This is a genomic window from Actinotalea sp. Marseille-Q4924, assembly GCF_916618755.1.
In the GTDB taxonomy this organism is placed as follows: domain Bacteria; phylum Actinomycetota; class Actinomycetes; order Actinomycetales; family Cellulomonadaceae; genus Actinotalea.
In genome coordinates this window covers 1-56,937 of record NZ_CAKAKB010000006.1, presented here as the reverse complement: position 1 = coordinate 56,937, position 56,937 = coordinate 1, and the positions used below count along the sequence as shown (strand labels likewise).

The window sequence follows — 56,937 nt, the reverse complement described above, 5'->3', positions numbered from 1 at the left end:
GGTGGGTGTCGACCCACGTCGCGTCGCGGCGCCAGACGTCGGCGTGACCCTCGGCCGCCAGGCGCGCCCACGGCTGCGCCCCGGTGCGACGGCCCTCCTCGAGGAGCGCGTGCATGGACCACGTGCGCGGGCCGAGGAGCGAGGCGAGGCGGTGCCGTCCTGCCTCGTTGAGGCCGTACCCGTCCGCGAGCGCGCACAACCGGTCCCCGGCGACCCGCAGCGGCGTGCCTGGGCCGAGCGGCACGAACCCGTGCGCGGCGTACGCCAGGTCCCAGCCGCGCGTGCCGGGGGAGCAGGCGTCCCAGTCGATGACGACCATCCGGTCCTCGGCGAGCACGAGGTTCCACGGGGCGACGTCGTTGTGGACGACGAGGTCCTGCCCGTCGGTGGGGACGGGGCAGTCCCACGCGGCGTCGGACGGCGGCGTCCACCCGTCCAGCGCGTCGTGCAGCGCGCGCAGCAGCCGACCGATCGCCGCGGGGTCGACCGGCGCGACCTGCGGGCCGGCGCCGTGCGCGATCGTCCCGGGGACCCACTCCAGGACGTGGCGACCGTCGTCGTCGACGCCGAGGCTGCGCGGGGCGTGCGGGAAGCCGACCTCCGCGAGGTGCACGAGGAGCGCGTGGACGGCAGGGGTGTGCGGGCCGGCGGGCTTGCGCACGGTGTCACCGACGCGGACGACCCCCACGCCGACGTTGCCGCCGGCGAGGGCCACGGGTCCACGGTCGGCGTCGTCGTCGACCACAGCCGCGGCGGGCGCGCGCGCCGCCCTCACCACAGGCGTTCCACCGGTCCGCTGAACAGCAGCGGCCCGCTGCCGTCCGCCGGCGTGAACCGCTCGGCGTCCCGCTCGCCCGTGAGGACGAGCCCCAGGGCGCCGAGCTCGAAGTCGGTGATGAGGCGCATGAGGTCGTCGCGCTCGTGCCAGACGTTGGGGTCCCCGAAGACGTGGTCCCACACCGCCGGCCCGACCGGGCCGTACAGCAGCGGGCGGCCCGCGCCGTAGACCGTCAGCTCGCCGCGGTGCCGGCCGTTCTGAGCGTCGAGCGTGACGCTGACGTGGACACGGTCGGCGTCACGCAGGTCCCGGCTCTCGCTCTCGCGCACGGGGGTCAGCCTGCCCCGCGGACCGTCCCCGCGTCGAGGGCCGGGCGCGACTCGTCGCCCGGACGGACCGGCCAGGGACGGGCCGGTGTCAGTCCGACGACCCGTCGAGCAGCTCCTGGACGTGGTCGGGGACGTACCGCTGCGTGTCCCGCGGCGGACGGACGTAGCCCTGCGTCGCGGGCCGTTCCGGGATGACGATCTCCTCCCGGTGGACCTCCTCGTACGGCACGGTGGAGACGAGGTGGTGGATCATGTTCAGCCGTGACCGGCGCTTGTCGTCGCTCTCGACGACCCACCACGGGGCCTCGGGGATGTCCGTGTGGACGAGCATCTGGTCCTTGGCGCGGGAGTAGTCCTCCCAGCGGGTGATGGACTCGAGGTCCATGGAGGACAGCTTCCACCGGCGCATCGGGTCCTCCAGGCGGGACCGGAAGCGCTCCTCCTGCACCGCGTCGCTGACGGAGAACCAGTACTTGCGCAGCAGGATGCCGTCCTCGACGAGCATCCGCTCGAAGATCGGGCACTGGTGGAGGAACCGGTGGTACTCGTCCGGCGTGCAGAAGCCCATGACGTACTCGACGCCCGCGCGGTTGTACCAGGACCGGTCGAACAGGACGATCTCGCCGGCGGCGGGGAGCTGGGCCACGTAGCGCTGGAAGTACCACTGGGTGCGCTCGCGGTCGCTCGGCGCGGGCAGCGCCGCGATGCGCGCGACGCGCGGGTTGAGGTACTCGGTGACCCGCTTGATCGTGCTGCCCTTGCCTGCGGCGTCCCGCCCCTCGAAGACCACGACGACCCGCTGCCCCTCGGCGCGGACCCACTCCTGGAGCCGCACCAGCTCCGACTGGAGCCGGTACAGCTCGGCCTCGTAGACCTTCTTCGGGACGCGGGAACGGTCCTTCGCCATGGGCCGAGCCTAGGAGCGACGCCGTGCGGCCGCGAGGGATCGCTCGACGTCCCACGCGTGGTGGTGGGCGTCGTGCGCGACGGCGCCGACGACGGTCGTGGCGTCCAGGCGCCCGCGCCGCGAGTGCTCCAGGACGACGCCCGCGTCCAGGGCCGCCGGCGCGACCGCGGCCCACGCCTGCGCGGCGTGCCCGAGGGTCCACAGGGCCGACGGGAGAGGGACCACGTCGTACCGCTTGACCGCGGCGACGTCGTCGGGCTTGGCGCTGACGTACTCGCGCTCCCAGCCCGCCAGGGCGGCCGCGAACCCCGCACCCCAGCCCAGCAGGTTGTCGGCGACGTGCTGCACGTAGCCGGCGACGCTCCAGCCCAGGTCCGGGTGGCGCTCGGTGCCCTCGGCGCCCTCCACAAGAGCGGTGAAGCGACCGGGGGCGTCGCGGACGAGCGCCACGGCCTCCTCCGGAGGGAGGTCCCAGCGGTAGCCGCAGTCGCGGCAGGGGTCCCCGAAGGCGAGGGGACCCCACGCGGGCCGCGGCGCGGCGCGCTCCGGTGCGCTCATCCGCCGAGCACCTCGCCGAGGTCGAAGCGGACCGGCCGCTCGAGCTGGGCGTACGTGCACGACTCCGGCTCCCGGTCCGGGCGGAACCGGACGAGCTGGGTCGTGTGCCGGAACCGTGGGCCCTCCATGTGGTCGTACCGCACCTCCACGACGCGCTCCGGCCGCAGCGGCACGAACGACAGGTCCTTGCCCGAGTTCCACCTGCTCCCGGCAGCCTCGGTCGGCGTGCGGGTGCCCGACGCCTGGGCCTGCGCCGTCCACGGGTGGTCGGCGGCGTCCGTGACGAGCGGCTGGAGCTCGGCGAACAGCTCCCGGCGGCGCGCCATGGGGAACGAGCTGGTCACCCCGACGGAGGCCAGGCGCCCGTCGTCGTCGTAGAGGCCCAGCAGGAGGGAGCCGACGGCGTCGTCGGCGGACTTGTGCACGCGGTAACCCGCGACGACGCAGTCCGCCGTCCGCTCGTGCTTGATCTTCGCCATGACGCGCTTGTCCGGCTGGTACGTCTGCTCCGGGTCCTTGGCGACGACGCCGTCCAGCCCGGCGCCCTCGAACTGCTCGAACCAGCGCCGCGCCTCGTCCAGGTCCGTGGTGAGGCGCGTGCGGTAGACGCCCGGCCCGTCGCCGGAGACCGCCTGCTCCAGGAGCGCGCGGCGCTCCCGGAACGGCCGGGCGGTGAGGTCCTCGTCGCCGAGGGCGAGGAGGTCGAAGGCGATGAAGACGGCGGGTGTCTGCTCCGCGAGGAGGTTGACCCGCGAGGCCGCCGGGTGGATGCGCTGCAGGAGCGCCTCGAAGTCGAGCCCGGTCGCGTCCGCGTCCGCCACCACGACCTCGCCGTCGACGACGCACCGGTCCGGCAGCTCGCGCAGCGCCGCGGTGACGACCTCGGGGAAGTACCGCGTGATGGGCTTGGTGTTCCGGCTGCCGATCTCCACCTCGTCGCCGTCGCGGAAGACGACGGCGCGGAAGCCGTCCCATTTGGGCTCGTACCAGTGGTCCGCGGGGATCTGCGGCACCGACTTCGCGAGCATCGGCGCGACGGGCGGCATCACCGGCAGGTCCATCCGCACAGTCTGGTCCGCCGACGACGGCGCCGCATCCCTCCTCGCCCCTGTGATGCGCCCCGGAGGTCCGCGCCCTAGCGTCGATGCGTGCCGGCACCAGCCCTCCTCGCCGTCGTCCCCGTCGCGGTCCTCGTCGCCGCGCACCTCCTGGCCACGCGCCTGCGGGGGCTCGCCGGACGGAACGAGGACGCCGTGGTCTCGGCGGCCGGTGGCATCTCGGTGGCGTACGTGTTCCTGCACCTGCTGCCGGAGGTCGCCGCAGGGGCACGGGTCGTGGGGGAGTCCGTCGAGGAGCTCGTCGCCCACGTGCCGCTGCAGGAGCTCGTCGTCTTCCTCGTCGCGCTCGCGGGCTTCACCCTGTTCTACGTCGCGGAGCGGTACGCGGCCCGACGCGGTTCCGCCCGGCACGGGGGCGACGGGGCGTCGTCGTCGGCGTTCGCGGTCCACGTCGCGGCGTTCGCGCTCTACAACGTGGCGGTCGCCTACACGCTGCCGGAGCGGGTGGGGGCCGACCCCGTGAGCGCCGCGGTGTTCACGCTGGCCGTCGCGGTGCACGTGCTCGTCGTCGACCGAGGGCTGGCCGAGCACCATCCCCGGCGGTACGGGCACGTGGGCCGGTTCGTCCTGGCGGGGGCCCTGCTGCTCGGGTGGGCGCTCGCCGCGGTGGCGGCGCCGACCAGCTCGCTGACGGTGAGCCTCATGACGGCGGTCGTCGCCGGCTCGGTGCTCCTGACGGTGTTCCAGGAGGAGCTCCCGCAGGCCCGGGAGAGCCGGACCCGGCCGTTCCTGGTAGGCCTCGGCGCCAACGCCGTCCTGCTGCTCGCGCTCGCCATGCTGGAGCCGGCGGCCGGCGCCTGACGGCGCACCGGCGCCCCGTCCCGCGGCGGCGTCAGTCGGGGTTGCAGCGGGCGGCGAGGGTGGCGAGGAGCCCGACGTCGGGGCGCCACGGCTCGAGGTTCCAGGACTCCTTGTCGGGTGCGCCGAGCGCGTGGCACTCGAGCTGGTCGCGCATCCCGGGCGCCACGGCGCCGGCGCCGAGATCCGTGCGGGCACCGAGGTCCGACCACACCGCCTCGACGCCCGCGGCGCCCGCCGTGCGCACCCAGTCCCGCGGCACGACGACGAGCGACAGCCCGCCCTCGTCACCGCGGTCCTCCCAGGTGGCGGAGACCACGGGCGCGACACCGACGACGACGCTCGCCCGCTCCGTCGCGGCGTCCCCGCGCACCAGGACGCTGACCTCGACGAGGCCGTCCGCGCCGGCACCGACCCGTGCGCCCCGCGGCACCACACCCGCGACGACGGCGCCGTCGGCGCCACGGACCACCGCCGTGCCGTCGGCGAGGACGTCGACCGTGCTGCCGACGGGTCCGGCGACGACGAGCCCCGGGGTGTCACCGGCCGGCGACGTCCCGGCCGCCCCTGCGGGGACGGGAAGCGTCACGGCGCCGTCGTCCGCGGCGGGCGGCTCCGGGGCGTCGTGCCCCGCCGCCACGTGCACGGTGACCTCCCCGAGCGTCACCGCGCGACCGGGCCGGCGGACGTCGTCGGCGGAGGGCGGGGACGAGGGCGCGGGCTCGGGGGACGCGGTACGGGGAGACTCCGTGCGGCCGCCGCCCACGGCCGACGCGTCCGGCGGCGCGGGCGGCCGGCCGGCCTCGTCAGCGGTGCCGCACCCGCCGAGGAGCAGCAGCGCGACGGCCGGGATGGCCGCGCGCAGCGGTCCCGGGACGCCGCGGACGCCTGCGACGTCGCTCCGTCGACCGCTGGTCCCCGTCCGCACGGCCCCATGGTCCCCCGCCACTGCTGCCGGGCGGTGCCCGGCGCTCCGGGCGACGGCGTGAGACGGCGACCGGCCGCCCAGCCCCGCCGAGTACCCTGGCGCCGTTCCGTGGGCCCACCTGGTAGGGGATCGATGAGCACCTCGTCCGACACGTCGCCCGAGCTCCGGAGCGACGTCGAGCACCCGCATCCCGACCCGGTCGACACGCCTGCCGACACCGTCGAGCACGCCGCCGCGACCCCGGAGCTCCAGCTGCCCTGGGCGGAGCTCGGGCTCAAGCAGGACGAGTACGAGCAGGTCGTCGCGCTCCTCGGCCGCCGCCCCACCGCGGCGGAGCTGGCCATGTACTCCGTCATGTGGTCGGAGCACTGCTCGTACAAGTCCTCCAAGGTGCACCTGAGGAAGTTCGGCGAGCGCACCACGGACGAGATGCGCAGGAACCTCCTCGTCGGGATCGGCGAGAACGCGGGCGTCGTCGACATCGGGCAGGGCTGGGCGGTGACCTTCAAGGTCGAGTCGCACAACCACCCGAGCTTCGTCGAGCCGTACCAGGGCGCCGCGACCGGCGTCGGCGGCATCGTCCGCGACATCATCTCGATGGGCGCCCGCCCGGTCGCGGTCATGGACCAGCTGCGGTTCGGCGCCATCGACCACCCGGACACCGCCCGCGTCGTGCACGGCGTCGTCGCCGGCGTCGGCGGGTACGGGAACTCCCTGGGCCTGCCGAACATCGGCGGGGAGGTCGTCTTCGACCCGGCCTACCAGGGCAACCCGCTCGTGAACGCCCTGTGCGTGGGTGCCCTGCGGCACGAGGACATCCACCTCGCCAACGCGTCCGGCGTCGGCAACCAGGTCGTCCTCTTCGGTGCCCGAACGGGCGGCGACGGCATCGGCGGCGCGTCGATCCTCGCGAGCGAGACGTTCGACGACACCAAGCCGTCCAAGCGCCCCAGCGTCCAGGTGGGCGACCCCTTCATGGAGAAGGTGCTCATCGAGTGCTGCCTGGAGCTGTACGCGGCGGGCGTCGTCGAGGGCATCCAGGACCTGGGCGCAGCGGGCATCTCCTGCGCGACGAGCGAGCTGGCCTCCAACGGCGACGGCGGCATGCACGTCGACCTGGAGAAGGTGCTGCTGCGCGACCCGACGCTCACGGCCGGCGAGATCCTCATGTCCGAGTCGCAGGAGCGGATGATGGCGGTCGTCACCCCCGCCAACCTCGACCGCTTCCTGGAGATCACCGGGAAGTGGGACGTCGAGACCGCCGTCATCGGCGAGGTCACCGGCGACGGCCGGCTCACCATCGACCACCACGGCCGCCGCATCGTCGACGTCGACCCGCGCACCGTCGCGCACGAGGGCCCCGTCTACCACCGGCCCTACGCGCGCCCGCAGTGGATGGACGGCCTCAACGCCGACACCATCAGCGGTGAGGGAGGTGCCGCCCGGTACGCCCGGCCCAGCACCCCCGAGGAGCTGCGCGAGACCCTGCTGCGCCTCGTCGGCTCGCCGAACCTGGCCTCCAAGGCGTGGGTCACGGACCAGTACGACCGCTTCGTGCAGGGCAACACGGCGCTCTCCCAGCCCGACGACGCCGGCGTGATCCGGGTCGACGAGGAGTCCGGACTGGGCGTGGCACTGGCCACGGACGCCAACGGCCGGTACGGCAAGCTCGACCCCTACGCGGGCGCCCAGCTGGCCCTGGCCGAGGCCTACCGCAACGTCGCGACGTCCGGGGCGCGACCCCTGGCCGTGACGGACTGCCTCAACTTCGGCTCGCCCGAGGACCCGGACTCGATGTGGCAGCTCGTCCAGGCCATCGAGGGCCTCGCCGACGCCTGCCGCGAGCTCGGCGTCCCCGTCACGGGCGGCAACGTGTCGCTCTACAACGGCACGGGTGAGCCCGGCACGATCGACTCGTCCATCCACCCGACCCCCGTCGTCGGCGTCCTCGGCGTGCTGGACGACGTGCGCCGCGCGACGCCGTCGGGCTGGCGCGCACCCGGCCAGGCGGTCTACCTGCTCGGCACCACCCGCGGTGAGCTCGACGGCTCCGCGTGGGCGGACGTCGTGCACGGGCACCTCGGCGGCACGCCGCCGCAGGTCGACCTCGACGCGGAGCGGCGCCTGGCGACGGTGCTCGTCACGGCGTCCCGCGACGGCCTCGTCGACGCGGCCCACGACCTGTCGGAGGGCGGCCTCGCCCAGGGCCTCGTCGAGGCGAGCCTGCGCTACGGCGTCGGTGCGCGCGTCCGGCTCGACGAGCTGTGCGAGCGAGACGACGTCACCGCCTTCGAGGCGCTGTTCGCCGAGTCGACGGCGCGCGCCCTGGTCGCGGTGCCCCGCAGCGAGGCCCAGCGTCTCGTCGACCTCTGCACGGCTCGGGGCGTCCCGTGCCTGCAGATCGGTGTCACGGACGACGTGGGCGAGACCGCCGACGGTGCCACGACGGCGGGCGCGGCGGGCTCCGGCCCCGTGCTCGCGGTGCGCGACCTCCTCACGGTGACGCTGGAGGAGCTCTCGCACGAGCACCGCGCCACGCTGCCCCGGCACTTCGCCTGAACCCGACCGACCCCGGGCGGCGGGCGGGACCGCCGTCCGCCGTGGGCCCCGACGTCCGCACCCGGGTGCGCCCCGAGGTGCGGCCGACCGCACGCCAGGGGGACGATCGACCCACCGCCAGAACCGGTGGCCGTGCGACGGTACGGCACCCGGCACCGATCGACCCCGGCCGGGCCCGGCCGACAGGAGGACCCATGGTCCAGGCCGCCCTCGAGGCCACGTTCGAGCAGGTCCTGCGCCGCAACCCCGGCGAGCAGGAGTTCCACCAGGCCGTGCGGGAGGTCTTCGACTCCCTCGGCCCGGTGCTGCGCAAGAACCCGCAGTACGCCGAGGCGGCCGTCCTCGAGCGGCTCTGCGAGCCGGAGCGGCAGATCATCTTCCGGGTGCCGTGGGTCGACGACGCCGGCCGCGTCCGGATCAATCGCGGTTTCCGTGTCGAGTACAGCTCCGCCCTGGGCCCGTACAAGGGCGGGCTGCGGTTCCACCCGTCGGTCTACCTCGGCATCGTCAAGTTCCTCGGGTTCGAGCAGATCTTCAAGAACGCGCTGACCGGCATGCCCATCGGCGGCGGCAAGGGCGGCTCCGACTTCGACCCGCGCGGCCGCTCCGACGGCGAGGTGATGCGGTTCTGCCAGTCGTTCATGACCGAGATGTACCGCCACCTCGGCGAGTACACGGACGTGCCGGCCGGGGACATCGGTGTGGGCGCCCGCGAGCTCGGCTTCCTCTTCGGCCAGTACAAGCGGATCACCAACCGCTACGAGTCCGGGGTCCTCACCGGCAAGGGGCTCACGTGGGGCGGTTCGCTCGTGCGGACCGAGGCGACGGGCTACGGCACCGTGATGTTCACCGAGCAGATGCTCCTGACGCGCGGGCTGTCCCTGGAGGGCATGCGCGTCAGCGTGTCCGGCGCCGGCAACGTCGCGATCCACGCGGTGGAGAAGGCGCAGGCGCTCGGCGCTCGCGTCGTGACGTTCTCCGACTCCTCCGGCTACGTCGTGGACGAGGCCGGGGTCGACCTGGAGGCCCTGCGCGAGGTCAAGGAGGTGCGCCGCGGGCGCGCCGAGGACTACGTCGCGCTGCGGCCGGGTGCGACGTTCGTACCCGAGGGCAGCGTCTGGGACGTGCCGGTCGACGTCGCCCTGCCGTGCGCGACCCAGAACGAGCTCACCGGGGACGACGCCAAGACGCTGGTCCTCCACGGCGTCCGTGCCGTCGCCGAGGGCGCCAACATGCCGTGCACCCCCGACGCGGTCGCCCTCTTCCAGGAGGCTGCGGTCCTCTTCGGGCCCGGCAAGGCCGCGAACGCCGGCGGCGTCGCTACGTCCGCGCTCGAGATGCAGCAGAACGCGTCGCGCGACTCGTGGACCTTCGAGCACACCGAGACACGGCTCGCCGAGATCATGGTCGGCATCCACGACCGCTGCGCACGCACGGCGGAGGAGTACGGCTCGCCCGGCGACTACGTCCTCGGTGCGAACATCGCGGGGTTCCAGCGGGTCGCGGACGCGGTGCTCGCCCTGGGCGTCATCTGAGCCGTGCCGCCCCGCCGTCGTACCGATCCTGCCGAGGGCAGGGCTGCCGTCGCGGCGTGGCTCGACGACCCCGACGGCGCCGCGCGCGCGACCGTCCGCACCGCGGTGCGGTTCACGCTGGAGGAGCTCGCGGCGGTCGCCCCGGGCAACGCCGTCGAGGTCCGCGTCCCGCCCGACGGCGCCGTGCAGGCGGTCGCGGGGCCCCGGCACACGCGGGGGACCCCACCGAACGTCGTCGAGACGGACCCGGCCACCTGGCTCGGCCTGGTCACCGGCGGCCTGCCGTGGGCCGACGCGCTCGCCGGCGGCCGTGTCAGCGCCTCCGGGGAGCGTGCGGACCTCTCCGCATGGCTGCCGCTGCAGGCGGCCCGGCGCCGTCGCTGACGGTGCGGTGCCCCGCACGATCGGACGTGCGGCGGAACGCCGCGCGGCCATCTGGCGAACGCCGACGGAAGCCTCGTGGACAACAGTCCTGGCCTCGGCCGAACGGCTTCCCTTTCACCCGGACGACCCTTACGGTCTTGGCGTCCCCGGCGCCTACCTGCGCCGGCGACGCGACCATGACCAATGGAGGTCCGTCCGATGCAGTCCTCTCGGCGCCTGACCAGGCGCCTCGTCCCCCTCACCGCGGCCGGCGCCCTCGCCGGCACGCTCATCGCGGCACCTCCCGCCGTCGCCGACAACCACACCGTCGAGATCGACATCCTCGGCATCAACGACTTCCACGGTCGCATCGAGGCCAACGGTGTCGTCGCGGGCGCCGCCGTGCTGGCCGGCGCCGTCTCCCAGTTCGAGGCCGCCAACCCCAACACGCTCTTCGTGTCCGCCGGCGACAACATCGGGGCGTCCACGTTCACGTCCTTCATCGCCCAGGACGTGCCCACGCTGGACGTCCTGGAGCTCATGGACCTCGACGTCTCCGCGCTCGGCAACCACGAGTTCGACCAGGGCCGCGTGGACCTGGACGACCGCGTCATCCCGTACGTCGATGACACCTTCCCGTACCTCGCAGCCAACGTGTACGACCGCGCGACCGGTGAGCCGGCGTTCGACGAGTTCCACGTCGAGACCGTCGACGGTGTCGACGTGGGCTTCATCGGCGCCGTCACGGAGGACCTCCCGGCGCTCGTGTCCCCGGCCGGCATCGCCTCGCTCGAGACCCGCGCCATCGCGCCGGAGGTCAACCGGGTCGCGGCTGCGCTCTCCGACGGCGACGCCGCCAACGGCGAGGCGGACGTCCTCGTCGTGCTCGTCCACGAGGGCCCCGCGACCGCGTCCGAGGCGGACATCACGGACACCGAGGCCGCCTTCGGCCAGGTCCTCCGCGACCTCAGCCCGGAGGTGGACGCCGTCTTCTCGGGGCACACCCACCGGGTGTTCACCTACGAGCAGACCCGCGACGGGCGGGTCGCCCGCCAGGTCGTGCAGGGTGGCCAGTACGGCGAGGACCTCGCGCACATCGAGCTGACGGTGGACCGGGCGACCGGTGACGTCGTGGCCGCCACGTCGGAGGTTCTCCCGCTGACGGTCGAGGTCCCGGCGCCCACACCGCAGAACCCGAGGGCGACGCGGTTCGACCCGCTGTACCCGGCCGACCCCGAGGTCGCCGCGCGGGTGGCGGCCGCCACCGCGAACGCCGCGGTCCTCGGTGCGGTGGAGCTCGGCTCCATCTCGGACGACATCCGCCGTGCCACGCAGCCCGGCACCGACTCCAGCGGCAACACGATCGTCGCGGAGAACCGCGGCGGCGAGTCCACCCTCGGGAACCTCGTCGCCGACGTGCAGCTGTGGGCCACGCAGGACCTCGGCACGGAGATCGCCTTCATGAACCCCGGCGGCCTGCGCACCGACCTGGTCTACGCCCCCGACGGCGTCGTGACGTACCGCGAGGCGGCGCAGGTGCAGCCGTTCGCGAACACGCTCACGGTCATGACACTCACCGCTGAGCAGGTCGTGGACGTGCTCGAGGAGCAGTGGCAGCCGGACGGCTCCAGCCGCCCGTTCCTCAAGCTCGGCGTCTCGGGCCTCACGTACACCTACGACCCGAGCGCACCGCGCGGTGAGCGCATCACCGAGGTGTGGGCCGGTGAGGAGCCGCTCGACCTGGCGGCGTCGTACCGGATCGTCGCGAACTCCTTCCTCGCGGCGGGTGGGGACAACTTCTTCACCCTCGCCGAGGGCACGCAGCGCGCCGACTCCGGTCGGATCGACCTGCAGGCGTTCGTCGACTACATGGCGGCGTTCGGCTCCGGCGACGCGGCCGTGGCGCCCGACCTCGCCCAGCGGGCCGTCGGCGTCACGCTCGTCGACGCACCGGCCCAGGGCTACGTCCCGGGTGGCACGGCCACCGTGGAGCTGTCGTCGCTGCTGTTCACGGGCGCCAACGGTCAGTCCACGGTCGCCCACCTCTCCGCCGACGGTGTCGAGCTCGCCACCGCGCAGCTGAACGGCGCGGCGGTGCCCGGCAGCGACGCGTCCGGCCGGGCGACGGTGACGTTCACGGTCCCCGAGACGGCCTTCCCGGTGCTGCCGGGCGCCACGCTCGAGGTCGACGTGACCGTCCCGGGCAACGGCACGGCGACGTCGTTCGTCCTCCCCCTCGCGGCCACGGCGGCCTACCTCGACGAGATCCAGGCCCAGCCGCGGACGTTCAGCGCCACGGTCGTCGTCACCAACCCGACGGACACGCCCGCGTGCGGCTGGTCCGTCGTGGTCGAGGTCGACGAGGGTGACCGCATCCTCACGGGTAAGCAGGTCGCGATGGTGAAGCAGGACGGGACGACCGTCACGCTCACCGCGAAGGACCGGTCGGCGAGCCTCGCGCCCGGCGCCTCCGTCCGCATCCCCGTCCAGGGCCAGCACGACGGCGCCCTGGAGCAGCTCGAGGTGACCTCCTTCACCCCGGGAGCCTGCGGCTGATCGTCGTCGCCGCAGCACTCTGAGGAGAGGCCCCCGGCCACGGCCGGGGGCCTCTCCGCGTCCGGGTATCGTCGCGGCGTGAGCAGCACCGCACCCGACGACGGCCCCACGCCGGAGGAGCTCGCGCGCACCGCGACGCCCGCGACGCTGCGCCGGGCCCCGCGGTACCGCGGGTTCGCGTTCGCCGGCGTGCTGGTCGGCGTCCTCGCCGCCGTGGTGGCGGTCGTCGTCTCCGGTCCCGCCCGTGACGGGGCGCCGCTCGACACGGTGTCCGTCGTGCTCCTGCTGGCCGTGGTCCTGGGGGGCTTCGGCGCCCTCCTCGGCACCGCCGTGGCGGTCCTCGTGGACCGTCGCTCGCTGCGCGCGAGCCGCCGCACCGCCGACGACGCCGCGCCGCCGTCGGCCTGATCCCACACCCGAGCGGGCGCGGCCGGCGATCCTGGACGGACGATGGGCGGGCGCCCACGACCCGGTCGCCCGATCGGCGAACGCGGAAGCGTGTGCCACCATGACACAGTGGCGCGCCCAGACGGACGACTGACGCACGAGCTCCTCCCCGGTGAGAAGGGCCCCCAGGACGCCTGCGGCGTCTTCGGTGTCTGGGCCCCGGGCGAGGAGGTCGCCAAGCTCACCTACTTCGGCCTCTACGCCCTGCAGCACCGCGGGCAGGAGTCCGCCGGCATCGCGACGTCCAACGGCGAGCAGCTGCTCGTCTACAAGGACATGGGCCTCGTCTCCCAGGTCTTCGACGAGACGGCCCTCAACGCCCTCACCGGGCACATCGCCATCGGCCACACGCGCTACTCCACGACCGGCGGCTCCACGTGGGAGAACGCGCAGCCGACCCTCGGCGCCACGGCGGCGGGCACGGTCGCGCTCGGCCACAACGGCAACCTCACCAACACGGCCGAGCTCGTCGAGCTCGTCGCCGAGCGGTACGGCCCGCAGCGCCGCGGTGAGCTCGCCCGCGGGAACACGACGGACACCGCCGTCATCACCGCCCTGCTCGCCGGGGACCCGGACCACACGCTCGAGGCGACCGCGCTCGAGGTCCTGCCGCGGCTGCGCGGCGCCTTCTGCCTCGTGTTCATGGACGAGCACACGCTCTACGCGGCGCGGGACCCGCACGGCGTCCGCCCCCTCGTGCTCGGCCGGCTCGAGCGCGGCTGGGTCGTCGCGAGCGAGACGGCGGCGCTGGACATCGTCGGCGCGTCCCTGGTCCGGGAGGTCGAGCCGGGCGAGCTCATCGCGGTCGACGCGGACGGGTTGCGCACGACCCGCTTCGCGGAGCCCACCCCGACCGGGTGCGTCTTCGAGTACGTGTACCTGGCACGCCCGGACACGACGATCGCCGGCCGGTCGGTCCACGCCGCCCGTGTGGAGATGGGCCGCACGCTGGCGCGCGAGCACCCCGTCGAGGCCGACCTGGTCATCCCGGTGCCGGAGTCCGGGACACCGGCGGCGATCGGCTACGCCGCGGAGTCGGGGATCCGCTACGCCCAGGGCCTGACCAAGAACGCCTACGTGGGCCGGACCTTCATCCAGCCGTCGCAGACGCTGCGCCAGCTGGGGATCCGGCTCAAGCTGAACCCCCTGCGCGAGGTGATCCGGGGGCAGCGGCTCGTCGTCGTGGACGACTCGATCGTCCGCGGCAACACCCAGCGGGCGCTCGTGCGGATGCTCCGTGAGGCGGGGGCGGCCGAGGTCCACGTGCGCATCTCGTCCCCGCCCGTGCAGTGGCCCTGCTTCTACGGCATCGACTTCGCGTCCCGCGCCGAGCTCATCGCGACCGGCCTGCGCCCCGAGGAGATCGGCCGGTCCATCGGGGCCGACTCGCTCGGGTACATCTCCATCGACGGCATGGTCGCGGCGACGGAGCGGCCGTCGTCCCAGCTGTGCGCCGCCTGCTTCACGGGCCGCTACCCCATCGAGCTGCCGTCGGCGGACCGGCTGGGGAAGAACCTGCTCGAGCAGAGCGAGCTGCCCCTGGGCGCCCCGGAGGACGGCCTGTCCACGCTCATGACGGCGACCGGTGGCGCCGGCGCGCTGCAGCACCCGTGAGCGGCCGGCACGCGCAGCCCGCCGGCGGCGCGCCGACGGGCGGCGTCACCTACGCCGCTGCCGGCGTCGACACCGAGGCCGGTGACCGCGCCGTCGAGCTCATGAAGGACGCGGTCCGCGCGACCCACGGCCCTGCCGTCCTCGGTGGCGTCGGCGGCTTCGCGGGCCTCTTCGACCTCTCCGTCGTCGCGCAGTACCGCCGTCCCCTGCTCGCCACCTCGACCGACGGCGTGGGCACCAAGGTCGCCATCGCCCAGGCGATGGACGTGCACGACACGATCGGGTTCGACCTCGTCGGCATGGTCGTCGACGACATCGTCGTGGTGGGCGCCGCGCCTCTCTTCATGACCGACTACATCGCGACCGGACGCGTCGTCCCGGAGCGGATGGCCGCCGTCGTCCGCGGCATCGCCGCAGCCTGCTCGGAGACCGGCACGGCGCTCGTGGGCGGGGAGACGGCCGAGCACCCGGGGCTGCTGGGCCCCGACGAGTACGACGTCGCCGGCGCGGCCACGGGCATCGTGGAGGCCGACGACGTCCTGGGTCCCGAGCGGGTCCGCGAGGGCGACGTCGTGCTGGCCATGGCGTCGTCGGGTCTGCACTCCAACGGCTACTCGCTCGTCCGCCGCGTGCTCGAGGTCTCCGGCTGGGGCCTGGAGCGCGACGTCGCCGAGCTCGGCCGCACGGTGGGGGAGGAGCTCCTCGAGCCGACCCGCCTGTACACGCGCCCGTGCCTGGAGCTGGCGCGCGCCGAGGACGTCCACGCGTACAGCCACGTCACCGGCGGCGGCCTCGCGGCGAACCTCGCGCGGGTGCTGCCGACCGGCCTCGTGGCCGAGCTCGACCGCGGCGCGTGGACGGTCCCGCCGGTCTTCGACCTCGTCCGCCGGCTCGGGGACGTCCCGTGGGAGGACCTGGAGCGGACGCTCAACCTGGGCGTCGGCATGGTCGCGGTGCTCGCACCCGACGCGGTCGACCGGGCCCTGGCCATGCTGGGGGAGCGCGGCGTGCCCGCGTGGGTGCTCGGCACCGTCCACGCCGACGACGGCGCTCGGGGCCCGGACGTCGTGCGCGGCACCAAGGGCGTCGACGGGGGAGCCGTCCGCATGCGCGGGGCCTACCGGGTCTGAGGCTGCCTGCGGTCACCGGGGGTACTGGGCTGCCCGCCGGTGCCGCTGCCGGTGCGGCGCCCTCCGGAGCTCCCGGAGGTGCCCGGCCGTGCCGCACGCCCCCGAGCACACGAGTACCGCGGTGCCTGCATGGCACCGCGGTACGTGTCCTACCGAGGAGGGCCGGGACGCTCACGCCGCCGCGGGCGGGTGGGCGGTCCGGCCAGGCCGCGTCATCGCCTGTCGGTACCCCAGTCGGCGTCCTCGTCCGTGTCCCGGTCCTCGACCTCCGAGGTGGCGAGACCACCGCGGGGCGAACCCCCGGTGAGCTCCTGCTCGAGGGCACGGAGGTTGGGCTCGTACGTGGAGTACTTCAGTTCGCGAGCGACCTTGGTCTGCTTCGCCTTCTGACGGCCGCGCCCCATGGCATCGACCCCCTCTAACGTGGAAGCGGGGCGGCATCGTGTCACCACGAGCGGCCCCGAGGAGCTGGTTCTTCGTCGTGCGCTAACGGTACATGGTCCGCGGCAGTTGGAGCGAGCCGCCCGCAGGCCGCCCACAGCCGATCACAGCCGTTGACACCGACAACGCACGGACCGCCCCCTCCATTCCGCGAGCGGAGGGGGCGAGGGACGGCGGCCGGGGCCGGACGGGCGTCAGAGCCGCTTGACGATCTTCCGGACGACGGTGAGCGCCACGAGGGCCCCCGTGCCGAGCAGGATCCAGCCCGTCCTCGTCGCCTCGGGCTCGTCCGGCGCGCGGACCTCCCCGGTCGCGCGGCGCTTGAGGTCGGCGACGGCGATCTTCACCTCGTCAGTGGCCTCCTGCGCGAGGTTCTTGGGGCTCAGCCGGTCGGACAGCTCGTCGACCGTGGTGCGCAGCTCCTCGCGCGTGCGGCTGATCTCCGCCTCGATCTGCTCGCGGGACGTGGTGCTCATGAGCGGAACCCCTCCTTGACGGCCTGCACGTCGAGCTTGACGTTCTGCTGCGCCCGGTCCGGCGTGGGCGGGACCCCCTTCTCGAGGGCCTTCTTGCCGAGCAGCCCGAGGACCGCCGCGATCACGAGGAGCACGAGCGCCACGATGAGCGCCGCGAGCCACGGGGACACCGCGTTGGAGAGCCCGAGGATCGCCGTGGTGATGAGGGCGGCGAAGCCGAAGAAGCCGAGCAGCGCCGCGCCGGCGAGGAGGCCGATCCCGGTGCCGGCGTGCTTCGCCTTGACGGCCAGCTCCCCCTTGGCCAGCTGGATCTCGTTGCGGACGAGTGACGACAGCTTCTCCGACAGCTGGCTCACCAGCTCGCCGATGCTCGGGCGTTCGTCGCGCCCCGGAGTCCTGCGTGTGCTCGGCACCTCACCACGTCCTTCGGGTCCCTCGTCGTGTGGCCAGGGCCGCCCGTCCAGCGGCGTCCCGAGGCTCATCCTGTCCCACAGCCAACAGGCGCGGGGCGACTTCGGCAATTCGTCGCGGCCGCACCGTTGATCTTGCCGGGCCGGGCGGCCGTGCGCGACCCCTGCCGCGAGACGACGACGCCCCACCGGCCGACGGCAGGTGGGGCGGAGGATGCGTGCGGCGGGCGCAGCGCCCGCTGGTGGTCCTGGTGGCCAGACGCGGGTTCGAACCGCGGACCTTTCGATTTTCAGTCGAACGCTCTACCAACTGAGCTATCTGGCCGAGACACCGACGCCCGGTCAGATGACCGGGCGGTGTGCCGAGCGACCCCGACGGGACTTGAACCCGCGACCTCCGCCGTGACAGGGCGGCGCGCTAACCAACTGCGCTACGGGGCCTTGTGGTGGATCACAAGGATACCGGTACTGCGTGTGCTGCTGAGCCGTGCTGCTCGTACCCCCAACGGGATTCGAACCCGTGCTACCGCCGTGAAAGGGCGGGGTCCTAGGCCGCTAGACGATGGGGGCCAACCTTCCGATCGACGCCCGTCACGTTACCGCGCCGTGGACCTCGCACAGCATACGGGTCACGGCGGGGATGTCCAAAGCCGGTCCCGGGACCGCGGAGACGCGCCCGGGAGGCCCGCCGATCAGGGACAATGCTCCGGTGGTCGACATGTCGCGCGAGGCGTTCGAGGACGCGGTCCGTGACGCGCTCGACCAGATCCCGCCCGAGCTGGCCGCGACGATGGACAACGTCGTGGTGCTCGTCGAGGACGACGCCCCCGAGGACGACCCCGAGCTGCTGGGCCTGTACGAGGGTGTCGCGCTCACCGAGCGGGACGGCTGGTGGGCCGCCGGGTCGCTGCCCGACCGGATCACGATCTTCCGCAACCCGACCCTCGCGATCTGCGACTCCGTCGAGGAGGTCGTCGACGAGGTGGCCGTCACGGTGGTCCACGAGGTCGCGCACCACTTCGGCATCGACGACGACCGGCTCCACGAGCTCGGCTGGGGCTGAGCCGGAGCCGTCCCGCGGGTGGCCGTGCCACCGGACAGGAGGAGGAGACGCATGCGGATCGGGATCGTGCTGCTGCCGCAGGACCGCTGGGCCGAGGCGCGGCACCGGTGGCGCCGGGCCGAGGAGTACGGCTTCGACCACGCCTGGACGTACGACCACCTCGCCTGGCAGTCCCTCGTGGACGAGCCGTGGCTGGCGACCGTGCCGCTGCTCGCGGCTGCGGCGGGCGTCACCGAGCGCATCCCGCTGGGCACGTGGGTGTCCCACCCGAACTACCGGCACCCCGTGCCCTTCGCCAAGGACGTCATGGGCCTCGACGACGTGACCGGGGGCCGGTTCCTGCTCGGCCTCGGCGCCGGCGGCACCGGCTGGGACGCCGACGTCCTCGGCGAGCGCCTGAGCGCCCGGCAGCGGACCGACCGCTTCGTCGAGTTCGTCGACCTCATGGACCGGCTCCTCACACGGCCGGTCACCGACTGGACGGGCGAGCACTACACCGCCGTCGGCGCCCGCATGCGCCCGGGGTGCGTGCAGCAGCCCCGCGTGCCGTTCGTCGTCGCCGCCAACGGGCCGCGGGCGATGGCCGTGGCCGCCCGGCACGGCCAGGGCTGGGCGACGTACGGCGGTGTCGTCGACGACGACGGCCTCTCCCCGGCACAGGCGCAGGAGGCCTGGTGGGAGCGCCTCGCCGGGACGGTCGGTCGGTTCGAGGAGGCGCTGGCAGCGGCGGGGCGGGCGCCGGGCTCGATCGACCGCTACCTCAACGTCGACGCCGCCCCGGTGTTCTCGCTGGAGTCCTTCGACGTGCTGCGGGACGGCGTCGAGCGGGCCGCGGCGCTCGGCTTCACCGACGTCGTCGTGCACTGGCCGCGGGCCGAGGGCGTGTACGCGGGGTCGGAGGCCGTGCTCGAGGAGGCCGCCGCGCGCCTGGACGAGCTGCGCGCGATCGGCTGACCCGGCCGGCGGGCCCGCGCCACCGCCGAGGGCGGGCGACGCGCGGCGCCGTCGTCGGCGGTCAGCGGGGGCGGCGGGCCTCCCAGGCTGACGCGGCCATCTCCTCGAGGGAGTGCCGCATGCTCCAGTCGAGGTCGCGCGCGGCGAGCTCCCCGGAGGCGACGATGCGGGCTGGGTCCCCTGGTCGGGGCGGGCCCTCGACCGGCTCGAAGTCGATACCCGTCACCTGGGCCATGGTCGTCATGATCTCCCGGACGGACACGCCGTCGCCGCTGCCGAGGTTGTAGACGCGCTCGAGCGAGCCGCCCTCGGCCAGGACCCGTGCCGCGACGACGTGGGACCGAGCGAGGTCCGCGACGTGGATGTAGTCCCGCACGCACGTGCCGTCGGGGGTGGGGTAGTCCGTGCCGTTGATCCGTGGCGTCCTGTCCTCGAGGAGGGCGTCGATGACCAGCGGGAAGAGGTTGTGCGGGCTGGAGTCGTACAGGTCCGCGCGCCCGGAGCCGACCACGTTGAAGTAGCGCAGCGACGTGTGGCGCAGGGGTCGGTCCGTGCCCGCCGTGGCGGTGGCCTGGTCCCGCAGGAGCCACTCGCCGATGAGCTTGCTCTCGCCGTAGGGCGACTCCGGCGCCGTCGCGGTCGCCTCGGTGACGAGGTCCGTGTCGGGGGTGCCGTAGACCGCGGCGGAGGAGGAGAAGACGACGGCGTCCACGCCGGTGGTCTGCATGGCCTCCAGGACGCGAGCGGTCCCCGTGACGTTCTGCTCGTAGGTGTGCAGCGGTCGCTGGACGCTGACGCCGGCGTACTTGAAGCCGGCGAGGTGGACGACCCCCGTGACGCCGTGCTCGCGCATCGTCGCCTCGAGCGTCGGGCCGTCGAGGATCGAGGTCCGCACCAGGGGCGTCCCGTCGGGGACGAACTCCGCGTGCCCGCTGGAGAGGTCGTCGACGACGACGACGTCCATGCCCTCCTCGAGGAACGCCTGCACCACGTGCGCGCCGATGTACCCGGCGCCTCCGGTCACCATCCAGGTCATGCGATCACCCTATCGCGATCGAACGAGAACGAACAGATGTCAACACGCTCCGAGTGCGGATGTGCACCTCCGCGCCGCGACAGCGGAGAGTTCGCCGCGTGCAACGCGGGCAATCCTCCGCCGTTGGTGCGTTGGTGCGTTGGTGCGGTGGCGCGGACGCAGTTCGGGGTCGTGGCGTGCGTCCGCCGGACGCACCGGTGCCCGGCGACCGTGGCGGTCACCGGGCACCGGTGTCAGGCGTGCGTCGCGCTCCTCATGAGGAGCGAGCCGTCAGGCGCGGCGGCGGCTACGGCCCAGGAGCTGGGCGGCGATGATGACGCCGATGACCGCGAGGACGAGCTGCACGATGAGCGTGAGGATGCTGAAGCCGTCGTCGCTCGGGACGATCCACGCGCCGAGGAAGGCAGCGAGGATGCCGACGATGATCGTGACGATCAGCGAGATGTTCTGCTTGCCGGGCGCGAAGAGCCGACCCAGGGCTCCGATGATGAGCCCGATGATGATGGCACTGATGATGCCGCTGACCTCCATGGCCGTTCCCCTTCCGTGTGATGGGGCCCTGTGAGGGCCTCTGCCGGGGACGCTAGACCCGGGGGAGTGCCGCCGCACGTCGAAACTGGTGGCGCGGCGGCGCCCGAGCCGACGGGGACGATCATCGGGTCGTCGTCGCTGGAGCGGTACGGGCCTCCTTCACCCGGGGTGGGTCCAGCATGTGGAAGTCGCTCGTGAGGCGGCCCGCACGGACAGAGCGCTCTCTCTCGCCATCCGAGACGACCGGCGTCCACGCCTTGCATGCCACGAGCGCCCTTGTGACGGTGGAAGGGCTCGAGAGGCCCGGTCGCTCCCCACGGACCGGGCACACCATCCCGGCACGAAGGAGCAGCATGCTCACCCTGACCGACAACGCCCGGCACGCCGTCCAGGACATCGCGACGCGTGCGGGCCTGCCCGACGACGGCGGTCTGCGGATCGCCAAGTCCCAGCAGGAGTCCGGCAGCTTCGAGCTCTCGCTCGTCCCCGCGCCCGCCGACGGTGACCAGGTCATCGACGCCGAGGGCACCCGGGTGTTCGTGGAGTCCGAGACGTCAGAGGTCCTCGCCGACCAGCAGCTCGACGCATCGGCGTCGCCCGAGGGCGTCGGCTTCATGCTCGCGCCGCAGGGCTGACCACACCCGCCACCGATCGGGCCGGAAGCCGGCCGCACGAGGGCCGCCACGTCTGTGGCGGCCCTCGTCGTGTCGGGAGACCGGCCGCCGGGGCGGGGCGACGTGCGGGCGTCAGCGCGGCCTGCGGGCGTCCGCGCTACTGGGCGTCAGCGCGTCCGGCGGGCGTCCCGGGGCGTCTCGGACTGCGCCGCGTCCGCGACCTCGCCGACGAGCCGCTCGACGACGTCCTCGAACATCGCGACGCCCAGCACCGTCTGCCCGTCGCGGACGACGGCCAGGTGCGCTCCCCGCGCCTGGAGCGCGGTGAGGGCGGTGTCCAGGGGCGTCTCGGCGGAGATGTGCGCGAGGGCCCGGACCCGACCGGGCGGCACCGCGGTGTCCTGCATGCCGTCCGGCACCATGAGCAGGTCCTTGAGGTGGACGTACCCCACGAGGTGCGCGGCGTCGTCGGCGATGGGGAAGCGGGAGAAGCCCGTGCGGACGCAGGCCTCCTCCGCCTGCGCGTACGTCACGCCCACGGGCAGCGTCACCAGGTCGTCCAGCGGCACGGTCACCGCACGGACGGGCTGGTCGCTGAGGGTCAGCGCGCTGGCGAGCAGCTCGCCCTCGCCCTCCTCGATCAGCCCCTCCTCGCGGGACTCGGCGATGAACGCCGCGACCTCGTCGGCGGTGAACGCGGACGCCACCTCGTCCCTCGGCTCCACCCGCAGGGCGCGCAGGACGACGTTCGCGACCCAGTTGAGCGCCACGATCACCGGCTTGAGCACGAGCACGACCCCGTAGAGCACCGGGCCGAGGACCAGTGCCGACCGTTCGGGGCCGGCGATGGCGATGTTCTTCGGCACCATCTCCCCGAGCACCATGTGCAGGAACACGACGACGGCCAGCGCGATGGCGAACGCGATGCCGTGCAGGAGCGCGCCCTCGATGCCGACCGCGGCGAGCGGCACCTCGAGGAGGTGAGCGACCGCCGGCTCGCCGATCGCGCCGAGGCCCAGCGAGCACATCGTGATGCCGAGCTGGGCGCCCGCCATCATGAGGGACACCCGTTCCATGGCCCGCAGCGTCAGGCGCGCCCGCCGTGACCCCTCCGCGGCGCGCGGCTCGATCTGGGTGCGCCGGGCGGCGATGAGCGCGAACTCCGCCCCGACGAAGAACGCGTTGCCGGCCAGCAGCGCGACGGCGATGAGGATCGCCGTGAGGTCACCCATGGTGGTCTCCCTCAGATCCTTCGGGCCGGATCCGCACCGGGGGCCCGCCGGTCCCGCTGTCCTCGTTCAGCGCTGCGGCGTCGGCGTGCAGGGGAGCCCTCACCACGGCGGCGTCGGCGTCGTCGGCGTGGTGGTCCGTCGACGGGTCGTCGCGGTCCGTGTCCCTGGCCTCCTCGTCGTCCCCCGCGGCGAGCACGGTGAGCGTGAGCCGGTCGACGCGCCGCCCGTCCAGCCGGGTCACCTCCAGGCGGACGCGGACGGCGGCGGCGATCCCGTCGTCGTCGCGCTCGTTCTCGTCGCGGGCGTCGAGCACGACCTTGTCGCCGGGCTCGGGGAAGCGCTCGAGCTGCTCGGTGACGAGGCCGCCGAGGGTGTCGGACTCCTCACCCTCCGGCAGGTCGAGCCCGGTGAGCTCCCCGACCTCGTCGGGTCGCAGCAGGCCGGACAGGGACCAGGTGCCGTCGGGCAGACGCCGGTGGCGGTTCACCGGACGGTCCTGCTCGTCCTCGATCTCGCCGACGATCTCCTCGACGAGGTCCTCCAGGGTGATGATCCCGTCGGTGCCGTCGTACTCGTCGACGACGATCGCCATCTGCAGCCCCTCACGCAGCACGTCGAGGACGGCGTCCAGCGGCATCGCCGAGGGCACGGCGGAGATGGGTCGGGCGATCTCGCCTACGGTCGTGGCGGCCCGGCGCTCGGCGGGGACGGCGAGGGCGTGCTTGAAGTGCACCGCGCCGACGACGTGGTCCACGTCCTGCCCGAGGACAGGGAACCGCGCGTGCCCGGTGCGGGCGGCGAGGCGGAACACCTCGTCGACGGGCGCGTCGGCGTCGAGGAACCGGACGCGCGGCCGGGGGGTCATCGCGTCGGCGGCGGTGCGGTCGGAGAGCTCGACGGACCGGGCGACCCGGTGGGCGGCGCCCTCGTCGAGGAGTCCCCGGTCGGCCGACCGGGCGGCGAGGGACCCGAGCTCCTGCGCGGAGCGCGCCGAGGCGAGCTCCTCCTGCGGCTCGACGCCGAACGCTCGGACGACCCGGTTGGCGGTGCCGTTGAGGAACCGGAGCAGCGGCCGGGTCGCCCAGCTGAACCCGCGCTGGGGGCCGGCGACCACGCGACCGACGGCGAGGGGCTCGGTGATCGCCCAGTTCTTCGGCACCAGCTCCCCGAAGACCATCTGGGCGCCGGTCGCGATGGCGAACGCGAGCGCGAAGGAGACGGCGGCGGTGGCACCGTCGTCGAGCCCCGCCGCGCCGACGGGCCCGCGCAGCAGGGTGGCGATCGACGGCTCCGCGATGAAGCCCACGACGAGGCTGGTGACGGTGATGCCGAGCTGTGCGCCCGACAGCTGCGTGGACAGCGAGCGGGTGGCCTTCTGGATGGAGACGGCTCCCGCGTCACCGGACTCCGCCAGGCGAGCCACGGTGGGCCGATCGACGGTCACGAGGGAGAACTCCGCGGCCACGAACAGGGCGTTGGCCGCGATGAGGAGCACGACGAGCAGGACGAGCAGCCACTCGGTGGTCATGCAGCTCCTTCACCGGGGTGGCGGGGGGTGGGCGCCGGATCGGGAGGCTCCGTGTCGGAGGAGCCACCGGGCGCCACGGGTCTGTGGCCGGTCGGGGTCATGTCGCACCACGATACGGGCGCGGGTCCGACCGCTCAGGTCGGAGGGCCGCCGGAACTGTGGACGCCGGTGGTGCCGCGCGGCGCCGTCGTCGGGGTCCTAGCGTGGTGAGCCGGTCGGAGGACGGAGCGCACGATGGACGTCGAGGTGGAGCGGGTCGTACCGCTGCGGTTCGCCGACGGTGCCCCGGTGCGGGCGGCGTCGGCGATCGGCCGGTTCGGGGACGGGTGGCTGGTCGCGCAGGACGACGGCACCCACGCGGCGTGGCTCCGCACGGGTCCGGCCGGGCCGGCGACACCGGTGCGGCTCCTGCCCCCGGTCGAGGGGCACGACGACTTCTTCGAGGCCGACGGGACGAAGGTGCTGAAGCCGGACCTCGAGTCGGCCGTGCACGTGCCGGACGGCCAGGACGGTCCGTGGCTGCTGCTCCTCGGGTCGGGGTCGTCGCCGGCTCGGACGCGGGCCGCCCTGGCACGAGCCGTCGGCGAGGCGGTCACCGTGACGGCGGTCGAGCTTGGCCCCCTCTACGACCGGGTCGCGCACGTGCTGCGGGTCGAGCGGGACCTGCTGAACCTGGAGGGCGCGTGCGTCGTCGGCGACGTGCTGCGGTGGTTCCACCGGGGCGCGCCCGCGGCGGGCGACCCGACCGCGAGCGTCGACCTCGACCTGGCGTCCGTGCTGGCCGCGCTCGCGGGCAGGGCGGCGGTGACGGCGGTCGACGTGCGAGGTCGCCGCGCGTACGACCTGGGGGACGTGGAGGGGGTGGGGCTCGCGGTCACCGACGCGGTGGCGCTTGGTGACGGGCGGGTGCTGGTCAGCGCCGCGGCCGAGGACACGCCGGACCCGCGCGACGACGGCCCGGTGGTCGGGTCCGCGCTCGCGGTGCTCGACGCCGACGGCGCCGTGCTCGCCGAGACGCCGCTCCCGCACGTCGACGGCTGCGTGCCGAAGGTGGAGGGGATGGCGCTCGTCCGGTGCGACGGGGGGCGGGCCCGCGTCCTCGCGACGCTCGACGCGGACGACCCCGCTACGCCGTCGCTCGCCGTGACGTTGGGCGTGCGGTGGTGACGACCACCGCGACGGACGGCGGGCTCGGACCCCTCCGGAGCGGGGAAGCGCGGCGTCAGTCCCCGCGCGCGGTGACGTAGGCCGTCACGCCGTCCGCGAGGGCGTCGGCGAGCCGCTGCTGGACCTCGCGCGTGCGCATGGCCGGTCCCTCGACGGGGTGGTGCATGTTGTGGGTCTCGACGACGACGACGGGGACGTCGGACCAGTTGAGGGTGCCGAGGTCGGAGCGGACGTCGATGCCGTCCACCCCGCGGTAGGTCGACGGCTCGAACCCGGCGTCGACGAGGGCGTCCCTCAGGGCGACTGCCAGGTCCGCGCTGTCGTCGACGACGTCGTCCGTCCACCCCTCCAGCGCGCCGGGGCGGATGACGTGGAAGCCGCGGTCGCGCCCGTCCGCGCCGGCGCCGTCGGCGTGGATCGACACGGTGAGGTCGGCGTCCTGCTCGGCGCCGAAGCGACCCCGGGCATCGACGCACGGCCCCCACCCTGCGTCCGCGTCACGCGTCATCGGCGTGGTGGCGCCGAGCTCTGCGAGCGCGTCGGCGAGGGCCACCGCGACGGCCCAGGTGTGCGCGCTCTCCCGCTCGCCGTCGGCAGCGACGGCGCCCGTGGAGTTGCAGGGCTTCTCCAGGCCACCGCCGGCGTCGACGAGCTCGCGGGTCTCGGGGCTGGTCGCGTTGTCGGCGTTGTGCCCCGGGTCCAGTGCGACGACGACGCCCTCAAGCGGCCTGTCGCTCCTGTCACCGCCCGGGGCGGACGGTGACGGGGCGGGCGTCGACGCGCCGACGGTGGGGGAGGAGCTCGTCGTGGACGTCGTCGGGCTCGGCGTGACGGCGCAGCCCGCGAGCGACAGGGACGCAGTGAGGACGGGGACGAGCGCAGCTCGCGGGAGCGGACGAGCGCCCGACGTTCCCGGCACGACGCACCCCCTCACACGGCTCGACCCAGTGTCCCGGGACCGGTGCTCCACGGCGGGCTCGAGGCCCCTGCTCCGTCCGGGGGACCCGCGGCGGCCGCGGCGTCGATCGCTCATCGGTGGGCCCCGTGGGGCTCGAACCCACAACCTACGGATTAAAAGTCCGCAGCTCTGCCAATTGAGCTAGAGGCCCGGGGGTTCCACTCTTTAGTCCACTGAACCCTGTGCGGAACCCTCGGCGGAACTGTACGCCGGGGCGCCCGGCGAGCTGGGCCTGGACGACTGCCTCCACGGAACCCTCCACGGAACTATGTCGCGGCTGTCCGTTTCCCGTAGCTCGCCGGCTACGACCGGGACAGGACCTCAACGAGCTGGCCCACCGTGGGCGAACCACCGATGCCCTCCGGTGTCCGGTAGAGGCGGCACGACAGCCCGACGGGCGCCCCTGCTTGCGCGAAGGGGTCCTCGCCGTCGACGAGCAACGACGGCGACCCGCGGAAGCCCCACTCCTCGGCCTGCTCCGGGGTCGTCACGAGGACCTTCTCCACTTCGACGGTACGGCCCAGCTTCATGAGGGCCTCACGCAACCGGGCATCGGCGACCTGCCAGTTCGGGCACTCGTCGAAGTACAGCAACTGCAGTTGCATGCCACCCATCCTGCCCCGCCGCCGCACCGCGGCACTCGCCCACCGGGGTCGGTGATCACACCGCAATCAGAGGGCGGGCGACCGGCGCCTACATCGACACCCACCACCGACGCCCGTGCTCCGGGCTGGGCTACCGCACCGCCACCGAGGTCGCCCATGCCTGGGCCGACCCCGACCCGCACATCACAGCGATGTACCCGTGAACCACGACGAGGTCCCGTCACGGGCGAGCGTAGCCGCCCTCATTGCGGCAGATCAGGGTTGCGGCCACCTGGCTCTGAGCGCGTTGCCGTTCTGGTGCCACCGTCCATGGGCGATGTGGGTCACCACCAGTAGTTGTCCTGGGTCGTGTACGGCTCTTCCAGCGCCCCGGCCTCCTCGGGTGTGAGGTGGAGCTCGAGGGCCGCGACGGCGTCGGTCAGGTGGTGTGGCTTGGTGGCACCGACGATCGGGCAGGCGACCACCGGCTTGGCCAGCACCCACGCCAGCGCGACCTGCGCCATGGACGTCCCGCGGTTCGCGGCGACGTGCTCGATGGCGTCCACCACGGCCTTGTCGACGTCCCGGTCGAACGCCTGGGCCACGGCGTCGGTGGAGGAGCGCGCCGTCTGCTCTCCCCATGGCCGTGCGGCGCGGCCCTTGGCCAGCGGTGAGTAGGGGGTGAGCCCGACGCCCTGGTCGAGGCAGAGGGGGATCATGTCCCGCTCCTCCTCCCGGCGCAGGACGTTGTACTGGTCCTGCATCGCGACGAACGGCGTCCACCCCGTCGCCCGCGCGGTGTGCTGCAGCTTGGCGAACTGCCACGCCCACATGGAGGAGGCCCCGAGGTAGCGGACCTTGCCGGCCTTGACGACGTCGTGCAGGGCCTCCATGGTCTCCTCGACCGGCACGGTCTCGTCGAACCGGTGGATGTAGTAGACGTCGACGTAGTCGGTGTCGAGGCGGCGCAGGGACGCGTCGAGCTGCTCGAGGATGGCCTTGCGTGACAGGCCGCTGCCGCCCGGGCCGTCGTGCATCCTCCCGTGGACCTTGGTGGCCAGGACGATGTCCTCGCGGCGGGAGTAGCGCCGGATCGCCCGGCCGACGAACTCCTCCGAGGTGCCGCTCTGGTAGACGTTCGCGGTGTCCCAGAACGTCACGCCCAGCTCGACGGCCTGGCGGAAGAACGGTGCCGCAGCGTCCTCGTCGAGGGTCCACTGGTGGAGGCCCGTGGCGGCCACGCCGTAGCTCATGCACCCGAGGCCGACACGGCTCACTCTGAGACCGGAGCGCCCCAGCGTCGTGTAGTCCATCGCTCGACCTCCGTCGGTTCCGCGTGCGCCCACGCCTCAGCGAATGCCCGTGGCGTCACAGCGTAAGAGCGTTTGGTGCATGCCGCCGGGGGGTCGATGCCGTGGACGAGGACCGCATCCCCGTGATGAGCGCCTCAGAAGGGTGGCGGTGGCAGCGCCATGAGCGGACGTAGCCCCGCATGGACCGACGACGGCAGGTGGTCATACCTCGCAGGCACGGACTGGCGCGTCTCGGGCCGATCGCTCGGCTGCGGCCAGTAGCTGATGCAGGACCCGCGATGGGCGTGACGTCGACCACCGCGGAGCCGCCTGGCAGGCTGCGACCATGCAGGGGCCCTTCCGGCAGTTCGCCCCGACGCGTCTCGCGACCAGGCGCGTCGTGGGTGGGTGGCTGCTGGCTGTGGTCGGGCCGCCGATGCTCACGTGGCTCCTGCTGCAGAACCGCGACGACCTCGGACTCGCGAGCGATCTGATGATGTTCTTCACGCTGGTCGTCGCAACGGCGCTCGTCGGGGGGCTGGTGCCCTCGCTGGTGTGCGCGCTGGCGTCCGCGTCGCTGCTGAACTACTACTTCACCCGACCGACCGGGACGTGGTGGATCTCCGACCCGGAGAACGTCCTCGCTTTGGTGGTCTTCGCTCTGGTGGCGACCGCGGTGGCCTCCGTCGTCGATCTCGCCGAGCGCCGGTCGCGCCAGGCCCGCGAGGCGCAGGCGGAGGCCGCGGTGCTGTCGGAGCTCTCGCGAGCAGTCCTCGCGGGCGAGGCGTCCCGCGACCGGCTCCGGGACGTGCTCCTGAGGCACTTCCGCGAGCAGGGCCGCGCGGCGGTCGCCCTGCCGGAGGCGGCCGATATCGGCGGCGTCGTCCCCCTCGACGGGCCGAGCCTGAGTCCCGCCGACCTGCGCATCGTCGCCGCGTTCGACGCGCAGGCCCGCCTCATCCTGGAGCGGCAGGAGCTGCGCGAGGTCTCCCAGCGGGCCCGGGAGCTGGAGCAGGTCGACGCCCTGCGGACGGCGCTCCTCACCGCCGCGTCTCATGACCTGCGGACGCCGCTCGCGGCCATCCGCGCCGCCGTCGACGTGCTGCACGCCCATGATGTGACGCTCTCGGTCGAGGACCGTGAGGCCATGACGCTGGCCGTGGCTGAGGCGACCGCGCGCCTCGAGCACATCGTGGACGACCTCCTGGACCTGTCGCGGCTGCAGATGGGTGCCGTCGAGCCGCAGCTGCGACCGACGGAGCTCGTCGAGGTCGTCCTTCCCGCGGTCGACGGCCTGCCCGCGGACCGGATCGCCGTGGACCTGCCCGACGACCTGCCGCTGGTGATGACCGACGCGGGACTCCTCGAACGGGTGGTCGCGAACATCGCCGCGAACGCCGTGCGGCACTCCCCACCTGGTCGGCCGGCGCGCGTCGAGGTCCGAGCCGGCGACGACGTCGTCGTCGTGCGCGTCGTGGACCACGGGACCGGGGTGGCTCCCGAGGAACGAGAGCGCATGTTCCAGCCGTTCCAGCGGGTGGGTGCGGAGGCGGCCCGCGGCCCGCACCGCGCCGGCGGGATGGGGCTCGGGCTCGCGGTCGCCCGCGGACTGGCCGATGCGGTCGGTGCGCGCCTGCGGGTCGAGGAGACCCCGGGCGGGGGTCTGACCATGTCGATCGACGTGCCCCGCGACGGGACGGCGTCACCGTGAACGGCCGCCACGTCCTGCTGGTCGACGACGACGCCGCCCTCCTGCGGGTGCTGACCATCACCCTGCGCGCCCACGGCTGGCGGGTGTCGACCGCGACGACGGGCGCAGGCGCACTGCACGCAACCGCTCGGGAGTCCCCGGACGTCGTCGTGCTGGACCTCGGGCTGCCGGACATCGACGGCCTGACGGTCCTGGCCCACCTGCGTCAGACGAGTGAGGTGCCCGTCGTCGTGCTGTCCGCGCGCCGCGGCCGGGAGGACAAGGTCGACACGCTGGACGCCGGTGCCGACGACTACGTGACCAAGCCGTTCGCCGCGGACGAGCTCATGGCCCGCCTGCGGGCCGCCGTCCGCCGCGCGGCCCCGACGGACGAGACCGACCTCTTCGTCGAGTCCGGTGACCTGCGTGTCGACCTGGCGCGGAAGCGCGTGCACCGCGGCGGTCTGGAGGTGCGGCTGACCCCCACGGAGTGGTCGTTCCTGGAGGTCCTCGCCCGGCACCGCGGCGCTGTCGTGCCCCCGCAGGAGATCCTCGCCCAGGTCTGGGGGCCCGCGTACACGACCGAGGTGAACTACCTGCGGGTCTACGCCGCCCAGCTCCGCCGCAAGCTCGAGGACGACTCCTCGCGCCCTGTCCACCTGCTCACCCGCCCGGGCCAGGGCTACCTCTTCGAGTGAGCCGCCTGCAGGGCGGGTCCGGGGTCGGCCTGCGGCGTTAGGAAAACGTCAAGGATGGGCCGTTCGGGACCTCCTGCGGTCCTCCCATGACCCCGCGCGTCCGATAGTCGGAGGTGGAACCGCCGGACATCCGAGCCCGGCCCGTCGTGGGAGCCCCATGCTCGAGTACCACCCGGTCACCGGGGACGTCCGGCGCGATGCACCGGGCGCGTCGGCCCCGGCGGTCGGACCCAGCACCTGGCCTCGTCGCACCGGGACCGGCCGGAGCGCTGCCCGCGAGCGACCGGTCCAGCGGGACATCCGGCGCCGCCCCGGCCGCTTGGTCGTCACCGGGTTCGCCGGCGCCGTCGTGGTCGGGACGCTGCTGCTGCTGCTGCCCGTGTCCAGCGCCGGGCGGCCGGCGACGGTGATCGAGGCTCTGTTCACGGCCACGTCCGCGGTCTGCGTCACCGGGCTCGTCGTGGTGGACACCGGATCGCACTGGAGCGGCTTCGGCCAGGCGGTCATCCTGGGTCTCATCCAGGTCGGCGGGTTCGGGATCATGACCGTCGCCTCGCTGCTCGGACTGGTCATCGCCCGCCGCCTCGGCCTGCAGTCGCGCCTCGTCGCCGCGGCCGCCACACGCTCGGTCGGGCTGGGCGACGTGCGCGCCGTCCTCCTCAACGTGCTGCGCATCACCGTGCTCATCGAGACGACGACCGCCGTGGTCCTCACCGTCCGCTTCGCCACGACCTACGACGAGCCCCTGCCCCGCGCGGTGTGGTTGGGGCTGTTCCACTCCATCTCCGCGTTCAACAACGCCGGGTTCGGGCTCTGGCCGGACAACCTCACGCGCTACGCCACCGACCCGTGGGTCAACCTGCCCGTCATCGCCGCGGTCCTGATCGGCGGCATCGGATTCCCCGTTCTCTTCGAGCTCCGGCGGCACCGACGCTGGTCCCGCTGGAGCCTGCACACCCGGATCACGCTGCTGATGAGCGCCGTGCTCGTCGTCGTCGGGCCGCTCCTCGTCCTCGCCGGGGAGTGGTCCAACCCGCGCACGCTCGGTGCACTGGACGGCCCGGGACGCATCCTCGCCGCGTTCTTCCAGGGGATCATGCCGCGCACCGCAGGGTTCAACACCATCGACACCGGCGAGATGACCAGCGGCACGTGGCTGGCTACTGACGTCCTGATGTTCATCGGTGGCGGCAGCGGCGGCACCGCCGGCGGCATCAAGATGACCACCTTCGCCGTGCTCCTCGTGGTCATCTGGTCCGAGCTGCGCGGCGACCCCGACGTCACGTTCTTCGACCGGCGCATCCCGACACCCGTCCAGCGGCAGGCGCTCTCCGTCGCGCTCCTGAGCGTCGCCGCCGTCATCGTGCCCACCTTGGTCATCACCATGACCTCCCAGCTGCCTGAGGACGAGGTCCTCTTCGAGGTCGTGTCCGCGTTCGCCACGGTCGGGCTCTCGACAGGGATCACCGCGGACCTCCACCCGGCGCACCAGCTGCTGCTGATCGTCCTCATGTTCGCCGGGCGGCTCGGGCCCGTCGCGCTCGGCACCGCGATGGCGCTGCGCGAACGGCAACGGCTGTACCGCCGGCCCGAGGGCGCACCGATCGTCGGGTGAGCCGCAGATCCGATCGGGCACCGCATCGTTGGCTGCGCAGCGGAGTGAACCGCCCCGGGTTCAGTGGAGGCTCTGGTGTGTCCCGCGTTCTGGTGTGTCCTGCGTTCGGTGGAGTGCTAAGCGGTGAACGGCCCGGATTCCCGGCGGATGCCATGCGCGCGCTACCGCGCAACGGTGCGTTCCCGACGTCAGGGAAGCCAGCTCCTGGGGGAACTGGGCGCATGCGTGTCCCGTGTCCCCCGGCGCACCCATGACCCAACACTCACGGGCCCTCGGCGTTACGCCTGGACGGTGAACCCGTTCCGTCGGCGGCCCGATTCCGTTCCGCCTGACGCAGGGTGTGGGTGCTTACGTCAGTGTCGTTCCGCAGGTCTCGACTAAAGGGTGGAACCCCCAGAGGCCCGGGACAAGCAGGGATTCACTGAAACAACCCAAGGGAGAACGCTCGAGACTTCCTACGGGTGCTTGCCACCGTCGCCCAGCGTACGTGCCCGCCAACCCCGCCGGATGTGCGGTGTCCGGGGTCATGCTCCGGCGCCGGGCAGTCAACGGCAGTAGCGACACGCGCCGACGTGTCGGGCGTCCAAGAGTCCAGCATGCTCCAGGACTGCACGCGCGAGCATCTGGGCCGCCTTCACGGCCAGGGTGGCGTTGACCTCGTACTCCGCGCGCTCGCCACCTTCTCGGACGGCGATGACCATGGTGTGTCCGCTGGGGCCGCCGCTCGCGCTGCGCTTCCACTGCATGCCGATGCCTTCGTCGGCGGGAGTCCCAGCCTTCTGTTGGATCCTCCCTCGACCGGCGACGTACTCGTCAAAGTGCTCGAAGAAGTCGCGGATGCGAACCAGCTGAGGATGTGCGCCATCGAAGCGCGCAAGGGCGGGAGAGTCGCGCGGCAGGGTTGCCTTGGCGCCGCGGTAGACGTTGCGGACCGCGTCGATCACGACGAGCGACAGCGCGTCGCGCCCGCCGATCGAACTCGCGGGCTCTGCGTCCACCCACGAGTCCTCGAGGTGCTCGAGCGTCAGCGAAGCCGCGACCATCCACATGTGGGTCCACGCCGCCAGCTCACCGCCGGGCGTGTCGCGGAGCGCCGGTGTCGCTATCACGTCTCCTCGCCCGACGAGGTCTGGCCGGCCTTCTGCAGGGCCACTGCGACAGCCTCGAACTCCGCAAGAGCGGCCGTGAGGTCCTCGACGATCTCGCGGGCGATCACCTCAGGTGCCGGGAGGTTGTCGAGGTCCTCGAGCGACTCGTCCCGTAGCCAGGTGATGTCGAGGTTGGCCTTGTCGCGGGCGACGAGTTCGTCGTAGGTGAAGGCGTGGAATCGCTCGGTCTCGACCCGCTCTGCTCGTGGTCGGCCGGGGGCGTAGCACTGCACGAAGGCGTCGAGTGCCGCTCGCGTGAGCGGGTTCTGCTTGAGCGTGAAGTGCTGGTTGGTGCGCAGGTCATAGACCCATGTGCGGTCGGTCCACGGGCGCTCGGCGGCGGGCTTCTTGTCGAAGAACAGGACGTTGGCCTTGACGCCCTGAGCGTAGAAGATGCCCGTGGGCAGGCGCAGCATTGTGTGCAGGTCGAAGTCCCGCAGGAGCCGCCGGCGGAGGGTTTCGCCGGCCCCTCCCTCGAACAGGACGTTGTCCGGCAAGACGACCGCCGCGCGCCCGTTGATCTCCAAGATGGTCATGATGTGCTGCAGGAAGTTGAGTTGCTTGTTCGAAGTGGTGACCACGAAGTCCTGCCGCTCGATCTCCCTGTCCTCGCGGACCTCGCGTCCGTCCGCGCCGACCATGGTCAGGGACGACTTGCGTCCGAAGGGCGGGTTGGACAGGCAGACGGTCCACCGCCGACCGGGGTCGGCAATCAAGGAGTCCTTCACCTCGATGAGGGAGTCGCCGTTGGGCTGCCCGATGCCATGCAGCAGAAGGTTCATGGCAGCCAGACGAGCGGTTCCGTCGACCAGCTCGACACCATGGACGAATCCGTCACGCAGGTGGTTACGCTGCGAGGGGTCGAGGTCGGCGGCGTCACGGGATGCGTGCTCGTGGGCCGCCAGCAGGAACCCGCCGGTTCCGGCAGCCGGGTCGGTCACGGTGTCCGCCGGGGTGGGATCGACGCAGTGGACCATCGCCTGAATGAGCGGTCGCGGCGTGAAGTACTGTCCGGCTCCGGATTTGATGTCTTCGGCGCCCTTGGAGAGCAGGGACTCGTAGGCGTCGCCCTTGATGTCCACACCCGCCTGCGACCACTGCTCAGCGTCGATGAGGTCGTGGATGAGCCGCTTGAGCTTGGCGGGGTCCTGGATGCGGTTCTGCGCCTTGCGGAAGATCGTGCCGAGCGTGCCTGGCTGCTGCGCGAGGCCAAGCAGGATCCGGGTGTACTCGAACTCGAGCTGGACACCGTCGGCGTCGAGGAGGCGCTGCCAGGAGAACTTGTCGGGGACGATCTTCTCCGGCTTGAGGGGGCGGTGTGCCCGCTCATGGGCCATCTTCAGGAACAGTAGGTAGGTGAGCTGCTCGGTGTACTCCAGCGTGCCGACGCCGTCGTCGCGCAGCACGTTGCAGTACGACCACAGCTTGTCGACCAGGCGGCGTGCGTCGGCCACTGGCTGCTCCTTTGTGTTCACGGTTCAGAAGCAAGGACTCGCTCGTCTCAGAGGGCAAGGATTCGCTCGTCGCGGCGCGGGCGCCGCTCCTGGCCGTCGGGCCACGAGACGGTGTAGCCCAGACTGGTAAGGGTGTCAGCAGCGGACTCGGGATCGTCACGCACCGCTGAGCGGAGCTGCTTCTCCCGCCATGCTGAGCGACCGGTCTGCACGGCCCGCTCCCAACCCGGATTGGTGTCGAGGCCGAACTCGCGAACCACGATCTCGACGACGTCTTCGAGCGACGGACGGAAACGCGGCCCGCCCAGCGGGAAGTGGAAGGAGGCAAGCCGGGGGACGCGGCCGCGGCTGACCGTGGCGGAGCGCGCTCGGCCCCGAAGCCGCCTGCCGGCGCTCGTCAGCGCGAAGACCATCTCGTCGCGATGACCGTGGACGTTGAGGTGTGCGCCGGGCACCTTGCCGTCGGACTCGATGAAGTCGTACCGGAAAAGGGGCTCGTCGGACTGCGACGTGAAGACGGCAAAGGTCGACTCGAGCACCGCCAGGAACTCACCTGCGTGGTCCCAGGAGCAGCGGTACGAGGCCGTAAGCCGTAGCAGGGGCTCCTCGGCTGCGGTCAGCTCGATCCCCGTGGGTGGGTCCTGCTCGATGATCACGAGCGTCGACTCGCCCTCGGTGACGCGTGCGAGGAAGTCAGGGTGTTGCCCGGGGAAGACGCCGGAAAGCAGTGCTCCCAGCTCGTCTGCGAACTCCTCGACCTTAGCGACGAGGCGTTGTGGCGTGGGCTCAGGCACCGGCGAGGAACTCCAGGTCCTCCAGCTCCTTGAGGATCACCGCCTGCTCAGGGGAGAGCTGGTACGTGGCTCCACGCCCACGCAGCTCGTCCAGGTTCAGCCCTGCGCGATCGAGCAGCTCCGCCCGGCGGCGCGCGATGTCGTCCTTGGTCAAGTAGGTGATCTGCGTCATGACCTCTTCCTCTGTCGATCCCGCAGCCATGGTCTCAGCGGGCACCGACACGACGATTGTGGCGCACTCCTGGCGGCCGGGCCCGCACCGTCCTCAGGAGTCGGCGGCGTCGTCGACGACGAGTGCTGATGTCAGCGGGATGCGGGACCGCCAGCGCTGGGGGAGCGCGGCGTAGTTCTGGAGGGTGAGCGTGACGACGTCCTCGCCCGTGAGCAGTCGGAGGCCGCTGCGGGTGCGCTCGATACTCACCGCGTCGCGGCTGTAGGAGCCCAGGGTGACGAACAGGGAGAGCTCGTTCATGCCCTGGCTGCCGATGAGGCGCTGGACGTCCGGCGCCCCGATCGCGCCGGTCTGGTGCTTGCACTGCACCTTGATGAGCGGGGGCTCGACGCCGAGGGGGTCGCGGTGCGCCACGACGTCGACGCCGCCGTCCCGGCTGTACGCCGTAACCCGCGCCTGATAGCCGAGCGAGCGGAGCAGGTCGGCCGTGTACTCCTCGAACTCGGCATGCGTCAGCCGCTTCTGAAGCGTCTCAAGGACGAAGTCGCGGGTGTGTCGCTCGATCCGCGAGGCGCGCGGCTCGTCCGTGGTCTCTGCGTCCGACGACGTCCGGTGCGCCACCTCCTCAACCAGGCGAGTCACGCCCTCGACGGAGTCGTCGGTCGCCTCCAGCACGGCCTGGAACTCGGCGGCGCTGCGGCGGATCCGGAACACGGTGAGGAAGGCACCGAGCTCGTAGAGGGCCGGCTGAGTGAAGACGGTGCGGGATACGCCCACCTTCTTCCACGCCACCGACCGACGATGGCGATGAGTGGGAGCGTAGGCGACGTAGGTGTACGGCCCTGACACGATGCCGATGTTGATCGTGCTGTCCGGCTTGTACGGGGCCACGACGACGTCACCGGGCTGCATCTCGTCGCGGAAGCGGTTCAGCGTGCCCGCCCATGTCGCGATGGCGCCCGGCTTGTCCTCGGGGCGGGAGGCTGCGAGAGCGGCCTTGAGCGTCACGGCCGGGTGGGAGGGCGTTGAGGTCGCCGAGGTCGTCCCAGCCGATGCTGACGAAGCCCTCGTCCAAGAGCTCGGTGGTGAGCGTGTCGTTGTGGACGCCCCAGACGTTGCTCATGCGAACGCCATCTCCTCTGCGCGGTCGAGGTCGGACGAGTGGCCGGTCAGGCGGCCCGAGAACGCCGCGCTCAGCACAGCAGCGCGCAAACGACGCACCCGCGCAGCATTGTCTTCAGCCGAGTCGAGGCACCCTCTCATGCTCCCCTGGAGGGCTTCGAACTCGTCGACGAGTCGGGCCTGGACGCTCCTCTCCGGAATCCAGAGGCGGAAACCGCTGAGTGTGTGCATGTAAACCGCAGCCACGTTCGTGCTTGCGCTCGCGGCCTCCACGATCTGGCGTCGCATGCTCGGCCCTTGGAACCACAAGCCGACAAATGACGGAAGCAAGCGGTCGTCGAATCGGAGCCTCATGATGTTCTCGTTGAAGACCCAGCCCGCGACTCGACGGTCGGCGACGGCGGTCTTCCCCACCAGATCGCCGCTGTTCTTGGAGTTGAAGAGCACATCCCCGTCACGGAGCCCGTAGCGCGCCACGTCCGCGTCAGATGCAGCGACCCGCACGACGTCTCGCAGTTCGAGGGAGCCGGACCGCGAAATGTTGTGCATCTTGAGGTACGGCACGCCCGAGGGTGGCTCGACGAGGTGCGCGCGCGATCGGCTCCACCCGCCCCGCGAACTCACTAAGGCATCTGCGATCGTGATCGACTCGGTGGACGGGAGGCCCGTGGGCAGGGATCGCGCAAGCCACGATTCGCGTAGGCGGCTGACGCGCCTTGAAGCGGCGTCGAGGTAGTTGGCGGCGGCGTCGAGGCGGGAGAGGTGGTCTTCGAGGATGTCGACGATCCGCCCCTGCTCTGACGGTGAGGCAACAGGAACAGGCAGGTTGAGGAAGCGTTGCTTCGTGAGGTTCAGGCCGCTCTCACTGATGCCGGTCTTCATTCGGTCGATCCGGGCCTGCGCGTCCGGCGAAAGCAAGTAGTACTCGAGGTACCTCGGATCGAGAACGTCGGTCTTCGTTTGGAAGCGGTACATCTTGCCGGAGAGCATCAGTCTCGGTCGCGTCGCGCGGACCAGCGTGGGCACTCCGCATCGGGAACGTGGACCTGCACACGTCAGGAGCAAGTCCCCCGTGCGCACCTCGAGTTCCGGCCGCGGATCGAAGTGGGCCGGCAACTCCTTGTTCTCCTGCGCGAGGAACTCACCGGGCTGGATCGCAGTGGTCTTCAGGACACCCCACGCGTCGTCCGGTGCAGGCGTCGCCAGGCACTGTGGGCTCCATCCCTGCTGCAGCTGTCCGCGTTGACCTGTGCCGCTAAGCAGCTCGGACAGGGGAACGTTGCGGATCACGCCGTGAGCTCCTCGTTGAGGTCGTGCAGGAGGGTGGCGGCTTGTTCGCCGAGGTCGCGGATAGCGCCGTCGATGCCACCGCGTTCGGTGAAGGGCGCGGTGTCGAGGTCGTCGTCGGTGATGCCGGCGGAGGAGGCGATGACGTCGGCGATTCGGTCCAGCCACCACCGCTCCGCCTCGGTGTAGGTGACTCCGGCCTGCTCCTGCTGCAGGAGCCACCCGGCGTAGCGCTCCCGGACCCGGACGGCGTACGGGACCAGTTCGCCGTCGACGCCGAGGCTGTACCGGAGCAGGGAGACCAGGTCGGTCAGGCGGGCGTGGTCGTTGTGGCGGACGCGGCCGACGTCGACGGCCTCGTGCGCGGCCCAGACCATGTCCACGGTCCAGTTGTGCGGAGGGCGGGCGATGCGGTCGGCGAGCTCCTTGAGGCTGGCGAAGGGCACGGCCCGCGTCCGGGCCTCGCCGATGACCTGGATGGCGGTGATCTCGGCGCGGTGGTCGTCCAGGTACGCCCGCCAGGACTCGACGATGCCGCGCGCGCGGTCGGGGTCGACCACGCCGTAGGCGTCGATGAGGGCGTCGGCGCCCTCATCGACGACTCGCTCGTGGGTCTGCCGCAGCTCGAGGATCCGGGCCCGGAGCTCGGGGTTGGCGGCCAGCGGCTCGATCGCGGTCTCGACCAGCCCGGCGATGACGTCGTCCCGGTCTTGACCGGGCGCGGCGGCGAGCGCCCTGGCCTGCAGGTCGGGGTCGACGGCGTCGATCAGCCCTCGGATGACGGTACGCAGCGGGACGCCGGCGACGGTGTCGAGCTCCGTGCGTTCGTCCGGGGTGAGCTGCAGCTCCAGAGCGGCCAGGCGGGAGGCGAGGGTGGCGGTCTCGGCCTCGGTGAGGACGAGCTGCCCGGCGCGGTCCAGGAGCTGCTTGAGGGAGACACCCTTCTCCCGGTTCAGGGGCGGTTCGACGAAGTCGCGCTCGGTGACCCCGACGGCATCGACGATGACGAACCGCGTCTTGACCTCCGCGTCGGGGGTCACGGCCTGGAAGTCGGCGGGGGTGATGGTACGTGCGCCGCGGCCCTTCATCTGTTCGAAGTACTGCGCCGAGCGCACGTCCCGCAGGAAGAACACGCACTCCAGCGGCTTGACGTCGGTGCCGGTGGCGATCATGTCCACGGTCACCGCGACCCGCAGGGAGGCGGAGGTCCGGAACGCCTGCAGCTGGCCCTTGGGGTCTTTGGCGGCGTAGGTGATCTTCGCGGCGAAGTCGTTACCCTTGCCGAACACCTCCCGGATCTGGGTGACGACCTCTTCGGCGTGGGCGTCGTCCTTGCAGAAGATCAGCGTCTTGGGGACGCTGAAGCGGCCGGGGAAGATCTCGGTGAACAGCCGGTCCCGGAAGGTCTCGAGGACGAGGCGGATCTGCCCCTGGGCGGTGACGGCCCGGTCCAGCTGAGACGGGGTGTAGTCCAGGTCCTCGTCGAGCGTCTCGTACCGCTTGGCGCGGGTGCGCCGGTCGACCTTCGGCACGACGGTCCCGGCCTCGATGGTGCCGCCCTGTTCGGTCTTCTCGGTGCGGATTCGGTAGATGTCGAAGTCCACGTTGACGCGGTCGGCGACGGACTGGGGGTAGGTGTACTCCGAGACCAGGTTCTGCTGGAAGAAGGCGAACGTCTGCCGGCCCGGGGTTGCGGTGAGCCCGACGATGTGGGCGTCGAAGTACTCCAGCACCGAGCGCCACACCCCGTAGATGGACCGGTGCGCCTCGTCGACGATCACCAGGTCGAACGTTTCCGGTGGCATCGCCGGGTTGTAGTTGACGGTCACCGGGGTGCCGGGAATCCACCCGTCCAGGGCGGGGTCGTCGTAGTCCGGTGCCTCGGCCCCTGACAGGACGCGGTGGACGCGTTGGATGGTGGAGATGACGACGTTGGAGCTGGCGAGCATCCCGGCGCTGGACAGCTTGTCGACGGTGTAGATCTCGGTGAACCGGCGGCCGTCGTCGGGGGTGCGGTAGTTCCCGAACTCCGCCAGGGTCTGGTCGGCGAGGTTGTTGCGGTCGACCAGGAACAGCACGCGGCCGAAGCCGCCGTGCTTGAGGAGCCGGTAGGCGGCGGTGACGGCGGTGTAGGTCTTGCCGGCTCCGGTGGCCATCTGGATGAGCGATCGCGCGAACCGCTGCTCGGCGAGGCAGCTCTCGAGGCCCTGGATGGCGTCGATCTGCGCCGGCCGCAGCGGGTCGGTGTCCAGCGAAGGGAGGTCCTTCACCTTGCCTCGCCATGTCGGGGCGTCCGGCGCGTCGTCGACGCCGCGCAGGACGCGTGCGAGCGAGGCCGGCTGGGGGAAGGCGAAGATCTGGCGGGCGCGGGGGTCGGGGTCGTAGCCGTTGGTGAAGTGCGTCTCGGTGCCGGACGCCTCGAAGACGAACGGCAGGCGCCCGCCGACGGTGACGGCACGCTTGGCATGCGCTTCGGGCAGGCCGGTGGCGTACATCGCGGACTGCCACTCCACGCCGGACAGGGTCGTGCCTTCGGGCTTGGCCTCGATGACCCCGACGACCTGCTTGTCGATGTAGAGGAGGTAGTCGATGCGGCCGTGGCCGGGGGCCATGACGACCTCGCGGACCGCGACGCCGGGGCCGGCGAAGAGGTTGACCTGCCCCTTGTCCTGGACGACCCAGCTGGCGGCCACGAGTTGGGCGTCGATGAGGACCCGGGCGCGCTGCTCGGCCGGCAGCCGCGGTGCGTCCTCCACGAGCATGCTCCTAACCGTAGTGGCGCGACTGCGATGGCCCTCGGCAGACCAGTCAGAGCCTCGAAGGCGTCGCGGTCGTGGCGTCCTCCTCGGCGATGCGTTACATCCGCGACAGCAGTTCAGCCTTCTTGGCCGCGAACTCGTCGTCGGTGAGTACACCGGCATCTCGAAGCGAGGCCAGCTTCATGAGCTGCTCGGCGACATCGGGCTTCTCCGTAGCGGTCGACCCGGTGGACGGGGCGGCCTTGCGCTCCTTTAGCAGGCCCGAGACGAGCGAGAACGCCTGCTCTGTGACTGTGGGCTGGGCTGTGGGCGCGAGTCCTGAGCCTGCGGGCTCCGAGGTATGGGGGACGGGCGGGGCTACTGCCGCTCGGCGGTCCTTGAGCATGACTTCCAGGTGCGCGAACAGCTGATCCGGGAGCTTGAGCAGGGATCGCTTCCCGTCCGCCCAGTCGACGCGCACTGTGTGCGAGGGCCGCAGGTTGGCGTCGATGGCAGCGCCGACCGCCGCTGAGGCACCCTTGCTGATGAAGCGGGGGAGGACCGCGCCGGTGACTGCCTGTCCGACGGCGCTCAACGTGCCCGGCGACTCGGAGGGCACTTCTTCCCACTCGGCCACCTGCTCGTGGTTCAGCTTCCGCCACTTGAGTCCCGATTGGACGACCACGCCATTCCCGATGGGAGTCGTGGTCACCGCCGCATTCAGGAAGTGGCCCGCAATGACGCGCCCGTTCATCGACATGGCGCGACTGTAGTCGTGCGATGGTGCCCGACTCGGGGACAGTTGCCCGATGCAGGGGTGAAGTGATCCCGGGCTGAGCGGACCGTGGTGTCGGCCGGGTGGATCGGACGCAGGTGCCGTATCACCTCCTTCGGGTCTGATGCACGAGTAGGTGACACCTGACCTGTGGTGCCGGAGGGCGCCGCTGGAAGGATGTTGACCGTGCCCAGACCCCATCCGAAGGAGTTCCGCGACGATGTCGTCGCGGTGGCCCGCCGCGGCGATGCCCCGATCGCTCAGATCGCCAAGGACTTCGGCATCTCCGAGTCGTGCCTGCGCAACTGGCTGCAAGCCGCTGATGTCGCCGATGGTCACCGCCCCGGAACGACGCCGAGCGAGTCGACCGAGCTCCGAGAGCTCAAGCGCCGCAACCGGCTGCTGGAGCAGGAGAACGAGGTCCTGCGCCGGGCGGCGGCCTACTCCGCCCAGGCGCACCTGCCGGGAAAATGATCTACCCGCTCGTGACTGAGCTCGCCGCTGACGGGATCCCCGTCACGGTGACGTGCCGGGTCCTCAAGCTCGCCCGCCAGCCCTACTACCGCTGGCTCGCCGCGCCGATCGGTGCCCGCGAGCTCGAGGAGGCCTACCTCGCGAACGTGCTGTTCGACGCCCACCGCGACGACCCGGAGTTCGGCTACCGGCTCCTGGCCGACGAGGCCGGGCGCGCCGGCCAGGTCGCCTGCGACCGGACCGTGTGGCGGATCTGCTCGGGCAACGGCTGGTGGTCGGTGTTCGGCAAGAAGCGCACGAGGAACGGCAAGAAGGCCGGCCCTCCTGCTCACGACGACCTCGTGCTGCGCCGGTTCACGGCCGACGCCTCGAACCGGCTGTGGCTCTGGGACATCACCGAGCACTCCACGAGCGAGGGCAAGCTCTACCTCTGTGCGATCAAGGACGTGTTCTCCAACCGGATCGTGGGGTACTCGATCAGCGACCGCATGACCTCCCAGATCGCGGTGAACGCACTGGTCAGCGCCGTGCAACGTCGCGGCGATGTGGCCGGCTGCGTGGTGCACTCGGACCGCGGCAGCCAATTTCGTAGCCGGAAGGTGGCCCGCGTCCTGGCCGCTCACGACCTCGTCGGGTCGATGGGCCAGGTCGCCTCCGCCGGGGACAACGCCGCCATGGAGTCCTTCTTCTCGCTCCTGCAGAAGAACGTCCTGAACCGGCGCCGCTGGGCCACACGCCAGGACCTGCGGATCGCGGTCATCACCTGGATCGAACGGACCTACCACCGCCGCCGACGCCAAGCCCGCCTCGGCCGTCTGACCCCCATCGAGTACGAGACCATCATGACCACTCAGGTCGCACTCGCCGCCTGAGACCGACTGTCACCTACTCGTGCAGCAGACCCTTCCATGGCCTGCCGGATCAGCGGTACCGACTGCACATGGTGACCGGCCGCGCGAAGGTGCAGCACGGCGTCGGCCAGCGCGTACGTGTGGCAGACAAGCCCGAACACGTGGACGGCGTGGGAGATGTGACCATCGACCCGTACGTCGATCGGTCCGTCGACGGCCTTCCATTCAGCGATGAGATCGTCCAGAAGCGTGACGGTCTCTTCAGCGTTCGGCAGCGGCGGCTCGGCCATGTTGGGGAGGCTACTGCGGTGCTCCGACACCTGGTTGCCCCTCGACCCGCGCCAGAAGTGAGCGGGCCGGGGCACCATTGGCTAAAGGCTGGCCTGCTGTTCGAGCGTGACGACTACTGCGTCATGGTCGGACAGCGGGGCCTCGCCGTGTGCCAGGCACTCCAGGACCACCTCGAGCGGATTCCAGTGCGAGGTCACTGCGATGTGGTCCAGAAGGCGGTTCCCGCACGAGCGGCCGGCGGTGGTGATCTCGAGGTCTGCGAACGCCCGAGCCAGCAAGTCTTGGACAGGTCGGGGAGAGCGCGTGCCGGGGACTGTCTGGTTCAGGTCACCAGCGACCACCAGGGCTCCGCGGAGGGACTCCTGCTTGAGGAGTTCGGGTAGCGGCTCCAAGTACGCGGCGTGGTCCTCCCAGGCGACCCGGTTCCGGCGACCGGTGCGGACGTGCGCGTCGCGCCACGGTATGCACAAGCCCACGACGCGGAGTGGTCCGGAGGCGGTGTCCGTCGTCGCAGCGACATACCGTCCGGCCGGCAGGCCGGGGTGACCAACACTGTCGACGTCACGCCACGGGGTCCGGGAGCACACCGCGACTTTCCGCCGCCCAGGGGAGTGGCCGTAGCCCCAGTCGTCCCCGCCTCGCGCGACATGCAGGTTCAAGCGGCCGAGCAGCGCCTCGTCCACCTCGGTGAGCACCAGCACGTCGGCGTCCCACGCCTCGATCACCGCCAGGGCCTCCGGAACTCGTCGCGTGTTTCGGAGCCACTCGGTGTTCCAGGTCGCAGCGCGGAAGGCTCCGGCACCCACGGTCAGACGGCCCCTTTCGTCGGCCTGTGCGTTCGACAACACGGTGGGTTGCTACTTCCCGGTTCACGGCCCAGTCAGCGACGGCGCGCGAGCTCGCTCTTGTCGACCCAGGTCCACAGGGCTGCGTCCAGCAGGCGTAGGCGACCGCCGTCCAGCCGCACCTCCCGGCCTGGGACACCGTCCCGCAGCCGGTCGACCAGGTCGTCGATCCGCTCGATGACCTCCCGGTTCCCGATCAGAGCCCGGTACACCTGGTAGTCGATCTGGTAGTTGCCTCTGCCCTTCCCCTTGGAGGGGATCAGGCCCAGGTAGGTGCACACGACGCTGTCCCGTACCGGGAACAGGTCGTACCGCTTCCGGGCGCAAAGCTTGGAGGCCGTGACCCATTGGTTCCGGCTCTTCACACCCGGCTCGGAGAGGGCGTCGCGGACCGCGAGGTACAGCCTCTCCATCGCGAGGAAGTCGGTGGGGCCGGCCACCAGCAAGTCCTGGCTCCACCCCGGCCAGGGCCTGGAGGATCGCTGGACGGTGGGTGTTCCCTTCCAGGAGTCGGCGGGTCCCACCGCCAAGGACCTCGACCTTCATGAGAGTCAAGGCGTGCAGGTCGGTCGCGGTGATGTCGTTCGGATCGTTGGGCTGCAGATCTACGAAGGTCGCCCCAGCGAAGTTCCCGGCGAGGTCGTAGTACTGCGCCAGCCGCTCGCTCGCCGGTCGCTTGGTGTCGTCGCTGAGCGCTTTGAGCGCCTGCAGGGTTGCTGCCTCGATGAGGTCGGCGGGAGCCGCCGGCCAGCCGTCGGGGATCTGCTGCCACACCTCGGGGTCGCTCATGAGCGTGATCGTTCCACGAGCACGTCGCCACGGGGCCGCGCGCCGCGCGTCGGGGCCATCTTGATCAGCCCCGGGGCGTCAGCGCCCACTACACTTTCAGTCATGAGTAGGTGTACAGCGCCAGTCTGGGGCCATCGCACGGCGAGTGCGCGCGCGAAGTGCCCTGCATGTGGCGGTCGCGGATCCGGCGGGTACTCCTCGTCCTGGTACTACGACACGCGGCCGACGTCCTCGCCGCGGAGCAGCGGAGGGGGCGGCGCGAGCGGTGGGGGTGCGCCCATCGGCGGCAGAGTGCGGCCGAGTTGGTCCCCGAGCACCTCAACCGTGACCTACACGCCTGCCGAAGTGCGCGCGCTGACTCCTGTCCGCCGAACGGCCGAGTTGCGTGCGCGCGAAGATCCCGACCTCCGCGACGTTTTTCTCTGCCACGCGTGGGATGACCGGCGTGGTGTCGCGACCGAGTTGCACGCCCTGCTCACGGCTGAGGGGGTGTCAGTCTGGTTTAGCGAGAAGGACATCGTGCTCGGCCAACCGTTCATGCGAGAGATCGACAGGGGCCTGGCGAAGTCGCGTACCGGCCTCGTCCTTGTCACCCCTGCACTGCTGGAGCGCGTCGACAGCCGGGGTGTCTCTGACAAGGAGCTCTCCGAGCTCCTCGCACGCGACTTGCTCATCCCTGTCGTTCACGGGACGACCTACGACGAGCTCCGGAAGGTCAGCCCCCTGCTGGCCTCGCGGAACGGGTTGAACACCTCTGACGACTCCATGGCCGTTGTCGCCACCAAGATCGCCGAGCTTGTTGCCGTCGAGGACGAGATGGCTACCGTCTGACGCGGTCGCACCACGGTCGTCCGAGCCCGTGCGTCTGGATCGGCGGACGCCGACCGACCGACACAGCGGCTCCGAGCGAGCGCCCTGGCGAGGCTTTTCCGCACCGGGAGCCAGGAGCTGCACACCAGCAAGGGCATTGCGTCGGGAGGAGTGCTGGCGCCTTGCCGGTTCGTTCGGCATGACGCTTGCGCGGTGAAAGCGTTCCGCGAGCGTGTGGACGCCGTTCTCCCCGACGCCGAGATCGGGTGCTTACGTCGGTGTGGTTCCGCAGGTCTCGACTAAAGGGTGGAACCCCCAGGAGGCCCGGGAGCTCCACGCCTCGGCCACCGAGCGCTGGGCGGAACCCTCGACGGAACTCTACGCGGCGGCCCGGTGCCCGCCGCGGCGGCTGGACGACCTCGCGCCGTCGGAGACCGGACCACGACCGGGCCGCGACCGGACCCCGCCAGGGTGGCGTCAGCACCCCCGAACGGAGGCAGGTCACGGATGGTCGCCTGGGTCTACCCTCAGCGCATGCACGTGTCGGTCCTCGGCACGATGAGGGTCAGCGTCGGGGACGGGACGGTCGAGGTGCCCGGCCGGCGTGAGCGGACCCTGCTCGCGCGGCTGGTCGCGAGCGTGGGTCACATGGTGCCGACGGACGACCTCGTCGACGCGCTCTGGGGGGACGACCCGCCGCGCACGGCCGCCAAGTCCCTCCAGACGGTCGTGCTCCGGCTCCGGGACGCGATCGAGCCGGAGCGCGGCCGCCCCCCGCGGCTGCTCGTCACGGACGGTCCGGGCTACCGGCTGACCCTCGACCCGTCCGCCATCGACGCCGAGCGCTTCCTGCGCCTCGTGACGCAGGCGCGGGAGGCGATGGCGGGGGGACGACCCGCGGCCGCCGCCCGGATGCTGCGCGAGGCCCTGGGCATGTGGCACGGACCCGCGTACGCCGACGTCCGTGGGACGGCGTTCGGCCAGGCGGAGGGCCGTCGGCTCGACGAGGCCCGCCTCACGGCGACCGAGGACCTGTGGGCGGCCGAGATCGACGGCGGAGACCTCCCGGCGGCGGCGCGCGAGCTGGAGCGCTTCGTGGCCGACCATCCGCATCGCGAGCGCGCGTGGGAGCTCCTCATGCTCGCCCAGTACCGGCTGGGGCAGCAGGCGGACGCCCTGCGGACGTACGAGCGCGTGCGCGACGTGCTCGCCGAGGACCTCGGCGTGGACCCCGGAGCGGCGCTCCGCCGGCGCCACCAGCAGGTGCTCACGCAGGACCCTGAGCTGGGCGGCCCCCCGCCCTCCGACGTGGTGCCGCCGCGGCTGCGGGAGCCGGCCACCCCGCTGCGGGGACGGGAGCAGGAGCTCGCCGCCCTCCGGCGGGCGTGGGGCGTGGCCGAGGACGGCGGCAGCGCTCACGTCGTCCTCACCGGACCGCCCGGCGCGGGCACCGGCAGGCTGGTCCAGGCGCTCGCCACCGAGGTGCTCGACCGCGGTGGCCACGTGCGCGAGGCAGGCGCCGGCCCGGCAACGCCGATGGGCGACGGGACGCCCGCGCTCGTCGTGGCTCGCGGCCCCGTCACCGGGCCGCTCGCGCCGGCCACGCTGCTCGTCCAGCTGTGCCGCCCGCACGAGGTCCCCACGTCCGCGGCTCACGTCGTGGAGCTCGGTCCCCTCGGCGCCGACGACGTCGTGGCCATGCTCGCGGACCGGCTCGGCCCGCAGACGGCCCCCGCCGCTGCGGAGCACGTCCTCGAGCGGTCCGGCGGCTGGCCGGGCCGGGTCGAGGCGGCCACCGTGAGCTGGAACCGGGCGCAGGCGGCGGTCTCCGTGCGTGACGCGAGCCTGCGGGCGAGCGCCTCGGCGGCGGAGCTCGCCGACGCGCGGAGCTCCCTGGTCGACGGCGTGCAGACCCTGGCGGAGAGCGGGGCGCCGGGCCACGAGGACGGCGTGTGCCCCTGGCGCGGCCTCGAGGCGTACGCCGTCGACGACGCCCGGTGGTTCTGCGGGCGGGAACGGCTCACCGCCGAGCTGCTGGCGCGGATCGCCGGCAGCCGTGCGCTCGCCGTGGTCGGCCCGTCCGGGAGCGGCAAGTCCTCGGTGATCCGGGCCGGCCTGCTCGCCGGCCTGCGCGAGGACCTCCTCCCGGGGAGCGGGCGCTGGCGGCAGGTCGTCGTGCAGCCCGGCGCGCACCCGATGCGCGCGCTCGCGGAGGCCGCGGTGGGGCAGCCGGGCGTGGCCGTCGAGGACGCGATCGGGAGCCTGTTCAGGTCGCAGGAGGGGCCGGAACGGGTCGTGCTCGTCGTCGACCAGCTCGAGGAGGCCTGGACCGCGTGCCACGACGTCGGGGAGCGGACGGCGTTCCTCGACACCCTGGCCGCACTCCCGGCGGGCGACGCCGGCATCACGCTCGTGGTGGCCGTGCGGGCCGACCTCGTGGGTCAGCTCGCCGAGCACGCCGACATGGCGCGCGTCGTCGGTGACGCCACCGTGCTCGTCGGACCGCCCTCGCCCGAGGAGATCCGGCGGGCGGTCGAGCTCCCGGCCCGTCGTGCCGGACTGGACCTCGAGGTCGGGCTGGCGGACGCCCTCGTCGCCGACGCCGGCCGCGAGCCGGGGCTCCTGCCGCTCCTGTCGACCTCGCTGACGCAGCTGTGGCACATGCGACGTGGCCGGACGCTCACCCTCGCGGCGTACGTCGGGACGGGCGGGCTCAGCGGCGCCATCGCCCACCAGGCCGAGACGGCCATGCAGGCGCTGCCCGAGAACGTGCACCCGCTGGCGCAGACCCTCTTCCTCCGCCTGGCCGGCCCGGGCGAGGGCGACCTGGTGACCCGCCGCCGCGTGCCCCTCAAGGAGCTGCTGGACCTCGGACGTCCCGGCATGGCCGACCTCGTCGACACGCTCGCGCGCGCCCGGCTGCTGACGGTCTCCGACGGGCACGTCGAGGTCTCCCACGAGGCCCTGTTCCGGGAGTGGCCGCGGCTGCGCGCCTGGCTGGAGGACGACACGGCGGGCCGCGCCGTCCAGCGGCGGCTGGCCGTCGCCGCCGGCGAGTGGGACGACGAGCACCGCGACCCGTCCCTCCTGTGGACCGGGACCCGCCTGGCCGCAGGCCTGGAGGTCGCCCAGCACCGGCCCGAGGAGGTCACCGGCGTCGAGCGTGAGTTCCTGGACGCCGCACGCGACCAGCTGGACCGCGACCGGGTCGAGGCGGAGCGGCGGGCGCAGGACGCGCTGAGCCGCAACCGTCGGCTCCGCCTCGTCGTCGTCGGCCTCGCCTGCGTCCTGGTGGTGGCACTGCTGGCCGGTGTGGTGGCCTGGCAGGCGGAGCTGCGGTCGCGCCGCGCCCAGGCCGAGGCCCTCGCGGCGCAGTCCAGGGCCGAGGAGGCCGCGGTGACGGCGACCGCCGGGCGGCTCGCCGCGACGGCGGTGAACGAGGACTACTACGACCGGGCGCTCCTCCTGGCCCTCGAGGCCGTGGACCGCGCCCCCACGCCCGACACCTACGGACCGCTGCTCACCCTGCTCGGCCAGGCGCCGGACCTCCGGACGCAGGTGCGGACCGAGGAGCGCTTCCTCAGGGTGGATGCCGGTGAGGACGGCGGGACGGTGTACGTGGGCGAGAACGCGCCGCGGGTCTGGGCGGTCGATGCGGCGACGGGAGCACGGCTGTGGACCGCCGACCTCCCGGTCCAGGCGCTGGGCCTGGACGCCGGCCCGGGCGGGGTCCTGGTCAGCGGCCCGTCCGACGACGGCTCCGGCGTCGCGCTGCTCGACCCGGCCACCGGTGCGCAGCGGTGGTTCGTCGACGAGCCGGCCCTGCGGGGCGTCCTGGAGCCGGGTGCGGACCCGGTGGTCTCCCCCTTCGTGTCGTGGACCCCGGACGGGCTCGTCCTCGTCGTCACGCCCACGCACCTGGTGTACCTGACCGCGGGCGGCGGCCTGGAGCACGCCGTGCCGCTGCCGCGCCCGCAGTGGCCCGACTTCGTCCACCTCTTCCCGGACGGTCGCGTGAGCATGGCGTCGGAGGACGGCGGCTCCCTCGTCATCGACCCGGCTCACCCCGAGCGGGAGCCCGCCCGGCTCTCGGGCCACGTCTGGCACTCCACCCCGGACGGGCTCCTCCTCGTCGGCGAGGACCTGGCGAGCGCGCAGGACGACGTCGTCTACACCGTCTACGACGCCGCGACGCTGCAGCCGGTCAGTGCGCCGATCGGCGTGGACGCCTCCCGGACCGGGCTGCTGTCCGCGGACGGCGCGACCCTCTACGCGGGCGAGGAGAACGTCGTCGTCGTGGTGGACGTCGCCTCCGGCGAGCGCGTCGGCACGCACCGGGCGCACTCGGGGACCGTCATGGGCCTCGCCCTGGCGGGACCCGACGACGACGTGCTGTGGAGCGCCGGGCGCGACGGTGCGGCCATCGCCTGGGACCTCACCGGGCGCTCCGGCCTGCTCGACGTCCAGCGCGGGGTGGCGTCCGTCGTGAAGGGCCACACCGCCGCGGCCACCGGTGTCGGACTCGCCCAGGCCTTCGACGGTGACGAGCCCGGGTTCGGTGCCCTGCACGTCGTCGACCTGCCGCGGGGGCAGGTCCTGGTCGAGGACCTGCCGCCACCGGCCTCCGCCGAGCCGTTCGTCTGGACCACGGGTGTGTCCCGCGACGGGACGACCGGGGTCGCCGCCTGGGGGACCGGTGACGACCCGTACGCGGCTCCCACGGTGCTCGCGGTGTACGCGCTGCCGTCCGGCTCCCTGCGGACGCAGGTGGACCTGCCGGGTCCGGTGCTCGGCATCGCCGTGAGCGACGACGGGTCGCGCGCCGTCGTCGTCGGGCGTGACGAACGGGCGGTGGTGGACCTCACCACGGGACGCGTCGTCGCCACGCAGCGGAGCGAGGAGCTGGAGCGCTACCCGGACACCGCGGGTCTGGCCGCCCTCTCGCCCGACGGGACGACGGTGCTCGTGGCGACACCCGGTGGTGTCGCCGTCCTCGACAGCTCGACGGCCGAGGAGCTCGCCGCCGCCGCGCTGCCCGGGGAGGACGAGGCGGTGTCGCTGGAGTGGGCGGCGGACGGCCGCACCGTGCTGGTCGGCAGCTCCCAGGGACGGGTGCACGTCCTGGACGCCGGGACGCTCGCACCCCGCTCACCGGCGCGCATCGTCTCGCCGGGATGGGTGCTCGACCTCGCGGTCTCGCCCGCCGGCGACGTCGCCGCCAGCCTGGGGACTGACGGCGACCTCCTGCTGTGGGACGTGGCGACGTGGCAGCCCCTGGGCCGGCCCGTCAGCGACGGCACGATGTGGGGCTGGCTGGGCTTCGACCCCGAGCGCCCCGTGCTGCACAGCTGGAGCGAGCAGGGAGTCGTCGTGCGCGTGTCCACCGCCCCGCGGGACTGGGTCGCCGCCGCGTGCGCCGCCGCCAACCGCGAGCTGACGGACACCGAGCGTCAGATCCACCTGCGGGAAGACGCCCGGGGCGCGAGCCCGCGGTGCGAGGGGACCGGGGCCCGGTCGTAGAGACCGGGTCGCGACCGCGGTGCGACCACCGGGCTGCAGCGTTGCTCCCGACCCCACCGGGCAGGCCGGGGGGAACGACCTCCAGGAGCTGACATGTCCCTCCGCCGAACCACCACCGCCCTCGCCGCCGCCGGGCTCCTCGCCACCGTGGCCGCCCTGCCGGCGCAGGCCTCCGCCCCGGAGCGGACGGTCGAGACGCTCGAGTTCACCCTCGCGGAGCACCCGTACTTCAGCGAGGTGTGCGGGTTCCCGGTGTCGGTCCACGTGTGGGGCGAGTTCCTCGTCCGCACGTGGACCGACGAGGAGGGCGCCGCGGTCCGCGAGCTCCGCCATTTCAAGTTCCGCAGCGAGAGCTCGGCCAACGGCAAGACGGTTCGGGGCGTCACCATGGGTCCGGAGACCGCCGTCTTCCACCCGGACGGCTCGGCCACGGTGCACATCCGCGGCATCGTCACCCGGGTCGTCTCGGGTGAGGGCACCGTCAAGCTCGCGTGGGGGTCGGGTCTGACGCTGTGGCCGGCGGACGGCAGCGAGGACGTGGTCCTCGAGCCGACGGGCGGTCCGGAGGACCTCCAGCCGTTCTGCGACTACCTCGCGCCCTGACGCGCAGCTCGGACAGGGGCGTCCGGGGGTCGGCGTGCAGGAGGCGCCGACCCCCGGGGTCCGCTGAGGCCTGCGATCGACCGGAGGGCGCGGGCGAGGACCTCGTCGGGGGAGCCGCTCACGTCGACGACCACGCCCGGCTCGTCGTCGTCGAGCGGCTCCAGCGCCTCGACCTGGGAGCCCAGGAGGCTCGGCGGCATGTAGTGCCCGACCCGCATCGCCAGCCGCTCGTGGATGAGCGGCGTGGGCGCCCGGAGGTGCACGAAGTGGATCGACGGCGGCCCCGCGGCGAGGACGTCCCGGTACGCCCGACGGAGGGCGGAGCAGGTGATGACCGTGGAGACGCCTTCACGGGCGCGGTCCGCCATCCAGCCGGCGAGCTCACCGAGCCACGGCCAGCGGTCCTCGTCCGTGAGCGGGATGCCGCCACGCATCTTGTCCACGTTGGTCACGGGGTGGAAGTCGTCGGCCTCCGCGAGCAGCAGCCCGGCGGCGCGGGCGACGCCGCGCGCCACGGTCGTCTTGCCGGACCCCGAGACCCCCATGACGACGACGTGCATCGTCCTCGGGGCAGCACCGGGGCGCGCCGTCTCAGCAGCCACGTCGAGCCTCCCTCGTCACGCGCAGGACCGTCCGCTCAGCGGACCGTCGTGTCGCCTTCATCGAGGAGGTCCAGGTCGGCTCGCGTGGGTGCGCCCTCCCAGTCCCCGTGCGTCGAGACGGCGACGGCACCGCAGGTGACGGCCCGCCGCAGCGCGGCGTCCGGGGCGAGGCCGTCGAGGAGCCCGGACAGCAGGCCGGAGCAGAAGGCGTCGCCGGCCCCGACGGGGTCGACCTGCGTCACGGGCAGCGCGTCGGCGTCCACACGGCCGCCCGTGCCGTGGACGGTGGCGCCGCGGGCCCCCCGCTTCACGGCGACGTGCTGGGCACCGTGGTCGAGCAGATGCGCGACGGCGTCCACCTCGCCGCCGCCGGCCACGAGGTCGAGCTCGTCCTCGGACGCGATGACGACCTGCGCGTGCCGGGCCAGCACCGTGAGGACCTCCTTGGCCTCCTCCCGCGACCACAGCCGGCTGCGGTGGTTGACGTCGAGCGAGACCAGCACCCCCGACGACGACGCCGCGTCCGCGACCGCGAGGACCGCGTCACGTGCCGAGCCGGACAGGGCAGGGGTGATGCCGGTGAGGTGCAGGACCCTCGGTCCGTCGTCCAGGGCGGCCAGCGCCTGCCGGGCGTCGAGCGCGGAGCCGGCGGATCCTCGGCGGCGGTACTCCACCCGGGTCCGGTCGGCGGTGCGCTGCTCGAGGAACATGACCCCGGTCGGGCCCGTGCCGTCCACGACCGCGCGCGAGACGTCCACGCCCTCCCCGCGGAGCGCCCGGAGCACCATGTGGCCGAACGGGTCGGCGCCCACCTGCCCCACCCAGGCCGCCCGGTGCCCCAGCCTCGCCAGCCCGATCGCGACGTTGGACTCGGCACCCGCCACGTGGGCGGTGTGCCGGCTGCCCTGACCGAGGGGGCCGTCGCTGCGGAAGCTCACCATCGTCTCGCCGATGGTGAGGACGTCGAGGGTGCTCATGCCGAGGACCCCCGGACCACCTCGAGGTACGCGCGTGCCCGCTCGCGCAGGCGCTCCAGGTCACCGCCGGAGGCGGCGTCCCCGATGAGCGGTCCGCCGACGCCGACGGCGACCGCGCCCGCCTCGAGGTACGGCACGACGTCGTCGATGCCCACACCGCCGACGGCGACGAACGGCGTCGTCGGCAGCGGGTCGCGCAGGCTGCGCAGGTACGCGGGTCCTCCGGCCGAGGCGGGGAAGAGCTTGACCGCGCAGGCACCGCGGTCCATCGCGGCCCATGCCTCCGTCGGCGTCAGCGCCCCGGCGAGGACCGGCAGCCCGAGCTCCAGCGCCGCCTCGATCGACGGCGTCACGGCCGGGGTGACGACGAACTGCGCCCCCGCGTCGGCGGCGTCGGCGGCGGCCTGCGCGGTGAGCACCGTGCCCGCGCCGATCCGGCAGCCCTCCGGGGCCCGGTCCCGGACGCTGCGGATGACGGCGAGCGCGTCCCGGCTCGTCAGCGACACCTCGACGAGCTCCACGCCCTCGTCGAACAGCGTCAGCGCGGCGGTCACCGACGCGTCGGCGTCGCGACCCCGGATGATCGCCAGCACGCGCGCGGCGGTCAGCCGCCCGATCAGGTCCTCGGTCACGGTCACCACTCCGCGAAGGAGCCGTCGGCGTGGCGCCAGACCGGACCGCGCCAGGCGTGGCCCCGGGCGTCGGCCGCGCGCACCGCCGTCTCGTCGATCTCGATGCCGAGACCAGGGCCCGTGAACCGCTCGACGTAGCCGTCGACGAAGGTCAGCGGTGCGGGGTCCACGAGGTAGTCGAGCACCTCGGCGCCGAGGTTGTAGTGGATGCCGATGCTCTGCTCCTGGATGAGGTAGTTGGGCGTCGCGAACCCCACCTGGAGGCAGGCTGCGAGGGCAAGCGGCCCCAGCGGGCAGTGCGGCGCGATCTGCACGTCGTAGACCTCGGCGAGCGCGGCGATCTTGCGCGTCTCCGTGATGCCGCCGGCGTGGGACAGGTCGGGCTGCGCCACGGCGATCCCCGCCTGGAGGACCGGCAGGAACTCCTGGCGGCTGTACAGCCGCTCGCCGGTGGCGACCGGCGTGCTCGTGGACGCGGTGAACTGCGCCATGAGGTGCGAGCTCTCGGGCAGCACGGGCTCCTCGAGGAAGAACGGCCGGAACGGCTCCAGGAGGGGGGCGACGCGTCGGGCGTTCGCGAGCGTGAAGCGTCCGTGGAAGTCCACGGCGACGTCGCCGTGGTGGCCGAGCACCTCCCGAGCAGCCGCGACGCGGGCGACGACGCCGTCGATCTCCGCGACCGTCGCGACGGGCGCCATCCGCCCGCTCGCGTTCATCTTGACGGCGGTGAGCCCCGCCTCGACCTGCGCGGCGATGTGGTCGGCCACCTCCGCGGGCTCGTCGCCGCCGACCCAGCCGTACATGCGGATGCGGTCCCGGACCGGCCCGCCGAGCAGCTGGTGCACCGGGACGCCCCAGGTCTTGCCGGCGATGTCCCACAGCGCCTGGTCGAGCCCCGACACGGCGCTGGCCAGGATCGGGCCGCCCCGGTAGAAGGACCCCTTGGTCATGACCTGCCAGTGGTCCTCGATGCGGAGCGGGTCCCGGCCCACGAGCAGCTCGCTGAGCTGCTGGACGGCGGTGCGGACCGTCTCGGACCTGCCCTCGCAGGTCGCCTCGCCCCAGCCGACGACGCCGCTGTCGGTCTCGATGCGGACGAACAGCCACCGGGGCGCGACGAGGAAGGTCTCCACGCGTGCGATCAGGGTCATGCCTCAGCCCTTCGTGGCACCGGCGGTCAGACCCGACACCACGTACTTCTGCGCGAACAGCGCGAGCACCATGATCGGGACCGTCACGACGGTCGAGGCCGCCATGAGGCCGCCCCAGTCGATGCTCGCGTACCCGACGAAGTCGAAGATGGCCACGGGCAGGGTCTTGGTGTCCGCCCCGGAGAGCACGAGGGCGAACATGAAGTTGTTCCAGGAGAAGATGAACGCGAGGATCCCGGCCGTCGCGATGCCTGGCGTCGACAGCGGCAGGCTGATCCTCTGGAAGGCGCCGATGGGCGTCAGGCCGTCGACGAGCGCCGCCTCCTCCAGCTCCAGCGGCAGGCTGTCGAAGTAGCCCATCATGATGTAGACGATCAGGGGCAGCGCCACGAACATGTGCGACAGGATCAGCACGCCGAAGCCGCCGACCATGCGCAGGTTCGAGAAGACGTAGTACCAGGGCACCAGCAGGGACACGGCGGGGATGACGCGGGCCATGAGCACGACCAGTGCGGAGCGGCGCATCGCGAACCGGCTCATCGAGTACGCGGCCGGCACGCCGATCAGGATGGACAGCGCGGTGGAGGCGAACGCCAGCCACAGGCTGTTGACGATGAACCGGACGTAGTCGGCCTGCTGCAGGACGGTGTCGTAGTTCTCGACGGTCGGCTCGAAGAAGACCGCCTTGCCGACGTCGTAGATGTCGACGTTCGTCTTGAACGACGCCATGACCATCCACACCAGCGGTGCGAGGAGCGTCAGGACGACGACGACGAGCGCGGTGGCCTTGAAGACGCGGTACGGGGCGCTGACACGCATCAGTCGGTCACCTTCCGGCGTGAGGTGAGTGCCCACATGGAGCCGATGATGATGAGGAAGAAGATGATGAGGACGGTCGAGGACAAGCCGTACTCGTTGTAGTCGAAGCTCAGTCCGTAGGCGTAGACGTTGAGCGTCTCGACCTCGTGGAAGGAGCCGCCGCCCTTGCCCTTGGTGGCGTAGAGGATGTCGAACGTCTTGAGGGCGTCGATGCCCCGCAGCAGGATCGCGACGACGACCGTCGGCATCATCAGGGGGAGCGTCACGTAGCGGAACCGCTGCCACGCGTTCGCGCCGTCCATGAGGGCGGCCTCGTTGGGCTCCTCGGACAACGACGTCAGCCCCGCCAGCAGGATGAGCACGACCATCGGCGTCCACTGCCAGATGTCGATGAGCATCGTGGTCGGCAGGGCGGTGGCCCGGCCCGCGAGCCACGGCTGCGGGGAGATCCCCACCCAGCCCAGCATCGTGTTGGCGAGCCCGATGTTCGGGTCGAAGATCAGCCGCCACATCATGCCCACGGCGACCGGGGTGGCGACGAGCGGCAGCAGGATCGCCACGCGGACCCACTTCTCTCCCCGGAACGGCCGCCACAGCAGCAGCGCGATGGCCATGCCGAGGACGACCTCGACGGCGAGCACGACGCCCGTGAACGCGACGGTCCTGCCGACGGCGGGCCAGAAGCGGGCCGTGTCGGTGAGCACCTCGACGTAGTTGCCCAGGCCGATGAACTCCGACTCGGCGCGGACCGAGCCGGACGCGTCGGTGAGGCTCAGGTACATCGTCCACGCCACGGGGAAGACGATGAGGACGGCGACGAACGCCATCGCGGGGGCGGCGAACAGCCACTTGCGGTGCGTGTTCGCCCACCCGCTCACGCGGGGGTGGACGGTCCTCCCGCGCGGCCGCAGGGGACGGGTGAGGGTGGTGGTAGCCAAGGTTCGCTCCTAGGGCACGCGGCGGTGGGTGCACCGGGGGGTCGGCGGGGAGCGCCGAGGGACGACGGCGGGCCCGGGGGGGGGGGGGCCCCCCCCCCCCCCCCCCCCCCCCCCCGCCGTTCGAGGTCCCGGCTAGCTGCGCCAGGTGTCGCTGAGCGTGAGCGTCCCGGTCGAGGGCGACGTGGCCACCCGGTTCACCCCGCTCTCCCAGACGACGGTGCCGTTGCCGTCGACCT

The 56,937-nt window shown here is 72.5% G+C and carries 52 protein-coding genes, 4 tRNA genes and 1 pseudogene (1 of these 57 only partly in view); 19 read left to right on the top strand and 38 right to left on the bottom strand.

The genetic code is table 11. The features are described from left to right. From LG379_RS15380 to LG379_RS15360, 5 genes are all read right to left on the bottom strand, one after another. Positions 1–715, bottom strand: partial view of a phosphotransferase gene (locus LG379_RS15380; protein ID WP_225755479.1) — the 5' portion only. It extends 32 nt beyond the left edge of the window; 715 of the gene's 747 nt are visible here — the first part of the coding sequence; it begins with the start codon at positions 713–715; its stop codon lies beyond the left edge, outside the window. 56 nt (positions 716–771) lie between these two features. Further along, the gene (locus LG379_RS15375) at positions 772–1,107 is read right to left on the bottom strand and encodes a hypothetical protein (protein WP_225755478.1); all 336 of its coding nucleotides are present in this window, start codon (positions 1,105–1,107) and stop codon (positions 772–774) included. Positions 1,108–1,195: 88 nt separating this feature from the next. Continuing rightward, complete coding sequence (gene ppk2 / locus LG379_RS15370; protein WP_225755477.1) at positions 1,196–2,014, bottom strand: polyphosphate kinase 2; 819 nt, start codon at positions 2,012–2,014, stop codon at positions 1,196–1,198. 9 nt (positions 2,015–2,023) lie between these two features. Beyond that, positions 2,024–2,572, bottom strand: coding sequence for a hypothetical protein (locus LG379_RS15365; protein WP_225755476.1), 549 nt, complete (start codon positions 2,570–2,572; stop codon positions 2,024–2,026). Then, complete coding sequence (locus LG379_RS15360) at positions 2,569–3,633, bottom strand: ATP-dependent DNA ligase (RefSeq protein WP_225755475.1); 1,065 nt, start codon at positions 3,631–3,633, stop codon at positions 2,569–2,571. The genes LG379_RS15365 and LG379_RS15360 overlap by 4 nt, the downstream gene beginning before the upstream one ends. Positions 3,634–3,720: 87 nt before the next feature. On the opposite strand from LG379_RS15360, the gene LG379_RS15355 reads away from it, so the two are divergent. Next, positions 3,721–4,491: a hypothetical protein gene (locus tag LG379_RS15355; RefSeq protein WP_225755474.1), complete on the top strand. Its 771-nt coding sequence runs from the start codon at positions 3,721–3,723 to the stop codon at positions 4,489–4,491. Between the two features lie 31 nt (positions 4,492–4,522). Here LG379_RS15355 and LG379_RS15350 read toward each other — a convergent pair whose 3' ends face one another. Then, positions 4,523–5,416 (bottom strand): DUF2599 domain-containing protein, encoded by an 894-nt coding sequence (locus LG379_RS15350; RefSeq protein ID WP_225755473.1) that lies wholly within the window; start codon positions 5,414–5,416, stop codon positions 4,523–4,525. Positions 5,417–5,548: 132 nt separating this feature from the next. Between LG379_RS15350 and purL the strand changes: the two genes are divergently transcribed. The 7 genes from purL (at position 5,549) to purM (ending at position 15,620) form a co-directional block, all read left to right on the top strand. Continuing rightward, positions 5,549–7,975: a phosphoribosylformylglycinamidine synthase subunit PurL gene (purL, locus tag LG379_RS15345; RefSeq protein WP_225755472.1), complete on the top strand. Its 2,427-nt coding sequence runs from the start codon at positions 5,549–5,551 to the stop codon at positions 7,973–7,975. Positions 7,976–8,169: 194 nt separating this feature from the next. Continuing rightward, on the top strand, positions 8,170–9,510 hold the full coding sequence (gene gdhA / locus LG379_RS15340; RefSeq protein ID WP_225755471.1) for an NADP-specific glutamate dehydrogenase: 1,341 nt from the start codon (positions 8,170–8,172) through the stop codon (positions 9,508–9,510). Positions 9,511–9,513: 3 nt separating this feature from the next. Then, the gene (locus LG379_RS15335) at positions 9,514–9,894 is read left to right on the top strand and encodes a sterol carrier family protein (protein ID WP_225755470.1); all 381 of its coding nucleotides are present in this window, start codon (positions 9,514–9,516) and stop codon (positions 9,892–9,894) included. 198 nt (positions 9,895–10,092) lie between these two features. After that, entirely contained in the window at positions 10,093–12,429 is a 2,337-nt protein-coding gene (locus LG379_RS15330) for a 5'-nucleotidase C-terminal domain-containing protein (RefSeq protein WP_225755469.1), read from the top strand. Positions 12,430–12,507: 78 nt separating this feature from the next. Beyond that, complete coding sequence (locus tag LG379_RS15325; RefSeq protein WP_225755468.1) at positions 12,508–12,837, top strand: hypothetical protein; 330 nt, start codon at positions 12,508–12,510, stop codon at positions 12,835–12,837. 108 nt (positions 12,838–12,945) lie between these two features. Continuing rightward, positions 12,946–14,490: an amidophosphoribosyltransferase gene (gene purF, locus LG379_RS15320; RefSeq protein ID WP_225755467.1), complete on the top strand. Its 1,545-nt coding sequence runs from the start codon at positions 12,946–12,948 to the stop codon at positions 14,488–14,490. Next, positions 14,487–15,620 (top strand): phosphoribosylformylglycinamidine cyclo-ligase, encoded by a 1,134-nt coding sequence (gene purM, locus LG379_RS15315; RefSeq protein WP_225755466.1) that lies wholly within the window; start codon positions 14,487–14,489, stop codon positions 15,618–15,620. Before purF ends, purM begins: the two co-directional genes overlap by 4 nt. 212 nt (positions 15,621–15,832) lie before the next feature. On the opposite strand, the gene LG379_RS15310 is transcribed toward purM, so the two are convergent. The 6 genes from LG379_RS15310 to LG379_RS15285 all read right to left on the bottom strand — a co-directional run bounded on the left by LG379_RS15310 (position 15,833) and on the right by LG379_RS15285 (position 17,517). Then, positions 15,833–16,024, bottom strand: coding sequence for a DUF3073 domain-containing protein (locus LG379_RS15310; protein WP_225755465.1), 192 nt, complete (start codon positions 16,022–16,024; stop codon positions 15,833–15,835). Positions 16,025–16,255: 231 nt separating this feature from the next. Beyond that, positions 16,256–16,537 carry a DUF3618 domain-containing protein gene (locus tag LG379_RS15305; RefSeq protein ID WP_225755464.1) on the bottom strand — a complete coding sequence of 94 codons (282 nt, stop codon included), beginning with the start codon at positions 16,535–16,537 and terminating at the stop codon, positions 16,256–16,258. Next, positions 16,534–16,893 carry a phage holin family protein gene (locus LG379_RS15300; RefSeq protein WP_225755463.1) on the bottom strand — a complete coding sequence of 120 codons (360 nt, stop codon included), beginning with the start codon at positions 16,891–16,893 and terminating at the stop codon, positions 16,534–16,536. Before LG379_RS15300 ends, LG379_RS15305 begins: the two co-directional genes overlap by 4 nt. Before the next feature lie 303 nt (positions 16,894–17,196). Beyond that, positions 17,197–17,272, bottom strand: a tRNA-Phe gene (locus tag LG379_RS15295). A 42-nt stretch (positions 17,273–17,314) separates the two neighbouring features. Next, positions 17,315–17,388 (bottom strand) — tRNA-Asp (locus tag LG379_RS15290). Between the two features lie 56 nt (positions 17,389–17,444). Beyond that, positions 17,445–17,517 (bottom strand) — tRNA-Glu (locus LG379_RS15285). 148 nt (positions 17,518–17,665) lie between these two features. Between LG379_RS15285 and LG379_RS15280 the strand changes: the two genes are divergently transcribed. Then, the gene (locus LG379_RS15280; RefSeq protein WP_225755749.1) at positions 17,666–18,010 is read left to right on the top strand and encodes a metallopeptidase family protein; all 345 of its coding nucleotides are present in this window, start codon (positions 17,666–17,668) and stop codon (positions 18,008–18,010) included. A gap of 51 nt (positions 18,011–18,061) precedes the next feature. After that, positions 18,062–18,964 (top strand): LLM class flavin-dependent oxidoreductase, encoded by a 903-nt coding sequence (locus LG379_RS15275; protein WP_225755462.1) that lies wholly within the window; start codon positions 18,062–18,064, stop codon positions 18,962–18,964. Between the two features lie 61 nt (positions 18,965–19,025). On the opposite strand, the gene galE is transcribed toward LG379_RS15275, so the two are convergent. Then, positions 19,026–20,000, bottom strand: a complete 975-nt coding sequence (gene galE, locus LG379_RS15270) for a UDP-glucose 4-epimerase GalE (protein WP_225755461.1) — start codon at positions 19,998–20,000, stop codon at positions 19,026–19,028. A gap of 270 nt (positions 20,001–20,270) precedes the next feature. Next, positions 20,271–20,531 carry a GlsB/YeaQ/YmgE family stress response membrane protein gene (locus LG379_RS15265; RefSeq protein WP_225755460.1) on the bottom strand — a complete coding sequence of 87 codons (261 nt, stop codon included), beginning with the start codon at positions 20,529–20,531 and terminating at the stop codon, positions 20,271–20,273. Positions 20,532–20,884: 353 nt separating this feature from the next. Here LG379_RS15265 and LG379_RS15260 point away from each other — a divergent pair, with 353 nt between their 5' ends. Continuing rightward, a complete protein-coding gene (locus LG379_RS15260) occupies positions 20,885–21,166 on the top strand; it encodes a Fe-S cluster assembly protein HesB (RefSeq protein WP_225755459.1) in 282 nt (93 codons plus the stop codon). A 146-nt stretch (positions 21,167–21,312) separates the two neighbouring features. On the opposite strand, the gene LG379_RS15255 is transcribed toward LG379_RS15260, so the two are convergent. Next, the gene (locus LG379_RS15255; RefSeq protein ID WP_225755458.1) at positions 21,313–22,377 is read right to left on the bottom strand and encodes a hemolysin family protein; all 1,065 of its coding nucleotides are present in this window, start codon (positions 22,375–22,377) and stop codon (positions 21,313–21,315) included. Continuing rightward, positions 22,370–23,905, bottom strand: coding sequence for a hemolysin family protein (locus LG379_RS15250; protein WP_225755457.1), 1,536 nt, complete (start codon positions 23,903–23,905; stop codon positions 22,370–22,372). The genes LG379_RS15255 and LG379_RS15250 overlap by 8 nt, the downstream gene beginning before the upstream one ends. A gap of 234 nt (positions 23,906–24,139) precedes the next feature. Between LG379_RS15250 and LG379_RS15245 the strand changes: the two genes are divergently transcribed. Then, positions 24,140–25,072, top strand: coding sequence for a hypothetical protein (locus LG379_RS15245; protein ID WP_225755456.1), 933 nt, complete (start codon positions 24,140–24,142; stop codon positions 25,070–25,072). Between the two features lie 55 nt (positions 25,073–25,127). On the opposite strand, the gene LG379_RS15240 is transcribed toward LG379_RS15245, so the two are convergent. The 4 genes from LG379_RS15240 to LG379_RS15225 all read right to left on the bottom strand — a co-directional run bounded on the left by LG379_RS15240 (position 25,128) and on the right by LG379_RS15225 (position 27,927). Continuing rightward, positions 25,128–25,991 (bottom strand): N-acetylmuramoyl-L-alanine amidase, encoded by an 864-nt coding sequence (locus tag LG379_RS15240; RefSeq protein ID WP_225755455.1) that lies wholly within the window; start codon positions 25,989–25,991, stop codon positions 25,128–25,130. Positions 25,992–26,108: 117 nt separating this feature from the next. Further along, a tRNA-Lys gene (locus LG379_RS15235) sits at positions 26,109–26,181 on the bottom strand. 151 nt (positions 26,182–26,332) lie between these two features. Then, positions 26,333–26,635, bottom strand: a complete 303-nt coding sequence (locus LG379_RS15230) for a thioredoxin family protein (protein ID WP_225755454.1) — start codon at positions 26,633–26,635, stop codon at positions 26,333–26,335. Positions 26,636–26,958: 323 nt separating this feature from the next. Next, the gene (locus LG379_RS15225) at positions 26,959–27,927 is read right to left on the bottom strand and encodes an aldo/keto reductase (RefSeq protein ID WP_225755453.1); all 969 of its coding nucleotides are present in this window, start codon (positions 27,925–27,927) and stop codon (positions 26,959–26,961) included. Between the two features lie 325 nt (positions 27,928–28,252). Here LG379_RS15225 and LG379_RS15220 point away from each other — a divergent pair, with 325 nt between their 5' ends. The 3 genes from LG379_RS15220 (at position 28,253) to LG379_RS15210 (ending at position 31,909) form a co-directional block, all read left to right on the top strand. Beyond that, a complete protein-coding gene (locus LG379_RS15220; protein WP_225755452.1) occupies positions 28,253–29,617 on the top strand; it encodes a DUF4118 domain-containing protein in 1,365 nt (454 codons plus the stop codon). Next, complete coding sequence (locus tag LG379_RS15215; protein ID WP_225755451.1) at positions 29,614–30,294, top strand: response regulator; 681 nt, start codon at positions 29,614–29,616, stop codon at positions 30,292–30,294. The genes LG379_RS15220 and LG379_RS15215 overlap by 4 nt, the downstream gene beginning before the upstream one ends. A gap of 157 nt (positions 30,295–30,451) precedes the next feature. After that, positions 30,452–31,909: a TrkH family potassium uptake protein gene (locus LG379_RS15210; protein WP_225755450.1), complete on the top strand. Its 1,458-nt coding sequence runs from the start codon at positions 30,452–30,454 to the stop codon at positions 31,907–31,909. 545 nt (positions 31,910–32,454) lie between these two features. Here the strand turns inward: LG379_RS15210 and LG379_RS15205 are convergent. The 8 genes from LG379_RS15205 to LG379_RS15170 form a co-directional block, all read right to left on the bottom strand. Next, positions 32,455–33,018, bottom strand: a complete 564-nt coding sequence (locus LG379_RS15205) for a hypothetical protein (protein ID WP_225755449.1) — start codon at positions 33,016–33,018, stop codon at positions 32,455–32,457. Continuing rightward, a complete protein-coding gene (locus tag LG379_RS15200) occupies positions 33,015–34,511 on the bottom strand; it encodes a class I SAM-dependent DNA methyltransferase (protein ID WP_225755448.1) in 1,497 nt (498 codons plus the stop codon). Before LG379_RS15200 ends, LG379_RS15205 begins: the two co-directional genes overlap by 4 nt. 47 nt (positions 34,512–34,558) lie before the next feature. Beyond that, a complete protein-coding gene (locus LG379_RS15195) occupies positions 34,559–35,305 on the bottom strand; it encodes a hypothetical protein (RefSeq protein WP_225755447.1) in 747 nt (248 codons plus the stop codon). Next, positions 35,298–35,477 (bottom strand): hypothetical protein, encoded by a 180-nt coding sequence (locus LG379_RS15190; RefSeq protein ID WP_225755446.1) that lies wholly within the window; start codon positions 35,475–35,477, stop codon positions 35,298–35,300. Before LG379_RS15190 ends, LG379_RS15195 begins: the two co-directional genes overlap by 8 nt. Positions 35,478–35,570: 93 nt before the next feature. Beyond that, the gene (locus LG379_RS15185; protein ID WP_225755445.1) at positions 35,571–36,485 is read right to left on the bottom strand and encodes a restriction endonuclease; all 915 of its coding nucleotides are present in this window, start codon (positions 36,483–36,485) and stop codon (positions 35,571–35,573) included. A 111-nt stretch (positions 36,486–36,596) separates the two neighbouring features. After that, positions 36,597–37,889 carry a restriction endonuclease subunit S gene (locus tag LG379_RS15180; RefSeq protein WP_225755444.1) on the bottom strand — a complete coding sequence of 431 codons (1,293 nt, stop codon included), beginning with the start codon at positions 37,887–37,889 and terminating at the stop codon, positions 36,597–36,599. Beyond that, positions 37,886–40,648, bottom strand: a complete 2,763-nt coding sequence (locus LG379_RS15175; protein ID WP_225755443.1) for a DEAD/DEAH box helicase family protein — start codon at positions 40,646–40,648, stop codon at positions 37,886–37,888. The genes LG379_RS15180 and LG379_RS15175 overlap by 4 nt, the downstream gene beginning before the upstream one ends. Before the next feature lie 94 nt (positions 40,649–40,742). Next, entirely contained in the window at positions 40,743–41,384 is a 642-nt protein-coding gene (locus LG379_RS15170; RefSeq protein WP_225755442.1) for an SHOCT domain-containing protein, read from the bottom strand. Between the two features lie 201 nt (positions 41,385–41,585). Here LG379_RS15170 and LG379_RS15165 point away from each other — a divergent pair. Next, a protein-coding gene (locus tag LG379_RS15165; protein WP_225755441.1) for an IS3 family transposase occupies positions 41,586–42,745 on the top strand; the annotation gives its coding sequence in 2 pieces (ribosomal slippage) (positions 41,586–41,864 and positions 41,867–42,745; 1,158 coding nt in all). On the opposite strand, the gene LG379_RS15160 is transcribed toward LG379_RS15165, so the two are convergent. The 4 genes and pseudogenes from LG379_RS15160 to LG379_RS17100 all read right to left on the bottom strand — a co-directional run. Then, positions 42,724–43,014: a hypothetical protein gene (locus LG379_RS15160; RefSeq protein WP_225755440.1), complete on the bottom strand. Its 291-nt coding sequence runs from the start codon at positions 43,012–43,014 to the stop codon at positions 42,724–42,726. The two genes, LG379_RS15165 and LG379_RS15160, sit on opposite strands and share 22 nt — an antisense overlap. Before the next feature lie 81 nt (positions 43,015–43,095). Further along, positions 43,096–43,863 carry an endonuclease/exonuclease/phosphatase family protein gene (locus tag LG379_RS15155; protein ID WP_225755439.1) on the bottom strand — a complete coding sequence of 256 codons (768 nt, stop codon included), beginning with the start codon at positions 43,861–43,863 and terminating at the stop codon, positions 43,096–43,098. Between the two features lie 32 nt (positions 43,864–43,895). Then, complete coding sequence (locus LG379_RS16950) at positions 43,896–44,300, bottom strand: DUF6308 family protein (protein ID WP_255632945.1); 405 nt, start codon at positions 44,298–44,300, stop codon at positions 43,896–43,898. Between the two features lie 22 nt (positions 44,301–44,322). After that, a pseudogene (locus LG379_RS17100) lies at positions 44,323–44,649 on the bottom strand (DUF6308 family protein); the annotation flags it as partial. A 324-nt stretch (positions 44,650–44,973) separates the two neighbouring features. Between LG379_RS17100 and LG379_RS15145 the strand changes: the two are divergent. The 3 genes from LG379_RS15145 (at position 44,974) to LG379_RS15135 (ending at position 51,582) form a co-directional block, all read left to right on the top strand. After that, entirely contained in the window at positions 44,974–45,480 is a 507-nt protein-coding gene (locus tag LG379_RS15145; RefSeq protein ID WP_225755438.1) for a toll/interleukin-1 receptor domain-containing protein, read from the top strand. 513 nt (positions 45,481–45,993) lie between these two features. Further along, complete coding sequence (locus tag LG379_RS15140) at positions 45,994–50,979, top strand: BTAD domain-containing putative transcriptional regulator (protein ID WP_225755437.1); 4,986 nt, start codon at positions 45,994–45,996, stop codon at positions 50,977–50,979. 93 nt (positions 50,980–51,072) lie between these two features. Next, complete coding sequence (locus tag LG379_RS15135; RefSeq protein WP_225755436.1) at positions 51,073–51,582, top strand: hypothetical protein; 510 nt, start codon at positions 51,073–51,075, stop codon at positions 51,580–51,582. On the opposite strand, the gene LG379_RS15130 is transcribed toward LG379_RS15135, so the two are convergent. The 6 genes from LG379_RS15130 to LG379_RS15105 are packed head-to-tail and all read right to left on the bottom strand — an operon-like array spanning position 51,567 to position 56,701. After that, positions 51,567–52,184, bottom strand: coding sequence for a gluconokinase (locus LG379_RS15130; protein WP_225755435.1), 618 nt, complete (start codon positions 52,182–52,184; stop codon positions 51,567–51,569). The genes LG379_RS15135 and LG379_RS15130 overlap by 16 nt on opposite strands. Positions 52,185–52,219: 35 nt before the next feature. Continuing rightward, positions 52,220–53,161 (bottom strand): sugar kinase, encoded by a 942-nt coding sequence (locus LG379_RS15125; protein ID WP_225755434.1) that lies wholly within the window; start codon positions 53,159–53,161, stop codon positions 52,220–52,222. Further along, on the bottom strand, positions 53,158–53,793 hold the full coding sequence (locus LG379_RS15120; RefSeq protein ID WP_225755433.1) for a bifunctional 4-hydroxy-2-oxoglutarate aldolase/2-dehydro-3-deoxy-phosphogluconate aldolase: 636 nt from the start codon (positions 53,791–53,793) through the stop codon (positions 53,158–53,160). The genes LG379_RS15125 and LG379_RS15120 overlap by 4 nt, the downstream gene beginning before the upstream one ends. Positions 53,794–53,795: 2 nt before the next feature. After that, complete coding sequence (dgoD, locus tag LG379_RS15115) at positions 53,796–54,944, bottom strand: galactonate dehydratase (protein WP_225755432.1); 1,149 nt, start codon at positions 54,942–54,944, stop codon at positions 53,796–53,798. A gap of 3 nt (positions 54,945–54,947) precedes the next feature. After that, positions 54,948–55,763 (bottom strand): carbohydrate ABC transporter permease, encoded by an 816-nt coding sequence (locus tag LG379_RS15110; RefSeq protein WP_225755431.1) that lies wholly within the window; start codon positions 55,761–55,763, stop codon positions 54,948–54,950. Beyond that, positions 55,763–56,701 carry a carbohydrate ABC transporter permease gene (locus tag LG379_RS15105; protein ID WP_225755430.1) on the bottom strand — a complete coding sequence of 313 codons (939 nt, stop codon included), beginning with the start codon at positions 56,699–56,701 and terminating at the stop codon, positions 55,763–55,765. The genes LG379_RS15110 and LG379_RS15105 overlap by 1 nt, the downstream gene beginning before the upstream one ends. Positions 56,702–56,937: the final 236 nt, after the last annotated feature.

Excerpts from the sequence above, each read along its gene's own strand:
- LG379_RS15220 (WP_225755452.1), top strand. The coding sequence starts at position 28,253 with ATGCAGGGGCCCTTCCGGCAGTTCGCCCCGACGCGTCTCGCGACCAGG.
- LG379_RS15310 (WP_225755465.1), bottom strand. The coding sequence starts at position 16,024 with ATGGGGCGCGGCCGTCAGAAGGCGAAGCAGACCAAGGTCGCTCGCGAA.
- LG379_RS15365 (WP_225755476.1), bottom strand. The coding sequence starts at position 2,572 with ATGAGCGCACCGGAGCGCGCCGCGCCGCGGCCCGCGTGGGGTCCCCTC.
- LG379_RS15230 (WP_225755454.1), bottom strand. The coding sequence starts at position 26,635 with ATGCAACTGCAGTTGCTGTACTTCGACGAGTGCCCGAACTGGCAGGTC.
- LG379_RS15210 (WP_225755450.1), top strand. The coding sequence starts at position 30,452 with ATGCTCGAGTACCACCCGGTCACCGGGGACGTCCGGCGCGATGCACCG.
- LG379_RS15110 (WP_225755431.1), bottom strand. The coding sequence starts at position 55,763 with ATGCGTGTCAGCGCCCCGTACCGCGTCTTCAAGGCCACCGCGCTCGTC.
- dgoD (WP_225755432.1), bottom strand. The coding sequence starts at position 54,944 with ATGACCCTGATCGCACGCGTGGAGACCTTCCTCGTCGCGCCCCGGTGG.
- LG379_RS15265 (WP_225755460.1), bottom strand. The coding sequence starts at position 20,531 with ATGGAGGTCAGCGGCATCATCAGTGCCATCATCATCGGGCTCATCATC.
- LG379_RS15245 (WP_225755456.1), top strand. The coding sequence starts at position 24,140 with ATGGACGTCGAGGTGGAGCGGGTCGTACCGCTGCGGTTCGCCGACGGT.
- LG379_RS15360 (WP_225755475.1), bottom strand. The coding sequence starts at position 3,633 with ATGGACCTGCCGGTGATGCCGCCCGTCGCGCCGATGCTCGCGAAGTCG.
- purL (WP_225755472.1), top strand. The coding sequence starts at position 5,549 with ATGAGCACCTCGTCCGACACGTCGCCCGAGCTCCGGAGCGACGTCGAG.
- LG379_RS15190 (WP_225755446.1), bottom strand. The coding sequence starts at position 35,477 with ATGACGCAGATCACCTACTTGACCAAGGACGACATCGCGCGCCGCCGG.
- galE (WP_225755461.1), bottom strand. The coding sequence starts at position 20,000 with ATGACCTGGATGGTGACCGGAGGCGCCGGGTACATCGGCGCGCACGTG.
- LG379_RS15125 (WP_225755434.1), bottom strand. The coding sequence starts at position 53,161 with ATGAGCACCCTCGACGTCCTCACCATCGGCGAGACGATGGTGAGCTTC.
- LG379_RS15175 (WP_225755443.1), bottom strand. The coding sequence starts at position 40,648 with ATGCTCGTGGAGGACGCACCGCGGCTGCCGGCCGAGCAGCGCGCCCGG.
- LG379_RS15160 (WP_225755440.1), bottom strand. The coding sequence starts at position 43,014 with ATGGCCGAGCCGCCGCTGCCGAACGCTGAAGAGACCGTCACGCTTCTG.
- LG379_RS15305 (WP_225755464.1), bottom strand. The coding sequence starts at position 16,537 with ATGAGCACCACGTCCCGCGAGCAGATCGAGGCGGAGATCAGCCGCACG.
- ppk2 (WP_225755477.1), bottom strand. The coding sequence starts at position 2,014 with ATGGCGAAGGACCGTTCCCGCGTCCCGAAGAAGGTCTACGAGGCCGAG.
- LG379_RS15330 (WP_225755469.1), top strand. The coding sequence starts at position 10,093 with ATGCAGTCCTCTCGGCGCCTGACCAGGCGCCTCGTCCCCCTCACCGCG.
- LG379_RS15225 (WP_225755453.1), bottom strand. The coding sequence starts at position 27,927 with ATGGACTACACGACGCTGGGGCGCTCCGGTCTCAGAGTGAGCCGTGTC.
- LG379_RS15280 (WP_225755749.1), top strand. The coding sequence starts at position 17,666 with ATGTCGCGCGAGGCGTTCGAGGACGCGGTCCGTGACGCGCTCGACCAG.
- LG379_RS15135 (WP_225755436.1), top strand. The coding sequence starts at position 51,073 with ATGTCCCTCCGCCGAACCACCACCGCCCTCGCCGCCGCCGGGCTCCTC.
- LG379_RS15140 (WP_225755437.1), top strand. The coding sequence starts at position 45,994 with ATGCACGTGTCGGTCCTCGGCACGATGAGGGTCAGCGTCGGGGACGGG.
- LG379_RS15250 (WP_225755457.1), bottom strand. The coding sequence starts at position 23,905 with ATGACCACCGAGTGGCTGCTCGTCCTGCTCGTCGTGCTCCTCATCGCG.
- LG379_RS15275 (WP_225755462.1), top strand. The coding sequence starts at position 18,062 with ATGCGGATCGGGATCGTGCTGCTGCCGCAGGACCGCTGGGCCGAGGCG.
- LG379_RS15255 (WP_225755458.1), bottom strand. The coding sequence starts at position 22,377 with ATGGGTGACCTCACGGCGATCCTCATCGCCGTCGCGCTGCTGGCCGGC.
- gdhA (WP_225755471.1), top strand. The coding sequence starts at position 8,170 with ATGGTCCAGGCCGCCCTCGAGGCCACGTTCGAGCAGGTCCTGCGCCGC.
- LG379_RS15260 (WP_225755459.1), top strand. The coding sequence starts at position 20,885 with ATGCTCACCCTGACCGACAACGCCCGGCACGCCGTCCAGGACATCGCG.
- LG379_RS15170 (WP_225755442.1), bottom strand. The coding sequence starts at position 41,384 with ATGTCGATGAACGGGCGCGTCATTGCGGGCCACTTCCTGAATGCGGCG.